Origin of the sequence: Bacillus sp. 005/A4HT-01/001, from assembly GCF_004634445.1 — a bacterium.
GTDB lineage: Bacteria > Bacillota > Bacilli > Bacillales > Bacillaceae > Bacillus > Bacillus altitudinis.
On sequence record NZ_SEIZ01000002.1, the window covers coordinates 572,851 to 630,521 of the forward strand.

At 41.8% G+C, this 57,671-nt stretch carries 58 protein-coding genes and 1 other annotated feature (1 of these 59 running past the window's edge); of the genes, 49 read left to right on the forward strand and 9 right to left on the reverse strand.

Translation table 11 applies throughout. From position 1 onward, the window contains the following. Positions 1-87 precede the first annotated feature (87 nt). The 16 genes from accB (at position 88) to ES896_RS08695 (ending at position 16,744) form a co-directional block, all read left to right on the forward strand. Positions 88-570, forward strand: coding sequence for an acetyl-CoA carboxylase biotin carboxyl carrier protein (gene accB, locus ES896_RS08620; protein WP_019743732.1), 483 nt, complete (start codon positions 88-90; stop codon positions 568-570). Positions 571-581: 11 nt separating this feature from the next. Continuing rightward, a complete protein-coding gene (gene accC, locus ES896_RS08625) occupies positions 582-1,931 on the forward strand; it encodes an acetyl-CoA carboxylase biotin carboxylase subunit (protein WP_007501177.1) in 1,350 nt (449 codons plus the stop codon). 25 nt (positions 1,932-1,956) lie between these two features. After that, positions 1,957-2,364 carry an Asp23/Gls24 family envelope stress response protein gene (locus tag ES896_RS08630; RefSeq protein ID WP_017357965.1) on the forward strand — a complete coding sequence of 136 codons (408 nt, stop codon included), beginning with the start codon at positions 1,957-1,959 and terminating at the stop codon, positions 2,362-2,364. Positions 2,365-2,573: 209 nt separating this feature from the next. Next, positions 2,574-2,966, forward strand: coding sequence for a transcription antitermination factor NusB (gene nusB / locus ES896_RS08635; protein ID WP_008342218.1), 393 nt, complete (start codon positions 2,574-2,576; stop codon positions 2,964-2,966). A gap of 14 nt (positions 2,967-2,980) precedes the next feature. Next, positions 2,981-3,832, forward strand: a complete 852-nt coding sequence (gene folD / locus ES896_RS08640; protein WP_007501171.1) for a bifunctional methylenetetrahydrofolate dehydrogenase/methenyltetrahydrofolate cyclohydrolase FolD — start codon at positions 2,981-2,983, stop codon at positions 3,830-3,832. Positions 3,833-3,902: 70 nt separating this feature from the next. Then, on the forward strand, positions 3,903-5,261 hold the full coding sequence (gene xseA / locus ES896_RS08645; RefSeq protein ID WP_135226710.1) for an exodeoxyribonuclease VII large subunit: 1,359 nt from the start codon (positions 3,903-3,905) through the stop codon (positions 5,259-5,261). Beyond that, positions 5,245-5,505 carry an exodeoxyribonuclease VII small subunit gene (locus tag ES896_RS08650; RefSeq protein WP_003215880.1) on the forward strand — a complete coding sequence of 87 codons (261 nt, stop codon included), beginning with the start codon at positions 5,245-5,247 and terminating at the stop codon, positions 5,503-5,505. The genes xseA and ES896_RS08650 overlap by 17 nt, the downstream gene beginning before the upstream one ends. Next, positions 5,489-6,385, forward strand: coding sequence for a polyprenyl synthetase family protein (locus ES896_RS08655; protein WP_481747309.1), 897 nt, complete (start codon positions 5,489-5,491; stop codon positions 6,383-6,385). Before ES896_RS08650 ends, ES896_RS08655 begins: the two co-directional genes overlap by 17 nt. Before the next feature lie 151 nt (positions 6,386-6,536). After that, positions 6,537-8,438 carry a 1-deoxy-D-xylulose-5-phosphate synthase gene (gene dxs, locus ES896_RS08660; RefSeq protein ID WP_135226712.1) on the forward strand — a complete coding sequence of 634 codons (1,902 nt, stop codon included), beginning with the start codon at positions 6,537-6,539 and terminating at the stop codon, positions 8,436-8,438. Further along, entirely contained in the window at positions 8,435-9,289 is an 855-nt protein-coding gene (locus ES896_RS08665) for a TlyA family RNA methyltransferase (RefSeq protein WP_007501164.1), read from the forward strand. Before dxs ends, ES896_RS08665 begins: the two co-directional genes overlap by 4 nt. Positions 9,290-9,450: 161 nt before the next feature. Then, a complete protein-coding gene (gene ahrC / locus ES896_RS08670) occupies positions 9,451-9,900 on the forward strand; it encodes a transcriptional regulator AhrC/ArgR (RefSeq protein WP_007501163.1) in 450 nt (149 codons plus the stop codon). Positions 9,901-9,934: 34 nt separating this feature from the next. After that, positions 9,935-11,668, forward strand: coding sequence for a DNA repair protein RecN (gene recN / locus ES896_RS08675; protein WP_135226713.1), 1,734 nt, complete (start codon positions 9,935-9,937; stop codon positions 11,666-11,668). A gap of 198 nt (positions 11,669-11,866) precedes the next feature. Continuing rightward, on the forward strand, positions 11,867-13,144 hold the full coding sequence (spoIVB, locus tag ES896_RS08680; RefSeq protein ID WP_007501161.1) for a SpoIVB peptidase: 1,278 nt from the start codon (positions 11,867-11,869) through the stop codon (positions 13,142-13,144). Positions 13,145-13,427: 283 nt separating this feature from the next. Next, positions 13,428-14,231, forward strand: a complete 804-nt coding sequence (gene spo0A / locus ES896_RS08685; protein ID WP_008342226.1) for a sporulation transcription factor Spo0A — start codon at positions 13,428-13,430, stop codon at positions 14,229-14,231. 448 nt (positions 14,232-14,679) lie between these two features. Further along, positions 14,680-15,780, forward strand: a complete 1,101-nt coding sequence (locus ES896_RS08690; protein ID WP_019743381.1) for a Rap family tetratricopeptide repeat protein — start codon at positions 14,680-14,682, stop codon at positions 15,778-15,780. A 226-nt stretch (positions 15,781-16,006) separates the two neighbouring features. Next, positions 16,007-16,744 (forward strand): glycerophosphodiester phosphodiesterase, encoded by a 738-nt coding sequence (locus ES896_RS08695; RefSeq protein WP_017357961.1) that lies wholly within the window; start codon positions 16,007-16,009, stop codon positions 16,742-16,744. A gap of 33 nt (positions 16,745-16,777) precedes the next feature. On the opposite strand, the gene ES896_RS08700 is transcribed toward ES896_RS08695, so the two are convergent. Next, the gene (locus ES896_RS08700; protein WP_017357960.1) at positions 16,778-17,014 is read right to left on the reverse strand and encodes a DUF2627 domain-containing protein; all 237 of its coding nucleotides are present in this window, start codon (positions 17,012-17,014) and stop codon (positions 16,778-16,780) included. A gap of 149 nt (positions 17,015-17,163) precedes the next feature. Here ES896_RS08700 and ES896_RS08705 point away from each other — a divergent pair, with 149 nt between their 5' ends. From ES896_RS08705 to ES896_RS08745, 9 genes are all read left to right on the forward strand, one after another. After that, positions 17,164-19,236 carry a sigma-54 interaction domain-containing protein gene (locus ES896_RS08705; RefSeq protein ID WP_135226714.1) on the forward strand — a complete coding sequence of 691 codons (2,073 nt, stop codon included), beginning with the start codon at positions 17,164-17,166 and terminating at the stop codon, positions 19,234-19,236. 125 nt (positions 19,237-19,361) lie between these two features. Next, the gene (gene yqiS, locus ES896_RS08710) at positions 19,362-20,255 is read left to right on the forward strand and encodes a phosphate butyryltransferase (RefSeq protein WP_008342231.1); all 894 of its coding nucleotides are present in this window, start codon (positions 19,362-19,364) and stop codon (positions 20,253-20,255) included. 25 nt (positions 20,256-20,280) lie between these two features. Next, positions 20,281-21,375, forward strand: coding sequence for a branched-chain amino acid dehydrogenase (bcd, locus tag ES896_RS08715; RefSeq protein WP_135226715.1), 1,095 nt, complete (start codon positions 20,281-20,283; stop codon positions 21,373-21,375). A 33-nt stretch (positions 21,376-21,408) separates the two neighbouring features. Next, on the forward strand, positions 21,409-22,530 hold the full coding sequence (gene buk, locus ES896_RS08720; RefSeq protein ID WP_017357958.1) for a butyrate kinase: 1,122 nt from the start codon (positions 21,409-21,411) through the stop codon (positions 22,528-22,530). Next, a complete protein-coding gene (gene lpdA, locus ES896_RS08725) occupies positions 22,520-23,944 on the forward strand; it encodes a dihydrolipoyl dehydrogenase (protein WP_135226716.1) in 1,425 nt (474 codons plus the stop codon). Before buk ends, lpdA begins: the two co-directional genes overlap by 11 nt. A 17-nt stretch (positions 23,945-23,961) precedes the next feature. Next, positions 23,962-24,954, forward strand: coding sequence for a thiamine pyrophosphate-dependent dehydrogenase E1 component subunit alpha (locus tag ES896_RS08730; RefSeq protein WP_017367570.1), 993 nt, complete (start codon positions 23,962-23,964; stop codon positions 24,952-24,954). Positions 24,955-24,966: 12 nt separating this feature from the next. Continuing rightward, the gene (locus ES896_RS08735; protein ID WP_007501148.1) at positions 24,967-25,950 is read left to right on the forward strand and encodes an alpha-ketoacid dehydrogenase subunit beta; all 984 of its coding nucleotides are present in this window, start codon (positions 24,967-24,969) and stop codon (positions 25,948-25,950) included. A gap of 19 nt (positions 25,951-25,969) precedes the next feature. Next, complete coding sequence (locus tag ES896_RS08740; RefSeq protein ID WP_135226717.1) at positions 25,970-27,226, forward strand: dihydrolipoamide acetyltransferase family protein; 1,257 nt, start codon at positions 25,970-25,972, stop codon at positions 27,224-27,226. Positions 27,227-27,294: 68 nt separating this feature from the next. Next, positions 27,295-27,588 (forward strand): YesK family protein, encoded by a 294-nt coding sequence (locus ES896_RS08745; RefSeq protein WP_008342236.1) that lies wholly within the window; start codon positions 27,295-27,297, stop codon positions 27,586-27,588. Between the two features lie 14 nt (positions 27,589-27,602). Here ES896_RS08745 and ES896_RS08750 read toward each other — a convergent pair whose 3' ends face one another. Continuing rightward, a complete protein-coding gene (locus ES896_RS08750; protein WP_008342237.1) occupies positions 27,603-28,496 on the reverse strand; it encodes a YegS/Rv2252/BmrU family lipid kinase in 894 nt (297 codons plus the stop codon). 167 nt (positions 28,497-28,663) lie between these two features. Between ES896_RS08750 and ES896_RS08755 the strand changes: the two genes are divergently transcribed. From ES896_RS08755 to ES896_RS08780, 6 genes are all read left to right on the forward strand, one after another. Beyond that, positions 28,664-29,101, forward strand: coding sequence for a BrxA/BrxB family bacilliredoxin (locus ES896_RS08755; protein ID WP_007501138.1), 438 nt, complete (start codon positions 28,664-28,666; stop codon positions 29,099-29,101). 196 nt (positions 29,102-29,297) lie between these two features. Beyond that, positions 29,298-30,062: a transporter substrate-binding domain-containing protein gene (locus ES896_RS08760; RefSeq protein ID WP_008342238.1), complete on the forward strand. Its 765-nt coding sequence runs from the start codon at positions 29,298-29,300 to the stop codon at positions 30,060-30,062. A gap of 127 nt (positions 30,063-30,189) precedes the next feature. Further along, positions 30,190-30,843 carry an arginine ABC transporter permease ArtQ gene (gene artQ, locus ES896_RS08765; protein WP_008342239.1) on the forward strand — a complete coding sequence of 218 codons (654 nt, stop codon included), beginning with the start codon at positions 30,190-30,192 and terminating at the stop codon, positions 30,841-30,843. Then, entirely contained in the window at positions 30,836-31,558 is a 723-nt protein-coding gene (gene artM, locus ES896_RS08770; protein WP_017357952.1) for an arginine ABC transporter ATP-binding protein ArtM, read from the forward strand. Before artQ ends, artM begins: the two co-directional genes overlap by 8 nt. 111 nt (positions 31,559-31,669) lie before the next feature. Next, entirely contained in the window at positions 31,670-32,623 is a 954-nt protein-coding gene (locus ES896_RS08775; protein ID WP_007501130.1) for an aromatic acid exporter family protein, read from the forward strand. 52 nt (positions 32,624-32,675) lie between these two features. After that, entirely contained in the window at positions 32,676-33,185 is a 510-nt protein-coding gene (locus ES896_RS08780; RefSeq protein ID WP_008342241.1) for a L,D-transpeptidase, read from the forward strand. Positions 33,186-33,224: 39 nt separating this feature from the next. Here ES896_RS08780 and prli42 read toward each other — a convergent pair whose 3' ends face one another. Continuing rightward, the gene (prli42, locus tag ES896_RS20110) at positions 33,225-33,317 is read right to left on the reverse strand and encodes a stressosome-associated protein Prli42 (RefSeq protein WP_017357951.1); all 93 of its coding nucleotides are present in this window, start codon (positions 33,315-33,317) and stop codon (positions 33,225-33,227) included. A 101-nt stretch (positions 33,318-33,418) separates the two neighbouring features. Between prli42 and mce the strand changes: the two genes are divergently transcribed. The 4 genes from mce to ES896_RS08800 are packed head-to-tail and all read left to right on the forward strand — an operon-like array spanning position 33,419 to position 36,914. Further along, positions 33,419-33,841: a methylmalonyl-CoA epimerase gene (gene mce, locus ES896_RS08785; protein WP_017367566.1), complete on the forward strand. Its 423-nt coding sequence runs from the start codon at positions 33,419-33,421 to the stop codon at positions 33,839-33,841. Then, entirely contained in the window at positions 33,834-35,297 is a 1,464-nt protein-coding gene (locus ES896_RS08790; RefSeq protein WP_017357949.1) for an acyl-CoA carboxylase subunit beta, read from the forward strand. Before mce ends, ES896_RS08790 begins: the two co-directional genes overlap by 8 nt. A 16-nt stretch (positions 35,298-35,313) precedes the next feature. Further along, positions 35,314-36,435, forward strand: coding sequence for a tripeptidase T (locus ES896_RS08795; protein ID WP_035390776.1), 1,122 nt, complete (start codon positions 35,314-35,316; stop codon positions 36,433-36,435). Positions 36,436-36,449: 14 nt separating this feature from the next. Then, complete coding sequence (locus tag ES896_RS08800; RefSeq protein ID WP_008342245.1) at positions 36,450-36,914, forward strand: chemotaxis protein CheW; 465 nt, start codon at positions 36,450-36,452, stop codon at positions 36,912-36,914. 126 nt (positions 36,915-37,040) lie between these two features. Here the strand turns inward: ES896_RS08800 and ES896_RS08805 are convergent, their stop codons facing one another. Continuing rightward, on the reverse strand, positions 37,041-37,859 hold the full coding sequence (locus tag ES896_RS08805; protein ID WP_007501121.1) for a membrane protein insertase YidC: 819 nt from the start codon (positions 37,857-37,859) through the stop codon (positions 37,041-37,043). Positions 37,860-37,884: 25 nt separating this feature from the next. Continuing rightward, entirely contained in the window at positions 37,885-38,166 is a 282-nt protein-coding gene (locus ES896_RS08810) for a hypothetical protein (protein ID WP_008342247.1), read from the reverse strand. Positions 38,167-38,286: 120 nt separating this feature from the next. On the opposite strand from ES896_RS08810, the gene ES896_RS08815 reads away from it, so the two are divergent. The 9 genes from ES896_RS08815 to ES896_RS08855 all read left to right on the forward strand — a co-directional run bounded on the left by ES896_RS08815 (position 38,287) and on the right by ES896_RS08855 (position 47,832). Then, entirely contained in the window at positions 38,287-39,543 is a 1,257-nt protein-coding gene (locus ES896_RS08815; protein WP_135226718.1) for a DNA polymerase IV, read from the forward strand. Between the two features lie 98 nt (positions 39,544-39,641). Continuing rightward, positions 39,642-41,051, forward strand: a complete 1,410-nt coding sequence (gndA, locus tag ES896_RS08820) for an NADP-dependent phosphogluconate dehydrogenase (RefSeq protein ID WP_025207592.1) — start codon at positions 39,642-39,644, stop codon at positions 41,049-41,051. Positions 41,052-41,306: 255 nt separating this feature from the next. Then, positions 41,307-42,152: a GRP family sugar transporter gene (locus ES896_RS08825; RefSeq protein WP_186366168.1), complete on the forward strand. Its 846-nt coding sequence runs from the start codon at positions 41,307-41,309 to the stop codon at positions 42,150-42,152. A 13-nt stretch (positions 42,153-42,165) separates the two neighbouring features. Continuing rightward, complete coding sequence (locus ES896_RS08830; RefSeq protein ID WP_041091776.1) at positions 42,166-42,951, forward strand: glucose 1-dehydrogenase; 786 nt, start codon at positions 42,166-42,168, stop codon at positions 42,949-42,951. 573 nt (positions 42,952-43,524) lie between these two features. Beyond that, complete coding sequence (locus tag ES896_RS08835; protein ID WP_017367558.1) at positions 43,525-43,836, forward strand: PTS sugar transporter subunit IIB; 312 nt, start codon at positions 43,525-43,527, stop codon at positions 43,834-43,836. A 3-nt stretch (positions 43,837-43,839) separates the two neighbouring features. Further along, entirely contained in the window at positions 43,840-44,172 is a 333-nt protein-coding gene (locus ES896_RS08840) for a PTS sugar transporter subunit IIA (protein WP_017357943.1), read from the forward strand. A gap of 25 nt (positions 44,173-44,197) precedes the next feature. After that, positions 44,198-45,544, forward strand: coding sequence for a PTS cellobiose transporter subunit IIC (celB, locus tag ES896_RS08845; RefSeq protein ID WP_007501108.1), 1,347 nt, complete (start codon positions 44,198-44,200; stop codon positions 45,542-45,544). Continuing rightward, positions 45,528-46,934: a glycoside hydrolase family 1 protein gene (locus tag ES896_RS08850; protein ID WP_017367557.1), complete on the forward strand. Its 1,407-nt coding sequence runs from the start codon at positions 45,528-45,530 to the stop codon at positions 46,932-46,934. Before celB ends, ES896_RS08850 begins: the two co-directional genes overlap by 17 nt. Before the next feature lie 175 nt (positions 46,935-47,109). Beyond that, the gene (locus ES896_RS08855; RefSeq protein WP_017357941.1) at positions 47,110-47,832 is read left to right on the forward strand and encodes a GntR family transcriptional regulator; all 723 of its coding nucleotides are present in this window, start codon (positions 47,110-47,112) and stop codon (positions 47,830-47,832) included. Positions 47,833-47,882: 50 nt separating this feature from the next. Here the strand turns inward: ES896_RS08855 and zwf are convergent, their stop codons facing one another. Further along, a complete protein-coding gene (zwf, locus tag ES896_RS08860; protein ID WP_135226719.1) occupies positions 47,883-49,358 on the reverse strand; it encodes a glucose-6-phosphate dehydrogenase in 1,476 nt (491 codons plus the stop codon). Positions 49,359-49,580: 222 nt separating this feature from the next. Between zwf and rnz the strand changes: the two genes are divergently transcribed. Together rnz and ES896_RS08870 are read left to right on the forward strand one after the other, a co-directional pair. Beyond that, on the forward strand, positions 49,581-50,510 hold the full coding sequence (gene rnz / locus ES896_RS08865) for a ribonuclease Z (protein ID WP_039165882.1): 930 nt from the start codon (positions 49,581-49,583) through the stop codon (positions 50,508-50,510). 139 nt (positions 50,511-50,649) lie between these two features. After that, positions 50,650-51,957: an aspartate aminotransferase type Ic gene (locus tag ES896_RS08870; protein ID WP_017357939.1), complete on the forward strand. Its 1,308-nt coding sequence runs from the start codon at positions 50,650-50,652 to the stop codon at positions 51,955-51,957. Between the two features lie 44 nt (positions 51,958-52,001). Here the strand turns inward: ES896_RS08870 and ES896_RS08875 are convergent, their stop codons facing one another. Next, the gene (locus tag ES896_RS08875; protein WP_135226720.1) at positions 52,002-52,766 is read right to left on the reverse strand and encodes an alpha/beta fold hydrolase; all 765 of its coding nucleotides are present in this window, start codon (positions 52,764-52,766) and stop codon (positions 52,002-52,004) included. 119 nt (positions 52,767-52,885) lie between these two features. After that, positions 52,886-53,902 (reverse strand): NADPH dehydrogenase NamA, encoded by a 1,017-nt coding sequence (namA, locus tag ES896_RS08880; RefSeq protein ID WP_017367553.1) that lies wholly within the window; start codon positions 53,900-53,902, stop codon positions 52,886-52,888. Between the two features lie 140 nt (positions 53,903-54,042). Here namA and ES896_RS08885 point away from each other — a divergent pair, with 140 nt between their 5' ends. Beyond that, positions 54,043-55,656 (forward strand): M20/M25/M40 family metallo-hydrolase, encoded by a 1,614-nt coding sequence (locus ES896_RS08885; RefSeq protein ID WP_050827380.1) that lies wholly within the window; start codon positions 54,043-54,045, stop codon positions 55,654-55,656. 114 nt (positions 55,657-55,770) lie between these two features. Beyond that, on the forward strand, positions 55,771-56,262 hold the full coding sequence (locus tag ES896_RS08890) for a DinB family protein (protein WP_050827378.1): 492 nt from the start codon (positions 55,771-55,773) through the stop codon (positions 56,260-56,262). A gap of 39 nt (positions 56,263-56,301) precedes the next feature. Here the strand turns inward: ES896_RS08890 and proC are convergent, their stop codons facing one another. After that, positions 56,302-57,129 carry a pyrroline-5-carboxylate reductase gene (gene proC / locus ES896_RS08895; RefSeq protein WP_008342285.1) on the reverse strand — a complete coding sequence of 276 codons (828 nt, stop codon included), beginning with the start codon at positions 57,127-57,129 and terminating at the stop codon, positions 56,302-56,304. Positions 57,130-57,170: 41 nt separating this feature from the next. Beyond that, positions 57,171-57,382 (reverse strand) — a binding site (T-box leader). Between the two features lie 168 nt (positions 57,383-57,550). Between proC and ES896_RS08900 the strand changes: the two genes are divergently transcribed. After that, positions 57,551-57,671 carry the start of an MBL fold metallo-hydrolase gene (locus ES896_RS08900; protein ID WP_079919578.1) on the forward strand. The gene runs 842 nt beyond the window's last position, so 121 of the gene's 963 nt are visible here — the first part of the coding sequence; the start codon lies at positions 57,551-57,553; the stop codon falls past the right edge of the window.

Here is a 57,671-nt window from a genome sequence, read left to right on the forward strand (position 1 = left end):
CGAAATCCTCCTGTAAGATGGTTATAGTATGTACTTTTAGTACTAGCCTATAAAAAAAGATAAATCCATACATAGGGGTGCAAATCCATGTTAAAAATTGAAGAGATTCATGAACTAATTAAATTAATTGACGAATCAACAATTGATGAATTTACGTACGAAAATGAAGGTGCAAAAATCAAGTTAAAGAAAAATAAAGAAGTCGTTCAGCAAGTTGCGGCACAAGCACCAGTGGCTCCTGTCCAAGCAGCTCCAGCTCAACAAGCTCCTAAAGCACAAGCTCCAGCTCAGACCGAAGCCCCTGCACAAGAGGCAACTGCGTCTGAAAACCTGCATAAAATCACATCCCCAATGGTTGGCACATTTTACGCTTCTTCTTCACCAGAAGCAGATCCATATGTGACAACAGGTTCTAAAGTGAAGGAAAACTCAGTTGTATGTATCGTTGAAGCGATGAAACTGTTTAATGAAATCGAAGCAGAAGTAAAAGGCGAAATCGTCGAAGTATTAGCTGAAAACGGTCAGCTTGTAGAATTCGGACAACCCCTCTTTCTAGTGAAAGCAGAGTAAGGAGTACGATCATGATTAAAAAGCTATTAATTGCAAACAGAGGAGAAATCGCAGTTAGAATCATCCGTGCTTGTAAAGAGCTTGGAATTGAAACAGTTGCGGTATTTTCTGAAGCGGATCGTGATGCGCTGCATGTTCAAATGGCTGATGAAGCATATTGCATCGGACCGACTGCTTCAAAAGATAGTTATTTAAATGTGACAAATATTGTCAGCGTGGCAAAACTAACAGGTACAGATGCCATCCATCCAGGATATGGTTTCCTTGCTGAAAATGCAGACTTTGCAGAGCTTTGCGAGGAATGTAATGTCATCTTTGTTGGACCAACTGCGTCAGCAATTTCCAAAATGGGAACGAAAGATGTGGCAAGAGAAACAATGAAGCAAGCTGGTGTTCCAATTGTCCCTGGTTCTCAAGGAATTGTAAAAGATCTTGATGATGCTGTTTCAACAGCAGCTGGTATTGGGTATCCTGTCATTATTAAAGCAACTGCAGGCGGCGGTGGTAAAGGTATCCGTGTGGCTCGCACAGAAGAAGAGCTTATTAACGGTGTCACCATCACGCAGCAGGAAGCAGCACAAAACTTCGGGAACCCAGGTGTCTATTTGGAGAAATTCATTGAAGACTTTAGACACGTTGAAATTCAAGTCCTTGCTGATCAGCATGGGAATACCATTCACTTAGGTGAACGTGATTGTTCTATCCAAAGAAGAATGCAAAAGCTTCTGGAAGAAACGCCATCACCTGCACTAAATGCAGATATTCGTGAGCAAATGGGTGAAGCAGCCGTAAAAGCAGCCGAAGCTGTTGAATACACAGGTGCCGGAACGGTTGAATTCATTTACGATTATAATGAAGAGAAGTTTTACTTCATGGAAATGAATACACGTATCCAAGTAGAGCATCCTGTAACGGAAATGGTCACTGGTGTTGATTTGATCAAAGAACAGATCAAAGTAGCTTCAGGTGAAAAGCTTTCCCTTACGCAAGAGGATGTCGTATACGAAGGCTGGGCGATTGAATGTCGTATTAATGCAGAGAACCCTGAGAAAAATTTCATGCCTTCTGCTGGTGAAATTAAAATGTACCTTCCGCCAGGCGGTTTAGGAGTACGTGTTGATTCTGCCGCTTATCCTGGTTATGTGATTCCGCCATATTACGATAGTATGATTGCGAAAGTGATCACATATGGTAAAACGAGAGAAGAAGCAATTGCAAGAATGAAACGTGCGCTGCAAGAATTCGTCATTGAAGGAGTCTACACAACGATTCCATTCCACCTCAGATTACTAGAGCACGAAACATTTGTGAGCGGTAATTTTAATACGAAGTTTTTAGAAACGTATCAAATTATGAAATAATAACAGCTTTCGGAGGTGAATGATCGTGTCAGAAAACAATTTGCTTGAAATGAACCTTGATGAAGATCAATTGGGAAAAGTGCAAATTGCGCCAGAAGTGATTGAAGTCATTGCTGGGATCGCTGCATCAGAGGTCGAAGGAATTGCGGAAATGCGCGGCAACTTCGCTGCTGATGTGGCAGAACGCTTTGGGAAGAAAAATCACCGTAAAGGTGTGAAAGTAGATGTCTCTGATGAAGGCATCACAATTGATGTGTATTGTGTGGTTGAATTTGGCCTATCCATTCCAAAGGTATCCACTGCTGTTCAAGAAAATATCCGTCAAACCCTTTTAAACATGACGGCTTTAACGATTAATGAAATCAACATTCATGTCGTCGGTATTCAATTTGATACAAAAACAGCTGAAGCTGAAGTTGATCAAGAAATGTAAAAAGGGTTGAAGTGAAACCAAGGAGGCATTGCCTCTTTGGTTTTTTAAAGCCCATTTTTGGGAAAATTCCGCATGATGATTACGTCACGCATGGAGTGATTCGTTTTTCGTCACAGCTCGCATGGATCTTGGTGCGACTGCGGTCAAAATATGTTATGATCTCTGTATGGCTTAACGACAAGCGGATAAAGTGGTTAAAGGAGTAAATAATGAAAAGAAGAACTGCAAGAGAAAAGGCGCTACAAACATTATTTCAAATTGATGTCAGCAATATTGATCCGAAAGAGGCCATTACACATGCGCTGGATGAACAAGAATCAGATCCTTTTTTCGAGGAACTGGTTTTCGGTGTGCTCGAACAAAAGGACAAGCTCGATGACATGATTTCACAGCATCTTGTGAATTGGAAACTTGATCGTATTGCGAACGTAGACAGAGCCATTTTAAGGCTGTCTGTGTACGAAATGGTATATCAAGAAGATATCCCGGTGAGTGTTTCAATGAATGAAGCCATTGAACTTGCTAAATTGTTCGGTGACGATAAGGCGCCGAAATTTGTAAATGGTGTACTTTCAAACATTAAAAACGACCTAAAGCAGTAATAGGAGGATTCGACATGACAGCAACAATCATCGATGGGAAAGAAACAGCAAAAGAAAAGCGTGAACAATTAGCAAAAGAAGTAGAAGAGCTAAAACAAAAAGGAGTCACACCTGGTCTTGCCGTTATTCTAATCGGTGATGATCCGGCTTCACTTTCTTACGTACGCGGGAAGAAAAAAGCAGCCGAAGCCATGGGCATGCATTTCCAGCTTGATCATTTAGATGCTTCTTTAACAGAAGAGGAATTGCTAAAGATGATTGATCAGTACAATGCAAATGATCAATTCCACGGAATTCTTGTTCAGCTTCCACTGCCAAAACATATTTCTGAAAAAGCCGTCATTGAACGAATTTCACCAGAGAAAGACGTAGATGGTTTTCATCCGCTAAATATCGGGAAAATGCTACTTGGGGAAGACACATTCCTCCCTTGCACACCAGCAGGTATTGTTGAATTATTGAACAAAACAGGTGTGGATCTCTCTGGCAAAGAAGTGGTCGTTGTAGGACGAAGCAATATCGTCGGCAAACCAGTTGGACAATTGCTACTAAACGAAAATGCAACCGTCACCTACTGTCATTCAAGAACGGCGAACATTTCAGAACATACGTTAAAAGCGGACATTTTAGTTGTTGCCGTCGGTCGAGCAAACTTTATTAAAGCTGACCAAATTAAAGAAGGCGCTATTGTCATTGATGTAGGAGTCAATCGTCTAGAAACAGGGAAACTTGTAGGGGACGTTGACTTTGAAGCAGCAAAAGAAAAAGCTTCATACATCACACCAGTCCCTGGCGGAGTGGGTCCAATGACAATTACGATGCTTGCACACAATACGGTTAAATCAGCAAAACGTACATTATCATAAGCTTGATCCATTCATCCACCTGCGTGCTGCCGGTGGATGAATGTGCGTTTTTGAAGAGGAGGAATACGTCATGAGTGAAAAAGCCTTTGTGACGGTCACAGCCCTTACAAAATACATAAAAAGAAAATTTGATGTTGACCCTCATTTAGAAGATATTTGGATCAAAGGTGAGTTATCAAATGTGAAGATTCATTCAAGAGGGCATGTTTATTTCACCTTAAAGGACGAAAATGCACGTATGCAAGCCGTCATGTTCCAGCGCTCCGCGTCCAGGCTGCCTTTTTCACCAAAGAGCGGGCTGAAAGTGTTCGTACGAGGCGGAATTCAAGTCTACGAACCGAGCGGAAGCTATCAATTATATGCAAAAGAAATGCAGCCTGATGGTGTTGGTGCTCTTCATCTTGCCTATGAAGAGCTGAAGAAGAAACTAGCAAGTGAAGGCTTATTTGATGAGCGCTATAAAAAAACAATTCCTGAATTTCCAGAGGTTGTTGGTGTTATTACATCCCCAACAGGAGCAGCTGTTCGAGATGTCATTACCACGATCAATCGGCGCTATCAGCAGGCCAAGATCATTGTGCTTCCGGCATTAGTCCAAGGAGAAAATGCTCCGCGTTCGATTGTGGAACGGATTAAAGAAGCCAATGAAAAACAGCTTTGTGATGTCTTGATTGTCGGGAGAGGCGGAGGATCGATTGAAGAACTTTGGGCCTTTAATGAAGAAGCAGTCGCAAGAGCGATCTTCGCATCAGACATTCCAATCATTTCTGCGGTTGGGCACGAAACAGACTTTACCATTAGTGATTTCACTGCAGACATGAGAGCACCCACACCAACAGGAGCAGCAGAACTAGCTGTTCCAAGCACTGCCGACTTAATCGAACGAATCAAATCAATCGACATTCGGTTAACAAGAGCGGTAAAAAATCGAACGTCACAAGCAAAAGACCGTCTTGTGGCACTTCAATCCTCCTATGCTTTCCGTTTTCCAAAACGATTACAAGAGCAAAAAGAGCAGCAATTCGATATGGTATTTGATCGTTTTCAAAAACAGCTGACAAGACAAATGGAACAAAAACGCAGTCAACTTGACCGCCAAACATATAGACTGAAGCCGCTTCATCCAAAAGAGCAGCTGCTTCAGGCGAAAAAACGTCACGCCAATGAAACAGAACAGCTCGTTCGGAGCATGAATGTGCAAATGAAAACAATTCATTCGCAGTTCCAATCGGTTCTTGGTAAACTAAATGCATTAAATCCGCTTCAAGTCATGGAAAGAGGCTATAGTTTAGCCTATAAAGAAGATGAGCTCATTAAAAGTGTGAATCAAGTAGAAACGAAGGATCAACTGACGATTACAATGAAGGATGGACGTCTGATTTGTGAGGTTATTGAGAAGGAGGGCAATCATCATGACAGAATCAAATAAACAAAAAGAAGAACAAATGACATTTGAAGAGGCCATGAAAGGACTTGAAGAGATTGTGGGAAAGCTCGAAGAAGGCGATGTACCGCTTGAACAAGCCATCCACTATTTCCAAGAGGGTATGACACTCTCAAAACTTTGCCATGAAAAATTACAGCATGTTGAAAAGCAAATGGATTTCATTTTAAAAGAGGACGGTGAACTGGCTCCTTTTTCAGTGAAGGAGGCAGATGCTGGTGACAAGTAACTTAAACGAATTTTTAACAACACGAAAACAAGCAATTGAAGATTATTTATTTACATATGTGCAGGAATTGTCTATTCCAGAAGAGCTGAAATCTTCTATGCTTTATTCTCTGAAAGCTGGCGGAAAAAGACTGCGTCCTGTGCTTGTTCTTGCTCTTTTAAATGCGTATGGGAAAAAGGAAGAAGACGGTATACCAGTAGGCTGTGCAGTGGAAATGATTCATACGTATTCGTTGATACATGATGATCTTCCTTGTATGGACGATGATGATCTGCGCAGAGGAAAGCCGACCAACCATAAAGTATACGGCGAGGCAACAGCCGTTCTTGCAGGTGATGCGCTGCTCACTGAAAGCTTCCGTCTGATCACATCGCAATTATCTGAAGATGTACCTGCTGATCAAAAGCTTCGAATCATCGATGAACTTGTTACATCAGCAGGTGCACTCGGAATGGTTGGCGGGCAATTTGATGATATGGAAGCAGAACAGAAACAAATTCCTCTTTCTGAACTAGAATCGATTCATGCGCGCAAAACAGGAAAGCTACTCACCTTTAGTGTGGTTGCTGGTGCGATACTGGCAGGTGCACCTGATGATGAGATCGAAAAGCTGAGAGAATTCAGCTATCATATTGGTATTGCTTTTCAAATCCGTGATGATATTTTAGATCTTGAAGGCAGCGAAGAGAAAATAGGAAAGCGGATCGGCTCCGATACAGCAAATGAAAAGTCGACATATCCTTCTTTATTAACGCTTTCAGGAGCAAAAGAAAAGCTGGATGAACATATCACTCGTGCGAAAGAAATTGTCTCAAATCTTGAGTTAGAGCAAAACTTGCTGCATGATTTATGCGATCTGATTGCCTCACGAGATCACTAAAAACAGCCTAGATTTGAGGGTCCTCGAGCAATTGTGGTAAACTGTAAACAGTTTATCATGATGAGACAACTCTTATTCCTGAATTGGTTTTCATAGGAATAAGGCATTATATATGTAGATAGAAATTTTGTTGAAAGCGAGTTGATCCTGATTGGATCTTTTATCAATAAAAAATCCAACGTTTCTAAAAGGAATGTCAAATGCAGAATTAGAGGAGCTGAGTGCGGACATTCGCACGTTTTTAATTGAGTCGTTAGCGAACTCTGGTGGGCACATTGGTCCAAACCTTGGTGTCGTTGAACTTACTGTTGCACTTCACAAAGTATTTGACAGCCCGAAAGACAAATTTCTTTGGGATGTTGGACATCAGTCTTACGTTCACAAGCTGTTAACTGGAAGAGGCGCCGAGTTTGATACACTTCGTCAGTATAAAGGGCTCTGCGGGTTCCCTAAACGAAATGAAAGTGAACATGATGTTTGGGAGACTGGACACAGTTCAACCTCATTATCTGGTGCAATGGGAATGGCCGCAGCGCGTGACATTAAAGGAACAGATGAATACATTCTCCCGATTATCGGCGATGGTGCACTAACCGGCGGTATGGCGTTAGAAGCACTGAACCATATCGGGGATGAAAAAAAAGACATGATTGTGATCTTAAACGACAATGAAATGAGTATTGCGCCAAACGTTGGTGCGATCCATACAATGCTTGGCAGACTACGTACAGCTGGTAAATACCAATGGGTAAAGGACGAGCTTGAATACTTATTCAAGCGTATCCCAGCAGTAGGCGGGAAGCTTGCTGCAACAGCAGAACGTATCAAGGACAGTCTGAAATATTTGCTTGTCTCTGGTATGTTCTTTGAGGAAATGGGCTTCACTTACTTAGGACCAGTAGATGGACATTCCTATGAAGATTTGTTTGAGAATCTTGAGTACGCAAAGAAAACAAAAGGCCCGGTTCTCCTTCATGTCATCACGAAAAAAGGAAAAGGCTATAAGCCGGCCGAATCTGATAAGATCGGCACATGGCACGGAACAGGCCCATACAAAATCGACACAGGTGACTTTGTAAAACCGACAGCAGCTGCACCGTCATGGAGTGGTCTCGTCAGTGAAACCGTCAGAAAGCTGGCACGGGAAGATGAGCGGATTGTCGCAATTACACCTGCAATGCCCGTTGGCTCAAAGCTTGAAGGATTTGCAAAAGAATTCCCTGAGCGAATGTTTGATGTTGGAATTGCAGAGCAGCATGCTGCAACAATGGCAGCCGGACTTGCTACACAGGACATGAAGCCATTTTTAGCGATTTATTCAACGTTCCTTCAAAGAGCCTATGACCAAGTGTTGCATGATATTTGCCGTCAAAATCTCAATGTGTTCATTGGAATTGACCGTGCAGGTCTTGTCGGTGCAGATGGAGAAACACATCAAGGTGTGTTTGACATTGCTTTCATGCGTCATATGCCGAATATGGTTCTCATGATGCCAAAGGATGAAAATGAAGGACAGCATATGGTCAACACAGCCATTCAATATGATGATGGTCCAATTGCCATGCGCTTCCCGCGTGGAAATGGACTAGGCGTCAAAATGGATGAACAGCTGAAAACCATCCCAATTGGTTCTTGGGAAGTTCTTCGTCCCGGGAAAGATGCTGTCATTTTAACATTCGGTACAACCATTAAAATGGCGCTGCAGGCAGCAGAAGAACTGCAAAAAGAAGGTAAATCAATCCGTGTTGTCAATGCACGTTTCATTAAGCCTCTTGATGAAGGCATGTTAAATGAGATACTGTCTGAAGGTTTGCCAATTTTAACAATAGAAGAAGCGGTGCTTCAAGGTGGATTTGGCAGCAGCGTATTAGAATATATTCACGACAAAAAAGCGTCTCATATAAAAGTAGAACGTATGGGCATTCCAGATGAATTTATTGAGCATGGAAGTGTCGATGCGCTACTTGAGGAAATTGGACTGACGAAAACACAGGCTGCTGAAACGTTACGTGACCTGCTTCCCGCAGCACCAAGAAAAGGAATTGGATCATGACATCAAAGAAAGAACGACTTGACGTTTTATTAGTCGAACAAGGACTAATGGAAACGAGAGAGAAAGCAAAACGCGCCATTATGGCAGGGATCGTTTATTCAAATGAAAACCGTTTGGATAAGCCAGGAGAAAAAATCGCTCGTGATACCCCGTTGACTGTGAAGGGGAATCCGCTGAAATATGTCAGCCGAGGTGGGCTAAAGCTCGAAAAGGCACTTCAAGAATTTGATTTAACCGTTGAAGGAAAGCTTTTAATTGATATCGGCTCATCAACAGGGGGATTTACAGATTGCGCACTCCAAAATGGAGCAGTCAAATCCTATGCTGTGGATGTTGGCTACAATCAGCTTGCGTGGAAATTACGACAGGATGATCGGGTGATCGTCATGGAACGCACCAACTTCCGCCATTCTGTTCCGGCAGATTTCACCGAAGGATTACCAGAGGTTGCATCTATTGATGTATCATTTATCTCGCTCAAACTCATTCTTCCCGCATTAAAGCATATTCTTATCCCAGGCGGCGACTGTATTGCGCTAGTGAAGCCGCAGTTTGAAGCGGGCAGAGAGCTTGTTGGAAAAAAAGGCATTGTGCGAGAACCTTCTGTACACCTTGGTGTGCTAGAAGAAATGAATCAATTTGCTGCAAAAGAAGGCTATGATGTAAAGGATGTTTCGTTTTCACCCATTACAGGCGGAGATGGAAATATCGAATTTCTCCTCCACTTGGTCCTGCATCCCGATCAAGAAGAGAATACGGCACTTCCAGTATCTGAACTTGAAAAAGTCGTCAAAGAAGCCCATGCCGTATTGAAAGAAAAGAAAAACAGTCCTGAGCCGGCTGACACATGAATTATTGAAACAAAAGGAATAATAGCTCGCTATTATTCCTTTTTACATGGTCAAAAGATCAGAATTGACCGTTTCTCACGTAATGCTTGTTTTTTGAAGTGTGCATCATATAACATAGAACGTAAAGACAAACTGAGATTCTAACGCCTAGGGGGGTCAAAATGAACAAAGGTCAAAGACATATTAAGATTAGAGAAATTATCGCAAGCCAAGAAATCGAAACACAAGACGAATTAGTCGATATTTTGAAAGCGGATGGATATAACATCACACAGGCGACCGTATCAAGAGATATCAAAGAACTGCATTTAGTCAAAGTGCCAACAAATAATGGAACATATAAATACAGCCTTCCTGCAGATCAGCGGTTTAACCCGCTATCAAAATTAAAGCGTTCCTTAATGGACGCATTTATTAAAATGGATGCTGCCAGTCATTTAATCGTTCTAAAAACAATGCCTGGGAACGCTCAAGCCATCGGTGCTTTAATGGATAATTTAGATTGGGAAGAAATTATGGGAACCATTTGTGGGGATGATACCATCTTAATCATTTGCCGCACGCCAGACGATACGGATACCGTTTCGTCTAAAATTTTAGAACTTCTATAAAGAGATCAGGTTTACAAAAAGAGGTGTCAAATGAGTGTTAGCAGAACTAACCATTAAAAACTTTGCAATCATTGAGGAGTTAACGGTTTCGTTTGAAAAAGGACTCACAGTTCTAACAGGGGAAACAGGTGCCGGAAAATCAATCATGATTGACGCTGTCTCACTTCTTGTAGGGGGAAGAGGATCATCCGAATTTGTCCGTTATGGCGAAAAAAAAGCAGAGCTGGAAGGTCTTTTTCTTGTACCAGCAGATCATCCTGTATTTGCCCTTTGCGAGGAGCAAGGAATTGATGCATCTGATGAAATGATGATTCTTCGCCGTGATATCAATCAAAGCGGGAAAAGCATTTGCCGCATTAATGGGAAGCTTGTCACCATCTCGCTTTTAAGAGAAGTTGGCCGTCTTTTGCTTGATATACATGGACAGCACGATAATCAGCTGTTAATGGAAGATGAAAATCATTTACATTTGCTTGATCAATTTGGAGCAGAAGAAATTGCACCTGCTCTCTCACAGTATCAAGAAGCGTATGATCAATATATGAAGACGGCGCAAAAACTCAAACAGCTGTCTGAAAATGAACAGGAAATGGTTCACCGGTTAGACTTATTGCAATTTCAGCTGGAAGAGATTGAAGCGGCACAATTAGAGCCTGGGGAAGATGAGAAGCTTCAAGAGGAACGTCATCAAATCAGCAATTTTGAAAAAATCTTTTCCTCACTTCAAAACGCATATAATGCTCTGCGTAATGAGCAGGGAGGACTTGATTGGGTTGGGATGGCTTCAAGCGAGCTTGAGCAAGTTTCTGAGATCAACGACGATCTGAAAAAGCTCTCTGAGCAAGTGTCAAACTCCTATTATTTATTAGAAGATTCTACTTTTCAAATGCGCAGCATGCTTGATCAATTAGAATTTGACCCAGCCCGTCTTGATTTTATTGAGTCTAGACTAAATGAGATGAAGCAGCTGAAGCGAAAATACGGCACAACCGTTGAGGAAATTTTAGAATATGCGGCTAAGATTGAAGAGGAGATAGACCAAATCCAAAATCGAGACAGCCATTTGCAGACACTTAAAAACAAACTTGATGCGATAAGCCGGGATGCATTGCTTGAAGCGCTTAACGTGTCAGAGCTCCGTAAAAAATGGGCGAAAAAACTGGCGAAGCACATTCAAGCTGAATTGAAGGATTTATATATGGAGAAGTCTTCTTTTGATACCGCTTTTACGATTCGATATGCACCTTTTGGCAGTACGGACTGCCCGCTTTTAGATGGAAAACCCGTACAGCTCGGGAGAAATGGCATAGATCAAGCGCAATTTGTCATTTCTACAAATCCGGGTGAACCAATGAAATCTTTGTCAAAAGTAGCATCTGGAGGAGAAATTTCACGTGTCATGCTGGCAGTGAAAAGTATTTTCTCAGCGAAACAAGAAGTGACGTCCATTATATTTGATGAAGTGGATACGGGCGTTAGCGGCAGAGTCGCACAAGCCATTGCTGAAAAAATTTATAAAGTAGCAGCAGGTTCACAAGTACTCTGTATTACCCATCTGCCGCAAGTAGCAGCAATGGCTGATACACATCTTTTTATTTCTAAACGCGCTAAAGCTGGTAGAACAATGACGAACGTCAAACCACTAAGTGATGATGAAAAAGTGAGTGAAATTGGCCGAATGATTGCTGGTGTAGAAGTCACTGAGCTCACAAAACAGCATGCAAAAGAATTACTGCACCAAGCAAATGATGTCAAAACGACAGGGTAGCTGAAACAACAGCTGCCTTTTTTATATTGTCTCATATTCGCCGTATATACGCATGAAATCGTCTTTTTCTTTTATCAATTTATCCAATCATTTTCTAAAGGTGTCGGTTATAAATCCTCGCTAAGAAGGCAAAAGTAAAGATGTAGCCAAAACATTAATGTTCTGGTGTGGGTAAGGAGCGAGGAGAGTGAAAAATGAATGCCCGAAAAGATGAGAAAAGCCATTGGTGTGATTCTCCTTGTTTCTTTAATAAGTACAGGGTTTATGAGCATAGTGAAGGAATATATCAGCATTCCAACAACTGTCGCAGTATTTGAACACGAGAAGCATTCGATTGATACATCCATTGAAGCGTCAGCCAATGCTTCTTCGCCAGCCTTTAGTCTTTCAGAGAAAAAGAATCAACTTGAAGTAACGGGACAAAAGGCGGGAAAAGCCGAAATTGTTTATGATTTTAAAGGATTTCCTATTAAGAAAACAAAAGTCGATGTTCTTCCCGAATTAAAAGTCATTCCTGGAGGACAATCCATTGGCGTCAAACTCCATTCTGTCGGAGTTCTCGTTGTCGGTTTTCATCAAATCACAACAGCAGACGGCAAAAAATCACCAGGTGAAGCTGCAGGCATTCAATCAGGGGATATGATCATTGAGATCAATGGTCAGAAAATGGAGAAGATGAATGACCTCACCCCATTTATTCAGAAAGCCGGAAAAACGGGGGAAACCCTTCATTTACTCATAAAAAGAGACCATAAAACCTTTCAAACGACACTAACACCCGCGAAAGATGCAAGTGAAGGTACTTATCGAATTGGTCTTTATATTCGTGACTCCGCAGCAGGAATCGGGACGATGACCTTCTTTGAACCATCTTCTAAAAAATATGGCGCCCTTGGGCATGTGATTTCTGACATGGATACAAAAAAACCAATCGTGGTCGACAATGGTGAAATTGTCAGATCAACTGTCACATCCATTGAAAAAGGGACAGGAGGCAACCCTGGAGAAAAATTGGCCAGGTTTTCTTCCGAAAGAAAAACGATAGGTGATATTTCACGTAACAGTCCATTCGGTATATTTGGTACGTTAACCGAAAAACTTGAAAATCATGTAGCAGACAAACCACTTCCAGTCGCATTATCAAATGAAGTAAAAGAAGGTCCAGCCGAAATATTAACGGTCGTGGACCATGATAAAGTAGAGAAATTTGATATTAAAATCGTCAGCACAACACCACAAAAATTCCCGGCAACAAAAGGAATGGTGCTTAAAGTAACAGATGAACGCTTATTAAGCAAAACGGGCGGGATCGTTCAAGGAATGAGCGGTAGTCCGATCATCCAAAATGGCAAAGTCATTGGAGCGGTCACTCACGTGTTCGTCAATGACCCGACAAGCGGATACGGCGTACACATTGAATGGATGCTGTCAGAAGCAGGAATTGACCTTTATCAAAAAAACAAAAAAGCAAGCTGATGAAAAACTGCCGCGAATCTTCCGGCAGTTTTTTTCTACCCTTTCTTTCTCTTCCATCATGTTATAAAATAAGGAAAAAGAGATTTTTCGACAAAATGGAAAACAGTGTGTTGTCAAATTGCAATAATCGTCGATTCATTAAGAAAAACGTAGAAAAAGCTAGATAATGCTCTATTATTCGGAAAATTAAACTTTTTTAAAGGGGATAGCATGGTTTTGTCGAATTGAACACTCAGAAGAGAAATGCAAAAGACTAAGGAATCGACATTGGGGAGGAAAGAACGTGGAGAAAATTAAAGTGTGTGTAGCTGATGACAATCGAGAACTTGTTGGCCTTTTGACAGAGTATATTGAGGGACAGGAAGATATGGAAGTACTTGGCGTGGCGTATAATGGTCAGGAATGTCTGACATTATTTAAAGATAAAGAGCCCGACGTTCTCCTCTTAGATATTATCATGCCTCATTTAGACGGTCTTGCTGTACTGGAACGCCTCCGTGAAAACAATGAAATGACCAAACAGCCAAGTGTCATTATGCTGACGGCTTTCGGACAAGAAGACGTAACGAAAAAAGCAGTCGATTTGGGCGCATCCTATTTCATTTTGAAACCATTCGATATGGAAAACCTCGTAGGTCATATTCGTCAAGTCAGTGGAAACGGCACACAAGTCAGCCATCGATCTTCATCTATCCAAAACAGTGTCCTTCGCAGCAAACCTGAACCGAAACGTAAGAACTTAGATGCGAGCATTACGACGATTATTCATGAGATTGGCGTGCCAGCTCATATTAAAGGTTATTTATACTTAAGAGAAGCCATTTCGATGGTGTACAATGATATTGAACTACTCGGCAGTATTACAAAAGTATTGTACCCAGACATTGCAAAGAAATTTAACACGACAGCCAGCAGGGTAGAACGAGCGATTCGTCATGCCATTGAAGTGGCTTGGAGCAGAGGGAATATTGACTCCATTTCGTCACTCTTTGGCTACACAGTCAGCATGTCAAAAGCCAAACCGACCAATTCCGAATTTATTGCCATGGTGGCTGATCGACTGCGTTTAGAGCATAGAGCAAGCTAAGTCACCTTCCATAAAAAACGTTTCTTCAATGAGGCGTTTTTTTATTTTCGTAAAATATTGCTAAAAAATGGTTATGTTGATAAAATCATCTTTAATGTTTAAATTGGACAAACGGGCTGCTTTATTTTCAGAATAAAATGAAAAATAAAGCATGAAAGAAATGAATAGGACATAAAATAGTGGTAATCAGCTACGCTAATCAATTGGCTTATAGAAGAAGAAAACGCTCATTCGTAAGAAAAAGGATGAGAGGAAAAGGTCTTATGTAATTAGTAAATAAAGTAAATGAGATCGAAAGTTCTATTTCTATTGACCCGATTGGTTGGCGTTTTAAAGTCACTGGCTTCTTAGAGATTGTGCCATTTGAACTGAATATTCCCATTGTCGAATTTAATAATTTTCACATTCTTTTACTATGCTATAATAATGAAAAGAAGAGGGTGAGGTTATGGGAAAGCTGAAAATCCACTCTGCTGAGGTTGCGAACGAAATTAGCAAGTGGACGAGGGTCATTTCTCAGAATGACCTAGAAAAATCTGCTGTCTATAAAGAGAAAATTCAGAATTTGCTAAAAAATACAGATGAGGATCGAGAAGTTCTTCTTTATTATCAGCTAGTCGACGGCAGACATGAAATGTTACTTGGAAATATTGAAAAAGCCAATCAGATTATGAAAAGTGTCGGAACGCTGGATGAAAAAGCAGATGACATTATTAATTTTTATTTTTACTTTTATAAAGGCCAATATGCTGCCTATGTCAAAAAATATGATGAGGCGATTAGTTTTTATAAGATTGCTGAGCAGCGGCTAAAACGTGTGAATGAAGATCTTGAAGTAGGAACTTTTCATCATAAAGTCGCTTCCATTTATTACGAACTGAAGCAAAATTTCATTTCCATTAATCATATTAAAAAAGCCATTGATACGTTTAAAGCGCATGAAGAATATACCGCACAGGCGATTGACAGCTTAATTTTACATGCAAGCAACTGTATTGATTTACTACAGTTTGATGAAGCTGAGGAAAAGTACCAAGAGGCACTTGAGAAAAGTAAGCGCATTAACAATGAAGTGCTGATTGGGAAGTGCTATCACAATTTAGCGGTTCTTTATTACGCAAAACCTGATTATGAAAAAAGTGCGCAATACGCCAAAAAAGGGATGAGCATTCAAATTCATCGCGACAATAGCCATTATTTCATCCAATCTTTATATGTTCTCGCAAATGCCTTAGTTCATTTAGGAGATCATGAGGCGAAAGAATATATTAAAGAGGGGATTCAATATAGCTGTGATATCCAAAATAATGAATATATAGTAAAATTTGAAATTTTGGATTTGATGTGCGAAAATAGTGGAGCAGCAGACGTATTCTCTGAAAAATTAGACTACATAGAAAAAAATAGATTATATGTGGAGCTTGAGGATTTGTCTGAACAAATATCGAAATACTTCAAGGAACGAAATGATTATCAAAATGCCATTCGTTTTCTTGAAAAGAAATTCGATGCACAAATACTTCAAAAGAAAGTGGAGGTTATCTTATGAAAAAGTTGTTGTTAGGTGTAACAATCGTTACAGCAGTCGCAGTTGTTTCTTCCCTTTTTGCTCTTGACGCAGAGACGACAGAGCAAGCCATCAGAGCGATTACGTGATCGAATTTACCTGTCAACCTCTTCTCTCTTATTAGAAGAGGTTTTTTTATGTGCTCAAACTGGCAAAACGAAAAAAGACACGTCATAATATAGGTAATCATCATATTTAGAGGTGGCATATGACGAAAATTTTTGCACATAGAGGCTTTAAAGGAAACTATCCAGAGAACACCATGATTGCCTTTGAGCACGCACTCCATTCTGGAGCGGATGGAATTGAGCTTGATGTTCAGCTCACCAAAGACGGCAGACTGGCTGTCATTCACGATGAAAAGCTGAACCGAACGACCAATATGAAAGGGTTAGTGAAAGACTATACATATGAAGAGTTAAAAAGAGGAGATGCGAGTCATTCTTTCTATGAAGAAACGGGTGCGGTCTCCATTCCTCTATTAGAAGAAGTATTAGAGCTAGTGACGCAGAGATCATCCTTTATGATCAACATTGAATTAAAAAACTCTATTTATCGATATCCAGGGATTGAAGAGAAAGTAAAAAAGCAAATTGAGCACTTTCAAATAGAGGATCGAGTGCTTGTCTCATCATTTCATCACGGCAGCTTAGCTCTTTTTCACAAGCTAATGCCGCACATTGAACTGGCGGTCCTCACAATGGATGTGATTCATCAGCCGGACATGTATTTAAAAACAATCCCGGCAAAGGGCTACCATCCGAATATAAAGGGCGCTGGGGTGACAAAAGAAGTAGTAGCCGCTCTCCATGCGGACCAACAAGTGATTAGACCGTTTACTGTAAACAGTGAGAAGCAAATAAAAAATATGTTGACCTTGGGTGTTGATGGAATCTTTACTGATTTTCCTGATCGAGCCGTCAAAATAAGAGAAGAAATGAAATAAAGACCTGCTATCAACAGCGGGTCTTTTTCATGATTACCTTTGCTTAAAACGAGTTGTTACTTTATTTCGTTTACGGTCCCTATATAAAATAAATCCTGCAACAACATAAAGACCTCCCCCTAAAAATAACAACCCTGCAATTCCTTGCAGCCATAAATATGGAAATGGTGCAATGATGATGCCGAAAACAGTGTCCCGCAGCAGCTTAATGCCAAGTGCTGCAAAGGCTCCAGGTATTAAAATAATCACTAATGCCAGTATTCTCCCCATCAAATGTCCCCTTAAACGTCATTTACTTCCATTGTCTAATTCAAAAAATATTTTGTCAAGAAAGGAAAACGTGGTAATATAGGTGTTGTGCAATTTTTTGCAACGGAAAAATATGGTGTGCAAAATTTTTCATATAAAGGGGTAACGGGATGCAGAGAGTCTTGATTGTCGGTGCAGGACAAGGTGGATCAGCACTGCTTGAAACATTGCTGAAAACAAATACGGTTCAAATCATTGCGATCGCCGACCTTGATCTCGAGGCACCGGGGATGGATGAAGCGAAAAAGAATGGAATTGAGACGACGACGGATTGGAAAGAATACATAAAAGATGACATTGATATCATCATTGAAACTACAGGCAGTTCTGCTGTACTGAAAGAATTAATTGAACAAAAACCAGAGCATGCTGTGATTGTGCCAAGCTCGATGGCATACGTCATTTCAGAATTAATGGCAGAGAAACAACAGCTTATTCAAATATTGAAGGAACAAACCTATAAACATGACCGCATTTTTAATGCAACGAATGATGGCATGATTTTTATTAATATGGATGAAGAAGTGGTCCTGTTTAATCGATCGGCTGCCAAAATGGTGGGGTGTTCGCAAAAGGATGCGATTGGCCGTCACATTCGAGAAGTGATTCCGAACACGAAACTTCCCGATATATTAAGGTCAAGGGAGCCGGAATTTAACCAAAAGCAATTTTTGAATCAGCAAATTCAAATTGTGACCACCCGTCTGCCGATTATTGATGACGCGGGGAGAATGTTAGGTGCTTTATCGATCTTTAAAGACATAACAGATGCGGTGGAGCTTGCGGAAGAAGTGACAAACCTCAAAGAAGTAAGAACGATGCTTGAGGCGATTATTCAATCATCAGATGAAGCCATATCGGTTGTCGATGAGCAGGGGAAAGGTATTTTGATCAACCGTGCTTATACGAAAATGACCGGTTTAACGGATAAAGAGGTCGTAGGTAAACCAGCTGGTGCTGATATTTCCGAAGGGGAAAGCATGCACTTAAAGGTGCTTGAAACAAGAAGACCTGTTCGTGGCGTCAGAATGAAGGTTGGTCCAAATAAAAAAGATGTCATCGTCAATGTAGCACCTGTTATTGTGGACGGCATTCTAAAAGGCAGTGTCGGCGTCATTCACGATGTATCCGAAATTCAATCATTGACGAATGAATTAAATAAAGCAAGACAGCTCATCCGAACACTTGAAGCAAAGTACACATTTGAAGACATTATTGGAGAAAGTGAACAAATGCTTGTCGCACTTGAGCAGGCAAAGCTGGGTGCAAAAACGCCGGCAACCATTTTACTCCGCGGAGAATCAGGTACTGGGAAAGAGCTGTTTGCACATGCCATTCACAATGAAAGTGATCGCAAGTACAACCGCTTTGTCCGTGTCAACTGTGCTGCCTTATCAGAAACTCTTTTAGAGTCAGAACTGTTTGGCTACGAGGAAGGAGCGTTTTCTGGTGCAAGGCGTGGCGGGAAAAAAGGGCTGTTTGAAGAAGCCAATCACGGCAGTATCTTTTTAGATGAAATCGGTGAAATGACGCCAAGTACACAAGCGAAATTGCTGCGTGTCATGCAGGAAAAAGAAATTGTACGGGTAGGCGGAACGAAAGCGATACCGGTCGATGTGCGTGTGATCACAGCGACAAATGTCAATATTGAAAAGGCGATGGCAGAAGGGAAGTTCAGAGAGGATTTATATTATCGAATGAACAGATACCCGATATCGATTCCACCACTCAGACAGCGTCTCGAAGATATTGAATCATTAAGTAAACGCCTCATCCAAAAGATCAATTTAGACTATGGGCGAAACGTCAGCGGCTTAACAGATCGTGCGCTTCATAGACTTCGATCATATAGCTGGCCAGGCAACGTGAGAGAGCTTGAAAATGTGCTTGGACGAGCGATGATCTTTTTGAATCCGCAAGAAGAATGGATCGATGAAGCGCATATCGCCTTCATGGAGTCAGACGAGCATGAGGAAAAAGAGCAGCAGGAACTGGCTGTTAGTCAATTTGAGGGGGAGACGCTCTCAGATGCTGTAGAAGCATTTGAAGCGCAGCTGATCAAACAAACCCTTGAAAAACATCAATTCAATCGCACAAAAACAGCGAAAACGTTAGGGATCAGCATTCGAAATCTTTACTATAAAATGGATAAGTATCAGCTTGCAAAAGATAGCATGCAGTAACATGCACGTAACCTGCAAGAAATTGCATGATTTCTTTGCAAAAAGGCTTATTTTTCACACATTTCAAGCTGGCACGGAACTTGCATATAAAAAGAGGAACCGAGCACAAGGAAAGGTGGGCAAGTATGAAGCTTGACGATCTGATTATTAAAGCCTCGCAGTTGCAGAATAAAACAGCGGCTGTGGCTCATGCAGAAGACGAAGAAGTGCTTCATGCCATCAAAATGGCAATCGAACGAAAAGTCGCTCGCTTCCTGCTGGTTGGAAACAAACGCAACCTAAAGGAGCTAGTCAAACAGCATGAGATCAATGAAGACTGGATAGATATTATTCATTCAGATTCACCCGAAGAATCTGCCAAAATTGCCGTTCAGGCAGTAAGTGAAAATCATGCAGATATTCTCATGAAGGGTCATGTCCCGACAGCCGTATTGTTAAAAGCTGTCCTAAATAAAGAGTATGGGCTTCGGACAGCGAGTGTCCTTTCACATGTTGCTGCCTTCGAAGTACCGGGCTTTGACCGTTTTATCTATGTGACGGACTCTGCGATGAACATTGCGCCTGATTTAAATATGCTGAAAGAAATTACGGTGAATTCCGTTCAAGTCGCACAAGCTGTCGGAAATGATATGCCCAAAGTGGCCGTATTATCAGCGGTAGAAGTCGTAAACCCAGCGATGGATTCGACACTCACAGCTGCAAGTCTTGCGCAAATGAATCGAAGAGGTCAAATTTCTGGCTGCCTGATTGATGGGCCGCTGGCTTTAGATAATGCCATTTCTCAAACGGCAGCTTCTCATAAAAATATTACGAGTGATGTGGCTGGTCATGCAGATATTTTGCTTGTGCCAACCATTGAAGCAGGTAACATTCTTTATAAATCTCTCATCTACTTTGCTCATGCAAAAGTGGGAGCTGTGGTGGCAGGAGCGAAAGCACCGATTGCTTTAACAAGCCGGTCTGATTCAGCTGAAAGCAAGCTCTATTCAATTGCACTTGCCATCTGTACATCTAATTAAGCGAAAGTATTAGGAGGAATAGAAAATGGAACTTTTTAAATATATGGAACGATACGATTATGAACAGCTTGTATTTTGTCAGGATGAACAGTCTGGTTTAAAAGCCATCATTGCCATTCATGATACAACACTTGGGCCAGCACTCGGCGGAACAAGAATGTGGACATATGAAAATGAAGAAGCAGCGATCGAAGATGCCTTGCGTCTTGCAAGAGGTATGACTTATAAAAATGCGGCGGCAGGGCTTAACCTTGGCGGCGGTAAAACGGTCATCATTGGTGATCCGAGAAAAGACAAGAATGAAGAAATGTTCCGTGCTTTTGGCCGTTACATTCAAGGATTAAATGGCCGTTATATCACTGCTGAAGATGTCGGTACAACGGTAGAAGATATGGATCTTATCCATGAAGAAACAGACTTTGTCACAGGCATCTCTCCTGCATTTGGTTCTTCAGGAAACCCATCTCCAGTGACTGCTTACGGTGTATATAAAGGCATGAAAGCAGCTGCAAAAGCAGCATTCGGTACAGATTCATTAGAAGGAAAAATAATTGCCGTTCAAGGTGTTGGAAACGTGGCTTACAACCTATGTAAACACCTGCATGAAGAAGGCGCACAGCTTATCGTTACTGATATCAACAAAGACTCAGTTCAGCGAGCTGTAGAAGACTTCGGTGCAAAAGCGGTAGACCCTGATGATATTTATGATCAAGAATGTGATATTTACGCACCATGTGCACTCGGTGCAACCATTAACGATGTGACGATTCCTAAATTAAAGGCAAAAGTCATTGCAGGTGCAGCGAATAACCAGCTGAGAGAAACACATCATGGAGATCTTATTCATGAAATGGGCATTGTGTACGCACCGGATTATGTGATCAATGCAGGCGGTGTGATTAACGTTGCAGATGAGCTTTATGGCTATAATGCCGATCGTGCAATGAAAAAAGTAGAAGGCATTTACCAAAACATTGAGCGAGTGATTGAAATCTCTAACCGTGATGCCATTCCAACTTATAAAGCGGCAGACCGATTGGCTGAAGAGCGAATTGAAAGAATGCGCAAATCAAGAAGCCAATTCCTGCAAAATGGTCAACATATTTTAAGTCGTCGCTAAATGGATGAATGAGTTGAAACGGAGGTTTTGTTTTTGCTGACAAAAGAATGGCGTATTCTCACGATTAATCCTGGCTCTACCTCAACAAAAATCGGTGTGTTTCATAATGAACGATCTATTTTTGAAACGACATTAAGACATACAGATGAGGAAATCAAGCAGTTTCCTCATATCATTGATCAATTTTCATTCCGTAAAGAAACCATTTTAAAAACACTGCATGAACAGGGGATGAACATCTCAAAGTTTGATGCAGTTTGCGCACGCGGTGGTCTTCTTCGCCCGATTGAAGGTGGCACATATGAAGTAAATGAGCAAATGGTTGAAGATCTAAAAGAAGGGTATGCTGGCCAGCACGCCTCTAATCTAGGCGGAATCATTGCCCGAGAAATTGCACTTGGTCTTAACATCCCAGCTTTTATTGTTGATCCCGTAGTCGTAGATGAACTACAGCCAATTGCTCGTATTTCAGGACTGCCAACAATTGAGCGGAAAAGCATTTTTCATGCGTTAAATCAAAAAGCAGTCGCAAGAAAAACGGCTGCTTCGTTTGGAAAGCGTTATGAAGATTTGAACATGATCATTACCCATATGGGCGGCGGAATTACGATTGGTGTACATCAAAAAGGAAAAGTCATTGATGTGAATAACGGTCTTCATGGTGAGGGTCCTTTCAGCCCAGAGCGGGCAGGTACTCTCCCAACAGGTGACCTTGTCAATTTATGCTTTTCTGGTGAATATTCGCAAGAGGAAATGCTCAAACGCATTATTGGCGAAGGCGGTCTTGCGGGCTATCTTGGCACGACAGATGCAGTAAAAGTAGAGCGAATGATTGAAGCAGGCGATGAGCGTGCGGCGCTTATTTATGAAGCGATGTGCTATCAAATTGCCAAAGAAATTGGTGCGGCTAGTGCGGTCTTAAAAGGAGCTGTAGACGTCATTGTGTTAACAGGCGGCCTTGCCTACAGCAAACAAATTACGTCAAGCATTAGAGGATACATTGACTGGATTTCAGATGTTGTTGTGTACCCAGGTGAAAATGAATTGCAATCCTTAGCAGAAGGGGCGCTTCGCATTTTAAAAGAAGAAGAATCACCAAAAGAATACCCAAATGATCAAAAGGCGGAGAAAGGAGTGACAAGTCATGGCAACTGAATATGACCTCGTCATTCTTGGTGGAGGCACAGGCGGCTATGTAGCGGCCATTCGTGCCTCTCAACTTGGATTGAAAACAGCAGTCGTAGAAAAATCAAAGCTCGGTGGAACATGTCTTCATAAAGGCTGTATCCCATCTAAAGCGCTGCTTAGAAGTGCAGAAGTCTATCAAACGGTCAAACGTGCCGCTGATTTTGGCGTTGAAGCAAGCGGAATTGCCTTACAATTTGCAAGCGTACAAAAAAGAAAAACAGAGATTGTCGACAAATTAGCAGGCGGCGTCAAACATTTAATGAAACAAGGGAAAATTGATGTATACGAAGGAATAGGCCGTATCCTAGGCCCTTCGATTTTTTCGCCAATGCCAGGCACCATCTCGGTAGAAATGGCGAATGGCGATGAAAATGAAATGCTGATTCCTAAGCAGGTCATCATTGCGACTGGATCAAGACCGCGCGTCCTGCCCGGACTTGAAGCGGATGGAACACACATCCTTACATCAGACGAAGTACTTGAACTGCAAGAACTCCCTCAGTCCATGCTGATTGTCGGCGGAGGCGTGATTGGGATCGAATGGGCTTCCATGCTTAACGATTTTGGCGTAAAAGTCACAGTGATCGAATTTGCAGATCGCGTTTTGCCAACAGAGGATCAAGATATTTCTAAAGAAATGGAAAAGCTTTTAACGAAAAAGGGCATCACCTTAGTGACAAATGCGAAGGTTCTGCCAGATACTGCCGAAAAGCATGAGAATCTGGTCAAGATCCAAGTGGAACAAGGTGGAGACACTCAGTCGTTTGAAGCAGAGAAACTGCTTCTTTCAGTTGGCCGAGTGCCAAACGTGGAAGGCATAGGTCTTGAAAACACGGACATCCAGACAGAAAATCATGGCATTGTCGTGAATGAGCATTACCAAACGAAAGAGTCGCATATTTACGCAATAGGTGATGTCATTGGCGGTCTTCAGCTGGCGCATGTCGCATCACATGAAGGCATGATTGCAGTAGAACATATGGCTGGTCAAGATCCAAAGCCGCTTGATGAAACGCTCGTGTCTAAATGTGTGTACTCTCACCCAGAAACCGCTAGTGTTGGACTGACTGAACAGGCGGCAAAAGAGCAAGGCTACGAAGTCAAGATTGGGAAGTTTCCCTTTATGGCCATCGGAAAAGCGCTTGTATTTGGAGAGTCTGATGGATTTGTCAAAATCATTGCTGACCAAAAGACAGATGATATCTTAGGGATTCATATGATTGGTCCTCATGTAACAGATATGATATCTGAAGCTGGATTAGCCAAAGTATTAGATGCAACTCCGTGGGAAGTGGGGCAGACGATCCACCCGCACCCAACCTTGTCAGAAGCAATTGGCGAGGCAGCACTGGCTGTTGACGGAAAGGCGATCCATTTTTAATCAAGGAGGGAAACATGATGAGTAACATGCGTCATCAGGAATTAGGATTATCAGATGAACAAGCGATTGACATATATAGAACCATGCTTTTAGCAAGAAAAATTGATGAACGGATGTGGCTGTTAAACCGTTCTGGAAAAATTCCATTCGTCATCTCTTGTCAAGGACAGGAAGCGCAGCAAGTCGGTGCCGCTTTTGCCCTCAATAGGGAAGAGGATTACGTTTTACCTTATTACCGTGATATGGGGGTTGTCCTTGCATTCGGGATGACGGCGAAAGATTTAATGATGTCTGGTTTTGCGAAAAAAGACGATCCAAATTCAGGCGGGAGACAGATGCCAGGTCATTTTGGGCAAAGATCAAACCGAATTGTGACTGGATCATCGCCTGTGACAACACAGGTTCCTCATGCGGTTGGCATCGCACTTGCCGGGCGTCTAGAGCAAAAGAATTTTGTTAGCTTTGTCACGTTCGGTGAAGGCTCTTCAAACCAAGGAGACTTTCACGAAGGCGCCAACTTTGCTGCGGTGCATAAGCTGCCTGTTATTTTCATGTGTGAAAACAATAAGTATGCGATTTCTGTCCCGTATGACAAACAAGTGGCATGTGAGCGTATTTCAGATCGTGCAATAGGGTACGGAATGCCTGGTGTGACGGTTGATGGAAATGATCCGCTTGAAGTGTATGCAGCGGTCAAAGAAGCGAGAGACCGTGCGGCAAGAGGCGAAGGCCCAACATTGATCGAAACCATTTCTTACCGGTTAACTGCGCATTCAAGTGATGACGATGATTCTAGCTATCGAGAAAAAGAAGAAGTGCTCGAAGCAAGAAAGAAAGATCCGCTCATTCAATATGAAACGTACTTAATCGAAGGAAATGTCATGACTTCTGAAATGAAAGAAGAGATGACAAAAGAAATCATGCAAATCGTAAACGAAGCCACTGATGAAGCGGAAAACGCAGCTTATGCCGATGCAGAAAGCGCACTTCGTTACGTGTATGCGGAGTAAGGGGGAAGAAAAATGCCTGTTATGTCATATATAGACGCTATTACACTAGCGATGAAAGAAGAAATGGAGCGAGATCCGAAAGTGTTTGTGCTCGGAGAGGATGTCGGGAAAAAAGGCGGCGTATTTAAAGCAACAGCGGGTCTTTACGAGCAATTTGGAGAAGCGCGCGTCATGGATACACCTCTTGCCGAATCAGCGATTGCAGGTGTAGGTATTGGGGCTGCTATGTATGGAATGCGTCCGATCGCGGAGATGCAATTTGCGGATTTTATTATGCCAGCCATCAACCAAATCATTTCAGAGGCTGCAAAAATTAGATATCGTTCCAATAATGATTGGAGCTGCCCAATGGTCATTCGTGCTCCTTACGGGGGCGGCGTACACGGGGCGCTTTATCATTCACAATCGGTCGAAGCCATTTTTGCCAATCAGCCAGGCTTAAAGATTGTGATGCCTTCTACACCTTATGATGTCAAAGGGTTGTTAAAAGCCGCAGTGCGTGATCCAGATCCTGTATTGTTCTTTGAACACAAACGTGCATACCGTCTCATTAAAGGAGAAGTGCCTGAAGAAGATTATACGCTCCCTATTGGAAAAGCGGATGTGAAACGAGAAGGCGATGACATTACGGTCATTACATATGGCCTTTGTGTTCATTTTGCCCTCCAAGCAGCAGAGCGCCTTGCGAAGGACGGAATTTCTGCTCATATTCTCGATTTACGTACAGTGTACCCGCTTGATCAAGAAGCGATTATTGAAGCGGCATCAAAAACAGGGAAAGTACTCTTGTTAACGGAAGATACAAAAGAAGGAAGCATCATGAGTGAAGTGGCGGCCATCATTTCAGAGCACTGCTTGTTTGATTTAGATGCGCCAATTAAACGTCTAGCAGGACCTGATATCCCTGCAATGCCTTATGCACCGACAATGGAGAAATTCTTCATGGTTAATCCGGATAAGGTAGAAGCTGAAATGAGAGAACTAGCGGCGTTTTAAGAAAGAGGAGGGTTTCAAAGTGGCAACTGAACAAATGAAAATGCCTCAGCTTGGTGAAAGTGTAACAGAAGGAACCATTAGCAAATGGCTCGTTTCACCTGGCGATCATGTGAATAAATACGATCCGATTGCGGAAGTCATGACAGATAAAGTAAATGCAGAGGTTCCGTCATCCTTTACAGGAACAATCACTAAACTAGCGGCTGCAGAGGGTGATACACTTCAAGTAGGAGAAGTGTTTTGTGAAATTGAAGTAGAAGGCAGTGCGCAGCAGAGTGCGAAAATAGAAGAGGCGCCTGCGCAAGATGAAGCACCAGAGCCTGACCAAACAAATGTGGATCAGAGTCAAAAGAAACGATACTCTCCGGCAGTCCTGCGTTTAGCAGATGAGCACGGAATTGATTTAGCGACTGTTCAAGGAACGGGAGCTGGCGGCAGAATCACAAGAAAAGATTTGCTGAAGCTTATCGAAAGTGGAGGCGCACAAGAAACGGCAGCACCTGCTAGTGAAAGAACAAGTCAAAAAGAGCCTGCTCAGTCGACACAAGGAAAAGCAGCTCCTTCCATCCCTTCAATGCCTGGAGATGTTGAACTGCCGGTCACTCCGATTAGACAGGCGATTGCCGCAAACATGCTAAGAAGCAAGCATGAAATTCCACATGCCTGGACGATGATGGAAGTGGATGTGACAAACCTTGTGACAAGAAGAAATCAGCTAAAAGATCAATTCAAAGCAAAAGAAGGCTTTAATTTGACGTTCTTTGCGTTCTTTGTCAAAGCAGTGGCTCAGGCCTTAAAGGAATTCCCTGAAATGAACAGCATGTGGGCTGGTGATAAAATTGTTCAAAAGAAAGCGATCAATGTCTCCATTGCTGTTGCGACAGATGACGCTCTTTTTGTCCCAGTGATTAAAGATGCGGATGAGAAAACGATTAAGGGAATCGCCAAAGAAATTCATGAACTTGCTTTCAAGGTCAGACAAGGCAAACTGAAGCAAAGTGACATGGAAGGCGGCACTTTCACAGTGAACAACACAGGATCATTTGGTTCGGTTCAATCAATGGGGATTATTAACTATCCGCAAGCAGCCATTTTACAAGTAGAATCTATTGTAAAGCGCCCGATGATTGTAAATGGTATGATTGCCGCGAGAGATATGGTGAATCTTTGTCTTTCATTAGATCATAGAGTACTCGATGGTCTTGTATGCGGTAGATTCCTGCAAAGAATTAAACAAATTCTTGAAGGCATTGACGAGCAGACGTCCGTCTATTAAGCTCATTTATATGTCCCCTTCTCACAATGAGAGGGGGATTTCCATATCAATCAGAAAGGAGCGATGAGATGTCTGGATTAGATTTCTTTGCTTTTCTTACGATTGGTCTGATGTTTATCACAGCCATTGCGTTCGCTTTTCTTCGGTATATTTCCAAATCACGCAATCATCCTGAACGCTTACTGCTCATCATATCGATCGTTTCAATCATTCAAATCGCCTATTGCTTGTTGATGATAGGTGGATTTAAAGGAGTCGCCAATAGTTTATTAGGCATTTCCCTTCTGATAGGTACACTGCTAGGGTATGCACTTGAATATTTATACAGACGTTATATCAAAAAAACGCCCGCATCGAAATGATGCAGGCGTTTTCTTTATTCTGCTGGAACGATAAAGGTCAAATGCTGTTTTAATACTTCAAGGGAAGAAGGAGCGGTCATGTATACTTCTCCATCTGTATCTGCATCCATTTCCTCTTTAGTATGAATATGAATGCGGGATGCTTGTATAAGAGACAGGTCACCTTTAAAATCTTCTAGCTCTTCGCGGTTCATTGAAAAAATCTCTTTTAAAGCAGAGAAACTCGTATTTCTGCAAATTAAAATTTCGGCTTTTCCATCATCAATTGAAGCATTTGGCAGATCTATTTTATTTGTACCGATAAAGTGCCCATTCATGACAAGGACAATCACAGCTTCTTCTTCCCAGTTTTCCTCTTCCGTTTCAATGCGTACGTAGAAAGGTTCTGTCTGCTGAAGGGTTCGAAGAGCGCTCGTGAAGTAACTGATTTTTCCGAGGACAGCTTTTTCTTTATCATTAATATTGTTTGAGGTATCTGCGATGAGACCAATCCCCCAAAAATTTAAAAGGTATCGATCATCTGCTTTGATTAAATCGACCTTTTTTTCAGTGCCATCTATCACCATTTGAGCGGCCTTTGGCATCTGCTGCGGGATGCCTAGCGTTCTAGAAAAGTCATTGCACGTCCCGCCAGGTAAAATCGCTACAGCTGGCCTTTTTTCTAAACCGCCAATTCCATTCATACATTCATGGACGGTTCCGTCTCCGCCTAGTATAATCAACAATTCAATCGACTCATCCATCTCGCGGCAGAAATGATAGGCATCATTCGGCTGTTTTGTAGGCTTAAGGATGAGTTCATCAATATGTAAAGAAAGAAGAGGCACTGTTTGACCTAGTGTTTTTTCCATGTTTTTTTGTCCAGCATTTCCGTTATAAATGAGTATCGCTTTTTTGAATTGTGCCATCACGCAGTTCTCCCTTTCATCACTTTATTATCACTTTTCCCCAATTCCACAGGTCATAAACGACGTTTGAAAAAAGTGAAGGGGACGAAACAAGACATTTGCCCGCCGGCGTTTTCCTTGATATGATGTAGTTAAAATGGTTTGGTACGTAGAAGGAGTGGACGGTTATGAATATTGATTTTAATTTATTTATGAATGATATCGTGAAACAAGCACGAGAAGAAATTAAACAGGCAGGCTATACGGAGCTGACAACAGCTGAAGAAGTTGATGAAGCGCTAACGAAAAAAGGAACGACACTTGTTATGGTGAATTCAGTGTGCGGCTGTGCAGGCGGTATTGCAAGACCAGCGGCTGGTTATTCTGTTCATTACGATAAGCGTCCAGATCAATTGCTCACAGTGTTTGCTGGACAGGACAAAGAAGCAACCGCAAGAGCACGTGAATACTTTGAAGGCTTCCCGCCATCTTCACCATCATTTGCTCTATTAAAAGACGGGAAGATCATTAAAATGGTCGAACGTCACGAAATCGAAGGACATGAACCGATGGAAGTGGTGTCAAAACTTCAAGCCGCTTTCGATGAGTATTGCGAAGAAGTGTAACATGTTACTTTTGAATGAATCATTTAGAGGCAGTCCGGTCTTTTGATCGGTCTGTTTTTTTGTTTTACATGACATACGAATCAAAATAATTTTAGCAAAATACTATTGCATATCAAAAAGAAAGTGTTTAAAATACATTATAGTGAATAAATATTCAAATCTACTCATGATTTTAAATACTAGGAGGCATTATCATATGAAAAAGTGGTTATTATTACTTATGACAGCTGGTCTTGCAGCTGCATTAGCAGCATGCGGAACTTCTTCTAATAATTCAAACGCATCAGGAGACGACAAAACACTCATTATGGCGACTTCAGCAGATTATCCGCCATTTGAATCAAAAGACGGTGATAAAATTATCGGTTTTGATGTCGACCTTGCTACAGCTCTAGCGAAAAAGAACGGCTACAAGCTAGAAATTCAAGATATGGACTTTGCAAGCCTCGTGTCAGCTCTTAAAACAAATAAAGCTGATATTGTGCTTGCAGGCATGACACCTACTGAAAAGCGTAAAAAACAAGTTGATTTCTCAGATGTTTACTACAACGCTGAAAACTTGGTTGTATCTAAAAAATCTAGCGGTATAAAAACAGAGAAAGATTTAAAAGACAAAACGGTTGGCGTTCAATTAGGTTCTATCCAGCAAGATGAAGCAAATGGATTGCAAAAGAAATATAACTTAACGGTCGAAGATCGTAATAAAATCTCTGATATCATTCAAGAAATTAAGGCAGGCCGTTTTGATGCAGCCATTATTGAAGATAAAGTAGCGGCTGGCTACTTGAAAAAGGAAAAAGATTTCCAAGCGTTTGGATTGAATAGCTCAAACGAAGGTTCAGCCATTGCATTCAAAAAAAATAGCGACTTAACAGCGAAATTCAATAAATCATTAAAAGAAATGAAGGATAATGGCGAACTTGATAAACTCATTAAAAAATGGTTTGCTGATGAAAAGTAAGTCAGGAAAAGGATCAGCGTCATTCATGAAAATCAAGTAGAAAGCGCTGAAAAGTTCAACATGTGTTGAACTTTTTTCCTGTTTTATTCTTTGATTTTATCTGAAGGAAAAAAAGGAGAATATCATGATGGATTTTAAAGATGTCATACCTCAGATGCCCTTTATTTTAGAAGGTCTTAAAGTAACGCTTTCTATTGTTGTGGTATCACTGTTCCTTGGTTTTATTTTAGGAATCTTATTAACGCTCTGTAAAATTAGTGTATTTAAGCCGCTTATCTGGCTAGCAGATTTTTATACGTCAATCTTCCGAGGCACACCGCTTGTGCTTCAGCTTTTGATTATTTATTTTGGTCTTCCCCAGCTGCTCGGCTTTCAAATTGATCAATACTGGGCAGCTGTAGCAGCATTTTCACTAAACTCGGCGGCGTACGTTTCTGAGATCATTCGTGCAGGAATCAATGCCATTGATAAAGGGCAAAAAGAAGCGGCCGTTGCTTTAGGTATCCCGTATGCTAAAATGATGAAGGACTTATTGCTTCCGCAAGCATTCAAAAATATTTCACCAGCACTTGTGAACGAAACGATTACACTGACAAAAGAATCAGCGATTGTCACAGTCATTGGACTGGGCGATGTCATGAGACGAGCTTATCAAGCAGGTGCCGTCACCTATAACTATCTTGAACCGCTTATTTTTGCGGGTCTCATCTATTATGTCATCGTGCTTATTCTTACCTTCGTCGGCAAATCGGTGGAAAGGAAGTTAAAATCAAATGATTAAAATAGAGAAACTCACAAAATCTTTCGGTAAAAATGAAGTGTTGAAAGGGATTGATACCACGATTAAAGAAGGCGAAGTGGTAGCTGTCATCGGGCCTTCTGGTTCAGGAAAATCAACATTTCTTCGCTGTATTAACTTACTTGAAAAACCGACTTCTGGAGTGATTACGATTCAGGGGACGGAAATTACCAATCCAAAAACAAATGCATTAAAAGTGCGCGAGAATATTGGTATGGTATTTCAGCATTTTCACTTATTCCCGCACAAAACAGTGCTAGAAAATATTACGTATGCGCCAATGAATGTAAAGAACCAATCGAAGGAAGACAGCATCAAGCAGGCAGAGGAGCTTTTAAAAAAGGTTGGACTTTTAGAGAAAAAAGATGATTATCCGAACCGGCTGTCAGGTGGTCAAAAGCAGCGTGTCGCCATTGCACGTGCCCTTGCGATGACACCAGACATCATGCTTTTTGACGAGCCGACGTCTGCTCTTGATCCAGAAATGGTAAAGGAAGTATTAGAGGTCATGAAAGAGCTCGCTCAATCTGGGATGACGCTGATGATCGTCACACATGAAATGGGCTTTGCAAAAGAAGTGGCAGACCGTGTGATCTTTATGGATGATGGGAAAATTGTAGAGGATGCCAATCCTGTAGAATTCTTTGAATCTCCGTCTTCACAGCGTGCTCAAGATTTCTTACAAAAAATATTATAATGAAAAAAACGAGGAGGAGACTTAACATCTCCTTCTTTTTTTGATTATAATGGGGAAAGTAAAAAAAGTTCATCATTTCACAAAAGTAGACAGAAAAGAGTGAATCACATCATGTTTAAAATCGGCTACCGAACGCTGAAAACAGCATTAGGAACAGCTCTAGCCATTTACATTGCACAAATGCTCGGTCTGCAAAACTATTCAGCTGCCGGCATTATTACGATTCTTTGTATTCAGGTGACGAAAAAAAGGTCACTCCTCGCATCTGGGGCCCGCTTTGCCGCATGCAGTCTTGCCATCTTATTTTCTTATTTATTTTTTGATCTGATTGGGTATCATCCTTTTGTCATTGGACTGATGCTGCTCGTCTTTATTCCAACAACGGTCTTGCTTCGGATTAAAGAAGGGATTGTCACAAGTTCAGTGATTATCCTTCATTTGTATATGTCTGGAGGCATTACGCTTCATCTCATCTGGAATGAGCTTTTACTCATCACCATTGGTGTAGGGGTCGCACTCATTATGAACCTGTATATGCCTAGCGTTGATAAAAAGCTGAAACAATACAGTGAACAAATTGAAGCGAATTTTGCGAAAATCTTTGAAGAAATCGAGCAATATTTAATGACCGGAAAACAAGACTGGACAGGAAAAGAAATTCCAGAGACGCATCAATTGATTAAAGAAGCGAAAGCTCTTGCATACCGTGATGTTGAAAATCATGTCTTAAGACATGAAAATCTGTATTATCATTATTTCAACATGAGACAAAAGCAATTTGAAATCATTGAGCGGGTGCTTCCGAAAATTACGTCCATTTCTGTTACAACGGAGCATGGGCAAATCATTGCAGAATATATTAGAGATTTACGAGAACATATTCACCCAGGGAACACGGCGCATAAGTTCTTAAGACGCCTGATTGATATGAAAGAAGAGTTTGATGCACTGCCGCTTCCGCAAACACGTGAAGAATTTGAAGCTAGAGCCGCACTCTTTCATTTTCTCGGAGAAATGGAACAATATTTGGTGCTGAAAAGTTATTTTAAAGGGATGAAAGAATAAAGACGCATGAGTTCCTCCTTCATTGGTCAATCTAATAAAAAAGGAGGAGCCTATGCGTCTTTTATTTTATACTGTGCTGACCATGTCCCTTTCACCCATCTGGCCGCTCGGGCAAAACCCGCTTCCAGGAGACCCGTATGTCATTATTAATAAACAAACGAACGAGCTTGCGTATATTGATCATGGGAAAATTCAAAAAGTCTACCCGGCTTCTACTGGCAAAACAGCTGATTTAACGCCAGAAGGTGAATTTACGATTATGATCAAAGCGAAAGATCCTTATTACAGAAGAAAAAATATTGAAGGCGGCGCAAAGAATAACCCACTCGGCCGAAGGTGGATTGGATTTGATGCGCGAGGAACCGACGGGAGAACCTATGGCATTCATGGAACAAGTGATGAGACATCGATAGGGAAATTTATTACGGCGGGCTGTGTACGTCTTCATAATCAAGATGTAGAACGGCTATTTGATCAGCTTCCAGTTGGTACAAAGGTATGGATCACGACATCAAGCGATGCATTTGAAAAACTGGCCAAAGACAAACAGGCCATTCGTTAAAAAACGAATCACCTGCTTGTCTGCTTTTTTATCAACACTTTATAAAAAGGCTGCCGCTCCTGCTAAAAGTGAAGAAATTAACAGTAAGCTAATCATGAGCAATACCATAAATTTCATGAATTTCTGAGACATATCGCACCCCTATAATCAAATGTTTTTGCGACGAGCGCACCTTTCTTTATTCTAGCTCGTTTTTACGCAGGCGACAAGTGATGTACAAAGGAAGTGAACGGATGAATCAAATCGATCATATAGCCATTGCCGTTTTTTCAATTCAAAAAACAGCACGTACGTTCTCCAGGCTGTTTAACTGGGAATTTTCAGACATAGAAGTACTTCCAAATCAAGGGGTCAAAGTATCTTTTGCTTCCCTAGGTGATCTGCACATTGAGTTGATTGAACCGATATCAAATCACAGCACATTACATACCTTCTTAACAAAAAGAGGAGAGGGGCTTCATCATATTGCATTAAAGTCAGGTGACATTCAGGCTGATCTCAGTCAACTTGACGAGCTCGGCATGCAGCTCATTCAAAAGGACGCACAAAATGGTGCGAACGGAAAGCGCATCGCGTTTATTTCACCAAAAGAAACGTCAGGTGTGCTATTTGAATTGTGTGCGCCATTGAAAGGAGAGAAACAGGAAGATGCATGAATCGTTCAATGACTTGTCTGAATGGCGCGAGAAAGCTTTAAGGGGTGGCGGTGAAAAACGAGCAGCGGCTCACCGAAACAAAGGAAAGCTGACTGTTCGTCAGCGGCTTCATGAACTTCTTGATGAAGGCAGCTTTATGGAAATCCAGTCATTTGCTAAAGGCTCCCGCTCAGAGCATTTAGGGGATGGCGTTGTCACTGGGACGGGACTGATTCATGGGAAACAAGTAGGCGTTTATGCACAAGATGCGACCGTGTACGGGGGTTCACTAGGGGACATGCATGCGAAAAAAATAGCGGCTTTAATGGATTTGGCGGCTAAAAATCAAATGCCTGTTATCGGTCTAAAAGACTCAGGTGGTGCGAGAATTCAAGAGGGTGTGGTATCATTAGAGGGATATGGTCAGATTTTTAAACGGAATGTGCTGTACTCTGGTCAAATTCCGCAAATATCCGTTATTTTAGGCTCCTGTGCGGGAGGTGCAGTTTATTCACCTGCATTGACGGATTTTGTATTCATGACGGAGCAAACAGCTCATATGTTTTTAACTGGTCCGAAAGTGATAGAAAAAGCAACAGGAGAGACGGTCTGTCCTGACCGGCTTGGAGGTGCAGCAGTTCAGCATCAAACAAGCGGGAATGTGCACTATACAGGGAAAGATGAGAGAGACGTGTTAAAAGCAGTTCGAACGCTTTTAACGTACATACCAACGAAACGACGGCCTGTCATTCATCGTAAGGTGCAAAAGCATGATGCGAGCGATCTTGGGAACATCTTGCCAAAGGAGCCATCACGCACTTATGATGTCAAACAAGTGGTGACAGCGATCACCGACCACGGCTCATTTTTTGAAACGCAGCGTTGTTTCTCCAAAAATATCGTCACAGGTTTTGCCAGATTACAAGGGTCTTCCATTGGTCTTGTAGCCAATCAGCCTAAGGTGCTGGCAGGAAGCCTTGACCTCGATGCTGCTGATAAAGCGGCTCGGTTTATTCGATTTTGCGATGCATTTCACATTCCCATTTTAACCCTTGTGGACGTTCCTGGTTTTTTGCCAGGTGAGAAAGCTGAGCATGCAGGCATTATCCGCCACGGCGCAAAGCTTCTGTATGCGTATGCTGAGGCGACTGTTCCAAAAATCACTGTGATTTTGAGAAAGGCGTTTGGCGGCGCATACGTTGCGATGAATAGTAAGGGATTAGGTGCTGACTTTGTATATGCATGGCCAGAGGCAGAAATTGATGTCATGGGAAAATCGTTTGCAGACGAAATTGTTCATCCTGCTTTGCGTGAGGTGGACAATGAACCTAGTGTCATCAAGGCAGCACAATTAGGATTAATCGACGATATTTTAATGCCAGATGAAACGAGAGAGCGGCTCATTCGCTCATTTGACCTGCTTCGCAGTAAGGAAGAAGATAGACCGTTAAAAAAGCATGGAAACATGCCGCTATAAGAGGAGGAACATCATCATGATCAATGAGAAACGCTTATTAGACGAATTTTTAGAACTTGTTCAAATCGATTCAGAAACGAAACATGAAGAAAAAATTGTTGAAGTCCTAAAAGAGAAATTTACTGGTTTAGGGCTTAATGTAGTTGAAGATGATTCAAAAGAGACAACCGGCCACGGAGCAGGCAACCTTATTTGCACACTTGAAGGGAATCAAGAGGCAGATACGATTTATTTTACTTCTCATATGGATACAGTTGTACCAGGTAATGGTGTTAAGCCAGTCATTGAAGACGGCTATGTCAAGACAGATGGCACAACCATTCTTGGTGCTGACGATAAAACAGGGCTTGCTGCAATGTTTGAAGCGATCCGTGTCCTAAAAGAGAAAAATGTACCGCATGGCAAGATTGAATTTGTCATTACAGCTGGTGAAGAATCAGGACTTGTAGGAGCAAAAGCGTTAGATCCGAAACTGATGACAGCAAAATATGGTTATGCGCTTGATTCAGATGGCAAGGTCGGTACCATCATCGTGGCTGCGCCAACACAGGCGAAAGTACGTGCAACCATTTACGGAAAAACAGCTCACGCAGGTGTGGCACCAGAAAAAGGCGTTTCTGCGATTACGATTGCATCAAAAGCGATCGCCAGCATGCCGCTTGGCCGTATTGATGAAGAAACAACGGCGAATATCGGCCGTTTTGAAGGTGGAACACAAACGAATATTGTCTGTGATCAAGTGGATATTCTGGCAGAGGCGCGTTCTTTAGAACCGGCAAAAATGGAAGCACAAGTAGCAAAAATGAAAGAAGCCTTTGAAAAAACCGCTAAAGAAATGGGCGGAAGTGCCGATGTACAAATTGACATCATGTATCCAGGCTTTAAATTCTCACACGGCGATCAAGTCGTTGAAGTGGCGAAAAAAGCGGCTGCGAAAATTGGCCGCCCTTCAGAACTACAGACAAGCGGGGGAGGCAGTGATGCAAACGTCATTGCTGGAAATGGCATCCCAACTGTCAACCTAGCTGTTGGATATGAAGATATTCATACGAAAAATGAGAAAATGCCGATTGAAGAATTAGTCAAGACAGCTGAAATGGTTCTCGCCATTATCGAAGAAACGACAAATCCATCGTAAAGGCAGGAGACTCTGTGAGCACGCAAAAGATCATTATTTTCCAAGTGGGACAAGAGGATTTTGGTATCAGCGTAGAGCATATACGCTCGATTGAGAAGGTCCCTTATTTACAAGAAGTATCGAACCTTCCAAAAGAGATTAAAGGACTCATGTCGTTAAGAGGAGAGGTCATTCCAGTCAGTGACACAGGTGTCATGCTGCACGGAAAACCTCTGGATGTAACCGAACAGTCTAAGGTTCTACTATTTGAATTAAACGATCAAATGATTGGCTGCCTTGTTTCTGATGCAAAAGATATCATTGATATCGAGCTAAGTGAGATCAAGCCATTTCATATGAACACAAAAGCATCTGAATATTTCTTCGGCGTCGTTGAGAGAGAGAACAAGATGATTTTACAAGTGGACCCTAATAAGTTTCTAGGGAAAATTGAGGATCTTGATCAATTGCCTGAGCGATTGAAAGAGGAATTGGCATAAACAAAGGCCCCTTATCCATGGATAAGGGGTCATTTTGCGTGCCGGAGCTCACGAATCTTTTATTTGTTGCGCTCTACAGAAGACAAATATAGCCCCCTTATCATGTTTAGGTAAGGGGGCTATAATTTATTCAGCTGCTGGGTTAATTGAATCGTTTGCCGCAGCTTTTGTTTTTGATTTTTGGTACATCACATTTAAAATAATCGTTTGAATGGTGAGTAAAAGTCCACTTGTCATCCAATATAAAGGAAGAGCAGCGGGAGCATTAATTGATAGAAACAGCATCATGACTGGGAAAATCATGCCCATGATTTTTGCTTGTTTCAGTGCAGCTTCTGTTTGGGTGCCTGATTGCTTTGCGAATTTTTGTGTGACATAAAATTGCAAGAAATACATGGCCCCTGCAAAGATTGCCACCAAAAGATCAGTTTGTCCTAAGTTAAACCATAAGAACGAATGCGTTGCGATCTCAGGTGTTGAGCGAATTGCCGAGTAAAAGCCAAGAACAATTGGGATTTGAATCAGCATCGGCAGACAGCCCATTGCCAGCGGGTTCACATTGTTGTCTTTATATACTTTCATCATTTCCATTTGCAGTTCTTTTTGTTTTTCAGGTTCTTTCGTTTTTTTCAATTTGCTTTGTATTTGGTCAATCTGAGGTTTAACGAGTGCCATTTTCTCTTGCATCACTCTCTGCTTTTTAAATTGGTTTGCAAAAAGCGGGAAAATAAGCAGCCGGACAATCAATGTCACGAACATAATGGATAAACCGTAGTCATCATGGAAAAAGTTCGCAAGCCAGATAATCAACTCAGAAAAAGGCTGAACAAAATAATGATGGAAAAACCCATCAGAGCTTGTATTTGTTTGCGCACTCGCAGCAAATGCCGGTGACGCTACCATCATCAAAAATAAAGTCGTACAAATAGTCAATAAACGTTTCAATTCGTTTCCTCCTCAATAATAAAATCTAATAAGAGAGAGGAAGCGAATGGTCTTCATCATCATTTGATGATCTTTTCATTCGAATGACTTTACTAATCCAAGTTGTAATGCGATCATATATGATAAACAGAAAGTCTGTTCGATTCAAACAAGATGCGTCCAACTCTTCTAAACGATGTCCTCCGAGGTGCTCGTTCATTCGGCAGTCTTTTAATAAGAAAGCAATACCGATGGCGGTCAGCGCTGGAAGAATAATCGTAAAGAATTCAACAAGGAAAAAGACTTCATTGAATGTATCAATAATCATGATTATCACATCCATTTCATTACTCACAGTGTACTATACACCATATGAAATGTCTAATGGAACAAACAGGTGAAATCACGGTGAAGTGAAGGAAAGTAGATCACCTAAGGAGGCAAGCAAATGGCTGATTCTCAAAAGAAGGGGCGAATCATTTTTCATATTGATATGAATAGTTTTTATGCATCGGTAGAAATGGCGTATGATCCTTCTTTGAGAGGGAAACCTTTAGCCATTAGCGGAAATGCAAAAGAGCGCAAAGGCATAGTTGTAACCTGCAGCTACGAGGCAAGAGCACTCGGGGTGAAGCCGCCGATGCCACTTTGGGAAGCGAAGCGGCTATGTCCGGGACTGATTGTGCGTACACCCAACTTCGACCGGTACCGCAGCTCCTCACAAGAAATGTTTACCATACTAAGAGAATATAGTGACTTAGTTGAACCCGTTTCAATTGATGAAGGCTATATTGATTTAACCGATACACCTTATGCTGAGCATGCCGTGAAAACCGCTTATGATATTCAAACGAGGCTCGTAGAAGAGCTCATGCTTCCATCGAGTATTGGCATTGCACCGAATAAATTTCTAGCGAAGATGGCGTCTAATTGGAAAAAGCCAATGGGCATTACCATTTTGCGTAAACGAGATGTCCCGACAATGCTCTGGCCGCTCCCTGCAGGTGACATGCATGGGGTTGGACAGAAAACGGCAGATAAGCTGAAAACCATCGGAATTCATACAATTGAAGATTTAGCAAAAGCGAATGAATATGCGCTGAAAGAGTTATTAGGCATCAATGGACCGAGGTTAAAGCAAAAGGCAAACGGAGAGCATGACGGCATTGTCGATCCAGAAAGAATATACGAATTTAAATCTGTCGGCAATTCTTCCACTCTTCCTCACGATTCTGATGATACAGATGAACTCGTCTCATTAATAGAGAAACTGTCGCAATCGGTGAGTGCCAGATTACGAAGAAAAGAAGTGATGGCGAACCGGCTGCTCATTATGATTCGGTATGCAAGCTGGAAAAATATCACACGGAGCGTCACACTCACGAATCCAACTGATCGAAAGGAAGATCTATTTGAGGCGGCAAAGCAGCTATTCCTAAAGCATTGGAATGACCAGCCAGTAAGACTTTTAGGTGTGACGGGGACCGATCTTGTGGAACGAAAATCAGCCGTCAAGCAGCTTGATTTATTCTCTTATACAGAAGATGCAAAAGACGAACCGCTCCAATCTCTTTTAGACGGACTGAAAGAAAAATACGGTAAACCACTCATCCAAAGAGGAGTAACCATTAAGGAAAAAGAGAGCAAAACAAGTGGTACAAGTTTTAATAAAGACTTTTTTCAGGACGAAAGAGGAAATGACTAGCCTGAAAACTTGATAAAAGAGGTGATGTTGTGGTAATTTCAAAGGGTACATCATTTCAGCAGTAATCAATATAGTGTGTTAGAAGGGACGTCAGAATTATGTCAAAACAACAAATCGGTGTCGTTGGACTAGCCGTTATGGGGAAAAACCTTGCCCTAAATATTGAAAGCCGCGGTTTCTCCGTGTCCGTTTATAACAGATCTAGCAGCAAAACAGAAGAGTTTCTTCAAGAATCACAAGGGAAAAACGTTGTAGGCACATACAGCATTGAAGAATTTGTTCAATCGCTTGAAACGCCGCGTAAAATTCTTTTAATGGTAAAAGCGGGTGCAGCAACAGATGCAACCATTCAATCATTATTGCCTCACCTAGAGAAAGGTGACATTTTAATTGATGGTGGAAATACATATTACAAGGATACACAAAGACGTAACCAAGAGCTTGCGGAAAGTGGTATTCACTTCATTGGTACAGGTGTTTCTGGCGGTGAAGAAGGCGCACTTAAAGGTCCTTCTATCATGCCTGGCGGTCAAAAAGAAGCGCACGAGCTAGTGAAACCAATTTTAGAAGCCATCTCTGCGAAAGTAGATGGTGAGCCTTGTACAACGTATATCGGTCCAGATGGAGCAGGACATTATGTCAAAATGGTTCATAACGGTATCGAGTACGGAGACATGCAATTGATCTCTGAATCATACTTTATCTTGAAGCATGTCGCTGGTTTATCAGCAGGGGAGCTTCATGAAGTATTCTCAGAGTGGAATAAAGGAGAACTTGACAGCTACTTAATCGAAATCACAGCTGACATTTTCACAAAAGTGGACGAAGAAACGAACCAGCCGCTAGTAGATGTCATCTTAGATAAAGCTGGCCAAAAAGGAACTGGAAAATGGACAAGCCAAAGCTCACTTGATTTAGGTGTCCCGCTTCCAATCATTACGGAGTCTGTTTTCGCTCGTTTTATTTCTGCGATGAAAGATGAGCGTGTGGAAGCAAGTCAATTAATTCAAGGGCCTGAGCCAACTCAATCAGCTGAAGATAAACAAGCATTAATCGAAGCTGTTAGAAAAGCTCTCTTCATGAGTAAAATCTGCTCATATGCACAAGGTTTTGCGCAAATGAAAGCAGCGTCTGATGAGTATAACTGGGATTTGAAATACGGTGAAATTGCGATGATCTTCCGTGGTGGATGTATCATTCGTGCAGCCTTCCTGCAGCAAATCAAAGAAGCATATGACCGTAACCCTGAATTGAAAAACCTATTACTTGATCCTTACTTCAAGGATATCGTAGAAAGCTATCAATCATCACTTCGTAAAGTGATTTCACTTGCAGTAGAACAAGGTGTTCCTGTTCCTTCATTCTCAAGTGCACTTGCTTACTTTGATAGCTATCGTACAGCTGTCCTTCCAGCTAACTTAATTCAAGCACAGCGTGACTACTTCGGCGCACATACGTATGAGCGTACAGATAAAGAAGGCGTCTTCCATACTGAATGGATGAAATAAGTATAAAACCTCAAAAGACCTTACCTTGGTAAGGTCTTAGATTGTTGACAAAGGGCTAAAATGAACTTGATTTTAGCCCTTTGTCTTCTTTTTAGCGTGATAGAAAACCTTTGCAGGACTGACACCGAATGCGAGGGTTTGTCTACACGCTGTGACCTTACCTTTGGTAAGGTCTTTTTTGTGTTTACATCTATTCGGCTAAAAATCCGAAAAAGAGGGATGCTAAGTAAAAAAGTACAGAAAGTAGGGATAGAAGTGGGCATTTTATATGCACTTCTCCCAGCGATATTTTGGGGAAGTATTGTTCTCATCAGTGTCAAACTTGGCGGGAATGCCTATCAGCAAACACTCGGCATTACCCTCGGCGCTTTTTTGTTTTCAATCGGCGCTTATTTGATCAAAATGCCGGAACTGACACCGCTTATTTTTGCGGTTTCCGTTATCTCTGGGATCTTTTGGAGTATTGGGCAAATGAATCAGCTTTCAAGTGTCGCCTTTCTAGGGGTGTCAAAGGCTGTTCCTTTATCAACGGGTATGCAGCTTGTGAGCACGACATTATTTGGTGTCATTGTCTTCAAAGAATGGCAAACCATGACGGTCATACTTATTGGTTCTTGTGCCATTTTATTTATTATTGCTGGCGTTGTCATGACATCCCTCGGTCAAAAAAAGAGTGGCGGAAACGAAGGCGGCAATTTTAAAAAGGGAATCATCATTTTGCTCATCTCAACCGTAGGCTACGTCGGATATGTCGTCATTTTAAGATGGTTTCATATAGATGGCTGGTCTGCGCTCGTTCCGCAATCTGTCGGCATGCTGATTTCATCGTTAGCGATTAGTCTAAAGCAAGACCCGTTTAGCAAATATACGTTCAGAAATATCATTGCTGGTCTTGTGTGGTCGACAGGAAATCTAGGGCTTCTTTTGGCGATTCCACTCATTGGCGTAGCAGTAAGTTTTTCCATGTCTCAAACAGGAATTGTCATCTCGACTTTAGGCGGTATTTATTTATTAAAAGAGAAAGCATCTAAAACAAGCTTTGTCATTGCAGGCTGCTTGATGATTATCGCAGGCGGTGTGCTACTAGGTTTTACAAAATAGGAGGTTTAAGCGAATGTATCCAGATTTGGAAGGAAAAACAGTTCTCATCACAGGAGCAGGTACAGGGATAGGTCAGGCGATGGCGCGCCGGTTTGGACAAGAAAAAGCCAATGTAGTGATCAATTATTTCTCAGATAAAGAAAACCCGGACGACACGATTGCTGAGATTCAAAAAAGTGGCGGACAGGCTGTCAAAATTCAAGGGGATGTATCAAAAGAAGAGGATATGAAGGCGATGATTGATCAAGCTGTCAATACATATGGCAGTCTTGATGTCATGATCAATAATGCAGGAATTGAAAATGAAGTTCCTTCAACTGAAATGACGCTAGATAACTGGAACAAAGTGATGTCCACCAATTTAACAGGAATGTTTTTAGGGTGCCGTGATGCATTAAAGTATATGACAGAACACGGGATCGAGGGGTCGATTATTAATATGTCGTCGGTCCATCAGCAAATTCCGTGGCCTCATTTTGTCCATTATGCAGCAAGTAAAGGAGGCGCCAAGCTTTTGACGGAAACGCTGGCACTAGAATATGCCCCTAAAAAAATTCGTGTAAACAGCATTGCACCAGGCGCAATTGATACCCCGATCAATGCCGAAAAATTTGATGATCCAGCATTGAAAAAGGGCGTCATTGAGCTGATACCGATTGGTTATATCGGAAAACCGGAAGAAGTGGCAGCATGTGCTGTCTGGCTTGCATCAAAAGAGGCGAGCTATGTGACAGGGTTGACGTTATATGTAGACGGCGGTATGACCAAGTACCCTGGATTCCAAGCAGGAAAAGGATAATCGTGATGATCACGGGCTGGGCCCAGAGGACAATACAACATCAAATTATGATCTAGTATGTGCATGTGAAGACTAGTGAAAAGCGTGTGTATAAACATTCACACGCTTTTATCCGTTTATACGCCCTATTCAAATATGCTCGTTTCTTTTACAGTCTTTACCCAAATTTTGATTGCAAAGATATGAATAGATTCGAAAAGTAGCAGCAAAAGACGTTTACCTATCCATCAAATTGAGTGGGAATAGCATCTGTTTCCATCTCGGGGCAGTTACTTCTCATGATTTATGGGTTTTTGAATGAGCTAAGTCATTAGCACTTATTTTAACAAAGTTCTCAAATCTTCTGAAGAAAAAGCTACTTTATGGTTCATTCGGAGAGTATTTTTTAAAAGAAAAGGGCTCTCGTTCATATCTGGATGAGATCTTTTTTGTTCTGAAAGCTTGTTGTGAGTATTGATACGGTCATTTTTAAAATAAAATACAGACATATATAATTAAATGTCTAGACATTTAAAAATAAAAATATATAATATTAACTGGAAGCGCTTTTATTACAACAATGGGGTGAGAGAAATGAAACGTATTTTATTAGCATGCAGTTCTGGTATGTCTACGAGTTTACTAGTCACAAAGATGAAGGCACATGCTGAGTCTATAGGGGAAGAAGCAGAGATTTGGGCAGTCGGACAAGACCAAGCGAAAAAAGAAATGGCACATGCCGATGTTGTATTAATTGGACCGCAAATGAGCTTTTTAAAAGGGGATCTTCAAAAAGAAGCTCAAAAATATGGGATTGAAGTAGAGGTCATCGATATGCAGGCGTATGGGCTAGCAGATGGACAAAAAGCGTATGAACAAGCGGTTTCATTGATGGGGGAATCTTAAAGGATGGAAAAGAAAACGCTCGAAGGACTCACGGAAGAACAAATCAGTTTTCAATTGATCTTACACAGCGGAAATGCACGAAGCAAATTGCTTCAATCTCTTAAACAATTCAGAGAAGGTCATGAAACAGTAGCATCTGACCTTCTCAAAGAAGCGGAAGATGACTTGCGGAATGCACATGATATTCATTTTCAAATGGTACAGCAAGAGGCAAGCGGAGAAACGATTTCATTCTCCTTGCTGCTCATGCATGCCGAAGATCATTTCATGTCAACGATGACAATAAAAGAGCTTGTGGGAGAGCTCTTACCGATATTGCAATCACTGAAACAATAAAGGGTGTAAACAAGGGGGGAAACCAATGTTTGATAAAATAAGTGCGATTTTGGTTCCGATTGCTGGGAGATTGAACAACAATCGCTATCTAGGGGTATTAAGGGATGCCTTTATGCTTGCGTTCCCATTAACGATTTTTGGTTCCATCATGGTCGTATTAATGAATCTGCCATTTTTAGATAAGATCATGAGTCAAACAGCACTGGAAGGTGTTCAGTCTGCACTGAATATTGCACCTAGTGCGACCATCAGCATTATGAGTGTGTTTGTTGTATTTGGGATTGGCTACTATTTATCGAAAAGCTATGATGTGGAAGCTGTCTTTGGCGGTGTGATCGCTTTAGCCTCTTTTCTGCTCCTTACGCCATTTTTACTAGAACAAGAGGGCGGTGCATCCATTGCAGGCGTCATCCCAGTCGATCGTTTGGGCGCAAAGGGAATGTTCCTTGGAATGATCACAGGCTTTTTGTCTGCTGAAATTTATCGCTATTTTGTCCAAAAGAAATTTGTCATCAATATGCCGCAAGGGGTTCCGCCAGCTGTTTCTAAGTCTTTTGCTGCACTCATCCCGGCTACTTTGACACTCACAACCTTTTTACTGATCAATATCATCATTACACAAGGGTTCAAAACCAACATGCATGACTTGATTTACAATGCGATTCAGGCGCCGCTTGTCGGACTTGGAAGCGGTATCATTCCGACCTTGATCGCTATTTTCTTTATACAAATTCTTTGGTTCTTTGGGCTCCACGGCCAAATTATTATCAACTCTGTCATGGACCCGATTTGGAATACATTGTCCATTCAAAATCTAGAAAGCTACACAAAAACAGGTGAGGTTCCGAACATCATCAGCAAGCAGTTTATCGAAATCTATACAGTGGGTATGGGTGGAACCGGTATGACGCTAGCTGTTGTGTTTACGATTTTAATTTTTCTTAAAAGTAAGCAATTGAAACAAGTAGCAAAGCTCGGCTTAGGACCAGGTTTATTTAACGTCAATGAACCCATTATCTTCGGTTTACCGATTGTGATGAACCCGCTTATTCTCATTCCATGGATTTTGGCACCAATGGTGATTACTTGTATTTCTTATTTTGCGATGGCCGCAGGTATTGTGCCGCCTCCGACAGGCGTGAATATTCCATGGACAGTACCGATCTTTATTAGCGGAGTCATGGCAACAAATTCATTAGCGGGCGGTCTGCTTCAGCTGTTTAATTTAATGATTGTGTTTGTCATTTGGTTCCCGTTCCTAAAATTTATTGATCGTATGAATGTGAAAAATGAAAAAATAGTCACGACAGAAAAAACGAAACAAACAAACATCAAAGGTGAAGGAGACTCAATACATGTCGATGGAAACTAACAGTCAATCATATACATTTCCAGAAGGTTTCTGGTGGGGATCTTCTGCCTCTGCTACGCAAACAGAAGGCAGTTATCCAGGAGATGGAAAGGGACCGAACATTTGGGATCACTGGTTTGAAAAAGAGCCGAATCGTTTTTTTCAGGGCGTCGGTCCAGGTGTGACCTCGCAATTTTATCGTAAATACAAAGAGGATATCCGACTCATGAAGGAGATTGGGCACAACTCGTTTCGTCTATCTATTTCATGGTCACGCCTTTTACCTGAGGGAAAAGGGGCTGTTAATGAAGACGCTGTGGCTTTTTACAATGATGTGATCAATGAACTGATAGCGAGTGACATTGAACCGTTTGTGAACTTGTATCATTTTGATATGCCAATGGCGCTTCAGGAGACGGGAGGATGGGTAAACAGGCAGGTCGTAGACGATTATGTCAGCTATGCGACATTGTGTTTTCAGCTTTTTGGCGACCGGGTGAAAAAATGGTTTACCCATAACGAGCCGATTGTTCCTGTAGAGGGTGGATATATGTATAGCTTCCATTATCCAAACGAAGTTGATTTCCAAAAGGCAGTGCAAGTTGGATTTCATGAGATTTTATCAAATGCTAAGGCCATTGCGGCTTATAAAGAGATGAAGCAGGATGGGAAAATAGGCATTATCCTCAACCTTACTCCTTCGTATCCGCGAAGCCAGAATCCGCGGGATGTCGAAGCAGCTGAGATGGCTGACGCCTTCTTTAACCGGTCCTTCCTAGATCCAGCTGTGAAAGGACATTTCCCTGAAAAGCTAGTGGACGTGTTAAAGAAAGAAGGATTGATGCCGGCTATGGAGGAAGGAGACCTTGAACTCATTCAAGAGAACACGATCGACCTTCTCGGCATCAACTATTATCAGCCAAGAAGAGTGAAAGCAAAGGAACATATGCCTCACCCTGATGCACCATTTATGCCAGACCATTATTTCGATTCTTTTGAAATGCCGGGCAGAAAAATGAATGTGTACCGCGGCTGGGAAATCTATGAAAAGGGTATTTACGATATATTGAAAAAAGTCCAGACAGACTATGGGAATATTGAATGCTTTATTTCTGAAAATGGAATGGGTGTCGAAGGAGAAGAGCGGTTTCAGGATGAAGAAGGAATGATTCACGACGATTATCGCATTGATTTTATTTCTGAGCATCTTAAATGGGTGCATCAAGCCATTCAAGAAGGAAGTAATGTAAAAGGCTATCACCTGTGGACGTTTATGGATAATTGGTCATGGTCGAATGCCTATAAAAATCGCTATGGATTTGTCTCAGTGGACCTTGAGAAAGACGGGAAACGTACCATCAAAAAAAGTGGCTACTGGTTTCAATCGGTTTCAGAGAATAATGGTTTCTAATCAAGATACTTGCTCTTTCCTTGAAAAGGGCAAGTATTTTTCTTATGTAAAGATGAAAGGGTTGAAATGAAAGTGGCTCGAACCTTTTAAGCGCACTAGGCTTAGTGTAGAATGAGAGGAAGGCTAGAAAGCGCTATAATAGGATATGAAAAAACAAGTCAGTTGGTGGTGTGAGATGACAAAGTACGAACTCATTTCAGAAGAAATTAGAAAAAGAATAGGAACAGCATATTATCCAGAAGATCAACCCATTCCAGATGAAAACTCGCTTGCCGCTGAATTTAAATGCAGCAGAATGACGATGAAGCGTGCGCTCGATCTTTTAGTGGCGGAAGGTCTGCTCTTTAGAAAAAGAGGTCATGGCACATTTATTGTGAAGGCAGCGCTAAATCAAGGTGCGATCAACGTATCAGGTCATGAAAATAAAGGGTTCACGAAAGTGATGGCAGATAAAAACGTGACGAGCCAAATCATTCGCTTTGATGTGCATTTTCCAAGTGAAGAGGTGGCAGCTCATTTATCCATTGACTCAAGCACACCCGTCTATGACATTATTCGGCTCCGTTTGGTGGAAGAAGAGCCATATGTATTAGAAAAAACCTTTATGCCTGTCAATGTCATTAAGGGAATAGATGAAGAGGTTTTATTGGGGTCTATCTATAGCTACATTACAAACACACTTCATTTAAAAGTGGCAGGAGCGCACAAAAAAATTAGAGCGGCTAAATCAGATCAGCTTGATCAGCAATATTTAGGCTGTGACCCTACGGATCCAGTGCTAGAAGTGGAGCAGGTGGCTTATTTAAACACAGGTCGGCCGTTTGAATATTCCTTTAGCCATCATCGCTATGATAAATTTGATTTTTCAACGGTTGAAATTACGAAAACACGACTTTAAAAAAAGAGCAGAACCCCCTCAATCGGGAGACTGCTCTTTTTTCGTTGATTTTATATATTCCACCAGTGATATCCATCTTTTTCAAGAAGCTGATCTGCTTCTTTTGGTCCCATAGAACCAGCAGGGTAATTTGGTTTTAACGTTTTGGTTTCAGCCCATTTTTCTGAAATTGGATCAACAAAGTTCCAAGACAGTGCCACTTCATCCCAGTGGGCAAAGTTTGTTGCGTCACCTAGCAAACAGTCATGAATCAGCTTTTCATACGCTTCTGGTGTATTCATGATGTCGTTGTAATTTGTTTGATAGTCAAGCTTAATTGGTTTAGCATACGTTCCGCCATCAAGCTTGCGAGCATTCAGGTGAAGGGTGATGCCTTCGTCTGGCTGAATGTGAATCACAAGTAAGTTTGGATGCATGGCATTCCCGTTTCCATAGTACAGGTTCATCGGAATGTCTTTAAATTGCACCACGATTTGAGTGGATTTCTTTTCTAGACGTTTTCCTGTACGAATGTAAAATGGTACCCCGGCCCATCTAAAGTTATCGATGAGAAGTTTCCCTGCAACGAATGTTTCTGTGTTGGAGTTTGGGTCCACATTTTGCTCTTCAAGATAGGAAGGAACCATATTGCCATCAATCGTTCCTGCATCATACTGTCCGCGGACAAAGAATTGATCCACTTCATCTTTCGAGAAAGGACGAAGCGCACGCAATGCTTTCCGTTTTTCGCTACGGATTTCCTCTGTATTGAGCTTAATCGGCGGCTCCATGGCTAGTAGTGCAACCATTTGAAGCATATGGTTTTGTACCATATCTCTCAGTGCACCAGAACTCTCGTAATATCTCGCACGATCTTCGACGCCTAATGATTCACTCGATGTGATTTGAATGTTTGAAATATAGCGGTTTGTCCAAAGCGGTTCAAAGATCGCATTCGCAAAACGAATCACCTCAATGTTTTGCACCATCTGTTTACCGAGGTAGTGGTCAATACGATAAATTTGATCCTCTGTAAATGCATCTCGGATCTCTTCATTTAATGTTTTGGCACTAGGGAGGTCATGACCAAACGGTTTTTCAATGACAAGTCGAGACCATCCAGTCGTTTCTGATACGCCTTCACTTTTTAAAAACTTCGCAATGGTTCCGAAGAATTCCGGTGCCATCGCTAAATAGAACATCCGGTTATTTGGGATACTGTATGTATCTTCAAGACCAGAAAGAAGTGTGTTCAGTGCTTGATAGGAAGCAGGGCTTGAGACATCAAAGTCATGGTAATAGAAATGAGAAATAAATTCCTCTGCTTTTGCTTCTGCATCATCAGAAGAGACCGATTCTTTTACCACAGCTCTTAGGTCTTCATGAGACCAAGGACGACGTCCAACACCTACAACAGCGAATTGATCTCCAAGCTTTCCGCTATGATAAAGTCTATGTATAGAAGGGTAGAGCTTGCGTTTTGCAAGGTCTCCTGTTGCGCCAAAGATGACAATGACTGCTTTTGGATAGTTAGTTTCTGTATTCACGAAAAGTACCTCACTTTATTCGTAGCATTGTTGTAAAAACCGAGAATGTATGTACATTTTCTTTATTTTAAAGGTTCATTGTTCGTAAAGCAAACATTTGATTCGACTTTTTCTGCCCAAGTTTGACTTTTTTCAAAAATTCCGCTGAATTCACATTTATCCTGTCTTCATGTATTCTATATGAATGAAGAGATTGTATACCGGCTGTAGGAGGAAATCGTAATGGAACTGCTCTTTTTAGGAACAGGTGCAGGCATTCCTGCAAAAACAAGAAACGTCACTTGCACTGCGCTGAAGCTTTTAGAAGAGAGAAAAGCCGTGTGGCTTTTTGATTGCGGAGAAGCGACGCAGCATCAAATATTACATACAACGATTAAACCAAGAAAAATTGAGAAGATCTTTATCACGCATATGCACGGTGATCATGTATATGGTCTCCCGGGTCTGCTTGGCAGCAGGTCCTTTCAAGGGGGAGAGGATGAATTGACGATATATGGTCCAAGCGGCATTAAAGCTTTTGTAAACGCGGCACTTTCAGCGACACAAACGCATTTGACTTATCCGCTGCATATCATAGAAATAGAGGAAGGGATCGTTTTTGAAGATGAGACCTTTCAAGTAGAAGCAAGACGAGTGTCTCATGGGATCCCAGCTTACGGCTATCGGGTCGTGGAAAAAGATGTACCCGGCGCACTAAAAGCCGAAGACCTAAAAAAAATCGGTGTAAAACCTGGACCTTTGTATCAGAAGTTGAAAAATGGGGAAACCGTTACACTCGAAGATGGAAGAATGATTGATGGAACCGATTATTTGGAACCCCCTAAAAAAGGGAGAATCGTTGCATTTTCAGGAGATACCCGTTTGTGCGAGAATATAACAAGGCTTGCCAAGAATGCGGATGTGTTAGTCCATGAAGCAACATTTGGGAAAGAAGATGCAGAACTAGCCTATAATTATTATCACAGTACGACAGAACAGGCAGCAAAAACAGCGCAGGAAGCAGGCGCAAAAAGACTGATTTTGACCCATATTAGTGCACGGTACCAAGGGGAAGAGTCACTGAAACAATTACTCAAAGAAGCCCGCGATATATTCCCGCTGACTGAAGCTGCACATGATTTCTTTTCTTTTCCTATTGACCGTACCCTGTAAAAATTGGATGAATCGTCAAAAAAAGTTGTGTGATTTTTTTGATATTTATGATGACGCTCTTTTTCAGGTAGTGGTAAAATGGTGAAGAAAAAACAAATGACGAATTACACTATGAAGAATACGGGAGGCACAATCAAAGATGAGCGGTTTTACAGCGTTAAGTGAAGCAGAATTAAATGACCTATATGCAGCACGACAAAAAGAATTTGAAACGTACAAAAGTAAAAACTTACACTTAGACATGTCAAGAGGGAAACCTTCACCAAAACAGCTCGATTTATCTATGGGCATGCTCGATGTCGTGACATCAAAGGATGCAATGACAGCTGAGGATGGTACAGATGTGCGAAACTATGGCGGCTTGACAGGCCTTCCTGAAACAAAGAAATTTTTTGCAAGTGTGCTCAATCTGAAGCCAGAACAAATCATCATTGGCGGTAATTCTAGTCTGAATATGATGCATGACACAATTGCACGTGCTATGACTCACGGCGTATATGGCAGCAAAACACCTTGGGGAGAGCTTCCAAAGGTAAAATTCCTTGCACCAAGCCCAGGATATGATCGTCATTTTGCCATTTGTGAGCATTTTAACATAGAGATGATTACGGTAGATATGAAGTCGGATGGACCTGACATGGATCAGGTGGAAAAATTGGTTGCAGAAGATGAAGCCATCAAAGGGATTTGGTGTGTACCGAAATATAGTAACCCTGACGGCATTACGTATTCAGATGAGGTTGTTGACCGTCTTGCTTCTATGCAGACAAAAGCAGACGACTTCCGTATTTTTTGGGATGATGCCTATGCAGTCCACCATCTAACAGATACGCCTGATACGTTAAAAGATATTTTTCAAGCAGTAGACAAAGCAGGACATGCAAACCGTGTGTTTATGTTCGCCTCTACTTCTAAAATTACGTTCCCAGGCTCGGGTGTTGCACTGATGGCATCTAGTCAGGACAACGTCAGCTTTATTCAAAAACAGCTATCAGTTCAAACCATTGGGCCAGATAAAATCAATCAATTAAGACACCTTCGTTTCTTCAAGAATCCAGAAGGATTGAAGGAACATATGAAAAAGCATGCAGCGATTATTAAGCCGAAATTTGACCTCGTTCTTTCGATCCTTGATGAAAAGCTTGGTGGAACAGGCATCGCTGAGTGGCACAAACCAAATGGCGGATATTTTATCAGCTTAAATACACTCGATCATTGTGCAAAAGCTGTTGTGCAAAAAGCGAAAGAAGCCGGTGTGACACTAACAGGTGCAGGGGCGACATATCCTTATGGAAACGATCCGCTTGATCGTAACATCCGTATTGCGCCAACGTTCCCAACACTTGAAGAACTAGAGCAGGCGATTGACATCTTTACGTTATGCGTTCAGCTTGTCAGCATTGAAAAGTTGCTGTCTGAGAAAAGTCAATCAGCACCAACGGTATAATGAAAAAACTCCTTGACTGATGTCCGGTCAAGGAGTTTTTGTTTTTAGTTAGCTGTTTGATAATAAGTGGCAGGCTGTTTTGCTGCACACCATACATCATAAATCGCAAGCTGCACAATATGTGGTTCATCGTGATGAATATAGTGCGAGCTGTTCTGCGCCTGAATCCATCCGCTTTGGGATGACAATGTGAGCATTCGTTTATGGAGCCTGAGCCAAGCTTCATGTGCTGGATGAAACAAGCGGCTTTTGCCTGATGAAATGACAAGAAGGGGCATCATCCCATAATGCGTTTGCTCCTCTTTGATCGTACGCAGCATTTGCTCAAAGTCCTCATGTGTACATTCTGCTGTGAACTGCGTCATATATGAAGTGCGTTCTTCCTTTGATAAGAGCGGCAGAATGACCTGCTCTTGCTCCTCACTTGCTGGGTCTAGAAGGACCATACCGATAACATCTTCTTTTCTGCGGCTTGCCCATAAGCGGCTGACAAGAGAGCCAAATGAGTGCGCCACAATGAGAAATGGCGGCTGAATATTGGCTTGATGTAAGAGTGTATCTAAATCATCTGCAAGATCATGCAAAGTTCTTCCTTCTTTGCTTTCGCTGCTTTTTCCATTGCCTAAACGGTCATATAAGAAAACACCAAGCTCTGGGTCAATATCACGAGCGATATTCGCCCACGTATCGCCTGAAATTCCATATCCTGCTTCAAAAATAATGGTGGCTTCCTTTTTCCCTTGACGATGCCTTGTATAAAAGTGATGTCCATCTATATGATACGTTCTTTCAATCAATGCCGAGTTCATTCTTCCATCTCCTCTAAGTGGTTCTTTAGCTAAAAGACGGCACAAAAGGCAAAGATGTTTCTCTTAAAAACAAAAAAGATGCCTATTTCAAAAAATAGACACCTTTTTGCTTAGAGATGTTACCAAGCACGATCGTATTGGCGCGGGCTTTCGATGGATGTACGAAGCTCTTTAGCGGCTGTTTTTGGGAAATACGGATCCCGTAAAAATTCTCTGCCGATAAAGATCAAGTCAGCACGCTGATTTTGTAAAATTTCTTCGGCCTGTATACCAGATGTGATCATACCGACAGCGGCTGTTTGGATGCCGGCACCTTCTCTTATTTTCTCAGCAAAGGTGACTTGGTAGCCGGGGAATGTGTTAATACTGGCTTGCACCACAGCACCTGAGCTCACATCAATTAGATCGACTCCTTGCTCTTTCAGCCATGCGGCAATGCCAATATAATCTGCAATATCTAGTCCTTTTGTTGTGTAATCAGAAGCGGATACACGGACAAATAATGGTCCATCCCACACTTCATTGACTGCATCAACCACTTCTCTCAAGAAGCGATAACGATTTTCTGGTGAACCGCCATATTCATCTGTCCGGTGATTGGCAAGCGGTGAGAGAAATTCGTTAATCAAATAGCCATGCGCACCATGAATCTCAATGATGTCAAATCCAGCTTTCTTGGCGCGGACAGCGGCATCTTGAAACGCCTGAACTGTGTCTTTTATTTGATCGATAGACATCTCAAGAGGTGTTTTAGATTGCTCGTCAAATGGAATGCTGGATGGAGCAAGAATGTCACCATCTAGCTCAGCCTTGCGTCCTGCATGGGCTAGCTGGATGGCCGTTTTTGTTCCGTACGCTTTGATTTGTTCGTTTAATGAGGCAAACCCTTCAATGTGCTCATCACTCCAAATTCCGAGGTCCTGATCACTAATTCTTCCCTCAGGTGAAACAGCACTTGCCTCGACCATAATTAATCCGGCCTGACCTTGCGCACGGGAAATATAATGTGCAAAGTGGAAAGGCTGTAATTTTCCATCACGGTCATAGGATGAATACATACACATCGGGGACATGACGATGCGGTTTTTGAGTGTGACACCTTTTAATGTCCAAGGTGAAAAAAGCTTTGTTTCCAATTACCTTCGCCTCCTCATAGAATGGTATAGCCGATTATAACAGCCATTCAAACATTCGTCATAAAAGGTGCTCAAACCATATAGCTTTTGAACATGATTTTGTATAATGAAAGATATGGACATCAAAGGGGGATAAACGGATGAAATGGCAAACGGAAAGTGAACTAAAGGAGCTACTCACAGCTCTTATGCAGTATGAAAGCATATCTGGTACAACGGGAGAAGTCGCATTAGCGGAATATTTATATTACTTGCTGAGGGAGCGTCCATATTTTGAGCAGCATCCTGATCACTTGGCTTTGCATCCAATGAAAGATGGCCGGTATTTTTTAACGGCACTTGTCAAACGAAGTACGCTGCCACGTACTGTTTTACTCCTCAGTCATTTTGATGTCGTCGATACAGAGGATTACGGAGAATTTCAAAATATGGCGTGTAAGCCCGAAGAGTTAATGGCGTCCTTTTCTCAAAAAAGTGCACTTCTTCCAAAAAGGGCAAGAGAGGATTTAGCTTCAGGTGACTGGCTGTTTGGACGAGGGTCCATGGATATGAAAGCAGGCCTGACTGTCCAGCTTTCCATGCTAGAAAGAGCGATGGCGGGGAGGTTTGAAGGAAATATTCTGCTCGTCACAGTGCCAGATGAAGAAGTGAATTCACAGGGAATGCTGGAGGCTGTTCCGAAACTAAAGGAGCTCAAGCAGAAGTATGACCTTGAGTATACCGCGTGTTTAAACAGTGAGCCGATGTTTGAAAAGTATCCCGGGGATGCGCACCAATACATCTATACAGGTAGTATAGGGAAGGTACTTGCGGGATTTTTCTGCAAAGGAATTGAAACACATGTAGGTGAGCCCTTCTCAGGATTAAATGCAAATTTTATGGTATCTGAATTAAACAGGCTGTTAGAACTGAATAGTGATTATTGTGAGGAAGTAGATGGTGAAGTGACACCGCCTCCGACCAATTTGATGCAAAAGGATTTGAAAGAAGCTTACTCTGTTCAAACGCCTCACACGGCTGTTTCTTTATTTAATGTGCTGATGATGAACCGCTCTAGTGAAGAGCTTCACGGGCTCCTCTATGAAACTGCGAAACAAGCAGCAGCCCAAATCGAAGCCAATCTCAAACAGAAAACCGCTGCATTTCAACGCTTTAAACATTTTACACCCATCGATACAAACATCACGGTGTTAACGTATCATGAGCTGTACGAAAAAGCTGCTGAACGATCCGGCAAGCAGGAGGTCGAGCGAATTGTCAACTACGCCTTTGCCAACCGGGGTGAGCTAGGGGATCGTGATTTTTCAACCAAAATTGTATCAGAACTGACGACCCTTTGTAAGGAAGATGGAGCACTGATTGTGTTGTTTTATAGTCCGCCATTTTACCCATCTGTTTCTTCAACAAACGATCTGCATATTCAAAAGACCTTAAAGAAGATTCAAAGAGAAGCAAAAGAGATCTATGGAATCGAAGTAGAAGAAGTCAAATATTTTCCTGGTTTATCTGATTTAAGCTACTTACAGCTTGAAAATCAAGATATAGACGATTATACAGCCAACATGCCGCTATACCAAAAAGGCTACTCGTTACCACAAGGAGAAAAAGAAGCTCTTAACGTTCCTGTCATCAACGTTGGTCCATTAGGAAAGGATGCGCACAAATGGACAGAACGGCTGCATGTCCCATTCTCTTTTGGCGTTTTGCCGTCGCTCTTACAATCAACAATTCATGCTTTATTAGAAAAGAATTAAGTGAAAGCTCTATCGTCATGATAGGGCTTTTCTTGATATCAATCACCTTCTGTCTAAAGAAATAGAGTATGATATAGAATAATACTTACATATATTTGAAGGGGGATTGTGAGAGTGAAAACAGGAGTACTAACAAAAACAGAGATCATGAGATCACTTCATGAGAGTTTGCGTAAGCTTGAGGAGTTAGTATGGACATGTGATGAGGCTACATTAGATGAATCTTTTGGGGAAGGCAAGTGGTCGATTAAACAAATTGTTGGACATTTGTATGATACAGAAGAAGTCTGGTCAGAGCGGATAGAGCAGGCAATATCAAATGAGCACACGCTTTTCGCATCATATGATCCAGAGATATATGTGAAGGGAAGAGCTTATGAAACGTATACCGCACAAGAGGTCAGTGCATTGATCGAGCGCTTAAAAGTGAGCAGAAACAAAACACTACAGCGATTAGAAAAGGATACATGGGATTTTTCAGGTCTCCATCCTGAAGAAGGGATGATGACAGTCCAAATTTTAGCTGAAACCATTGCTTTACATGAAATTCATCACCTCGATCAAATCAAAGCCATCATGTCCATGAGAGCATCGAGTGATAGATGAAAAGCACCTGTCATCAAGGCAGGTGCTTTTCTCACTCACTTACTTATACGTACTCGCTGAAAACATATCGTTTAATTCTGCTGCGCGTTTTGTCGCTGTTTTCACACAATCGACAATCGCTTCTTCAAATTGATAGGAAGCAAGGGTATTAAGTCCTGCTTCTGTCGTTCCACCTTCGCTCGTAATTTCTTTGCGCAATTCAGCAGGTTCCTTACCGCTATCCTGAAGCATATTTGCAGCGCCTGCAATCATTTGACAAATGAGCAATTTCGCTGTTTCTTGGTCCATCCCAAGTTCCGATGCACCTCGCTCCATTCCTTCAATCAAATGATAAATAAAGGCAGGACCGCTGCCTGCAATCGCTGTGACCGCATTCAGTTGTGATTCATCTAAAACCGTCACATGACCGATCGTTTCAAACAGCTGAACTGCTTTTTCCTTTTGCGCCTCTGTGACTTCATCACTGACAGCAATGCCAGTAGCTGATTGTTGTATGGCCGCTGATGTATTTGGCATGGCACGAACCACCGCCGTTTTTGCGCCAGCATAATGCTGAATGGTTTCAATAGAAATGCCCGCTAAAATAGAAATAATCAGCTGTCCATTTAAATGGGGCCTTACTTCAGAAATGCCACTTTCCGCATCTTTTGGTTTTAAAGCAAACACCAGCATATCGGCTTCTTCATAAATAAAGGAACGAGCGAAATCTGTTTTGACTCCATAACGTGCATGTAATTCTTCTAATCGTTTTTCATTTGTTTTATTTGTGACAATGATATCTTCATTTGACATAATGCCGCTCTTTAAAAGACCTTTAATCATAGACTCGGCCATTGAGCCTGCACCAATAAATCCAATTTTACTCATAAGCTGCTCCTCCTTGTAGAAAATAAAAAAACCTCTCGTCTGCAAAGGACGAAAGGTTTTTCGCGGTACCACCCTCAATTAGCATGCAATCATACATACTCAGCTCTAGTCCCTTAACGCGGGAAACGTTTAGGTTTGCCTAACAGCTCAAAGGGCAGGTTCAGCAAATAAGAGGATGGTGAAGTCTTACAGCCGGCGGACCTCACTCTCTTGCATCGTTATTTTGCTTACTAATCCTTGTCATCGCGCATCTTATATTTGTTGTTCATTATGCAACGATGGACAAGTTTGTGTCAATAGGGAAAGATAAAAAAATGACCATCTAAACCGCATGACAGTCTGCCCTTTGCAAGATACAATGAATAAAGAAGAGGAAGTTCAGATGATCTATGAGTCAAAAATCAGGAGATGACGTATAAAAGTGAAAGAAGAAATGATTCAATTATCCATTCCCACACCGTTTGCGGTTGGGGATGTCCATGCATATGTATTAAAAGGCGATGCCGTGACCTTAGTTGATTCCGGACCGATGACACAAGAGG

Coding starts and splice junctions, on each gene's coding strand:
- accB (WP_019743732.1), top strand. CDS start 88: ATGTTAAAAATTGAAGAGATTCATGAACTAATTAAATTAATTGACGAA.
- accC (WP_007501177.1), top strand. CDS start 582: ATGATTAAAAAGCTATTAATTGCAAACAGAGGAGAAATCGCAGTTAGA.
- nusB (WP_008342218.1), top strand. CDS start 2,574: ATGAAAAGAAGAACTGCAAGAGAAAAGGCGCTACAAACATTATTTCAA.
- folD (WP_007501171.1), top strand. CDS start 2,981: ATGACAGCAACAATCATCGATGGGAAAGAAACAGCAAAAGAAAAGCGT.
- xseA (WP_135226710.1), top strand. CDS start 3,903: ATGAGTGAAAAAGCCTTTGTGACGGTCACAGCCCTTACAAAATACATA.
- ES896_RS08650 (WP_003215880.1), top strand. CDS start 5,245: ATGACAGAATCAAATAAACAAAAAGAAGAACAAATGACATTTGAAGAG.
- ES896_RS08655 (WP_481747309.1), top strand. CDS start 5,489: ATGCTGGTGACAAGTAACTTAAACGAATTTTTAACAACACGAAAACAA.
- ES896_RS08665 (WP_007501164.1), top strand. CDS start 8,435: ATGACATCAAAGAAAGAACGACTTGACGTTTTATTAGTCGAACAAGGA.
- ahrC (WP_007501163.1), top strand. CDS start 9,451: ATGAACAAAGGTCAAAGACATATTAAGATTAGAGAAATTATCGCAAGC.
- spoIVB (WP_007501161.1), top strand. CDS start 11,867: ATGCCCGAAAAGATGAGAAAAGCCATTGGTGTGATTCTCCTTGTTTCT.
- ES896_RS08690 (WP_019743381.1), top strand. CDS start 14,680: ATGGGAAAGCTGAAAATCCACTCTGCTGAGGTTGCGAACGAAATTAGC.
- ES896_RS08695 (WP_017357961.1), top strand. CDS start 16,007: ATGACGAAAATTTTTGCACATAGAGGCTTTAAAGGAAACTATCCAGAG.
- ES896_RS08700 (WP_017357960.1), bottom strand. CDS start 17,014: ATGGGGAGAATACTGGCATTAGTGATTATTTTAATACCTGGAGCCTTT.
- ES896_RS08705 (WP_135226714.1), top strand. CDS start 17,164: ATGCAGAGAGTCTTGATTGTCGGTGCAGGACAAGGTGGATCAGCACTG.
- yqiS (WP_008342231.1), top strand. CDS start 19,362: ATGAAGCTTGACGATCTGATTATTAAAGCCTCGCAGTTGCAGAATAAA.
- bcd (WP_135226715.1), top strand. CDS start 20,281: ATGGAACTTTTTAAATATATGGAACGATACGATTATGAACAGCTTGTA.
- lpdA (WP_135226716.1), top strand. CDS start 22,520: ATGGCAACTGAATATGACCTCGTCATTCTTGGTGGAGGCACAGGCGGC.
- ES896_RS08730 (WP_017367570.1), top strand. CDS start 23,962: ATGAGTAACATGCGTCATCAGGAATTAGGATTATCAGATGAACAAGCG.
- ES896_RS08735 (WP_007501148.1), top strand. CDS start 24,967: ATGCCTGTTATGTCATATATAGACGCTATTACACTAGCGATGAAAGAA.
- ES896_RS08745 (WP_008342236.1), top strand. CDS start 27,295: ATGTCTGGATTAGATTTCTTTGCTTTTCTTACGATTGGTCTGATGTTT.
- ES896_RS08750 (WP_008342237.1), bottom strand. CDS start 28,496: ATGGCACAATTCAAAAAAGCGATACTCATTTATAACGGAAATGCTGGA.
- ES896_RS08755 (WP_007501138.1), top strand. CDS start 28,664: ATGAATATTGATTTTAATTTATTTATGAATGATATCGTGAAACAAGCA.
- ES896_RS08760 (WP_008342238.1), top strand. CDS start 29,298: ATGAAAAAGTGGTTATTATTACTTATGACAGCTGGTCTTGCAGCTGCA.
- artQ (WP_008342239.1), top strand. CDS start 30,190: ATGGATTTTAAAGATGTCATACCTCAGATGCCCTTTATTTTAGAAGGT.
- artM (WP_017357952.1), top strand. CDS start 30,836: ATGATTAAAATAGAGAAACTCACAAAATCTTTCGGTAAAAATGAAGTG.
- ES896_RS08775 (WP_007501130.1), top strand. CDS start 31,670: ATGTTTAAAATCGGCTACCGAACGCTGAAAACAGCATTAGGAACAGCT.
- ES896_RS08780 (WP_008342241.1), top strand. CDS start 32,676: ATGCGTCTTTTATTTTATACTGTGCTGACCATGTCCCTTTCACCCATC.
- prli42 (WP_017357951.1), bottom strand. CDS start 33,317: ATGTCTCAGAAATTCATGAAATTTATGGTATTGCTCATGATTAGCTTA.
- mce (WP_017367566.1), top strand. CDS start 33,419: ATGAATCAAATCGATCATATAGCCATTGCCGTTTTTTCAATTCAAAAA.
- ES896_RS08790 (WP_017357949.1), top strand. CDS start 33,834: ATGCATGAATCGTTCAATGACTTGTCTGAATGGCGCGAGAAAGCTTTA.
- ES896_RS08795 (WP_035390776.1), top strand. CDS start 35,314: ATGATCAATGAGAAACGCTTATTAGACGAATTTTTAGAACTTGTTCAA.
- ES896_RS08810 (WP_008342247.1), bottom strand. CDS start 38,166: ATGATTATTGATACATTCAATGAAGTCTTTTTCCTTGTTGAATTCTTT.
- ES896_RS08815 (WP_135226718.1), top strand. CDS start 38,287: ATGGCTGATTCTCAAAAGAAGGGGCGAATCATTTTTCATATTGATATG.
- gndA (WP_025207592.1), top strand. CDS start 39,642: ATGTCAAAACAACAAATCGGTGTCGTTGGACTAGCCGTTATGGGGAAA.
- ES896_RS08830 (WP_041091776.1), top strand. CDS start 42,166: ATGTATCCAGATTTGGAAGGAAAAACAGTTCTCATCACAGGAGCAGGT.
- ES896_RS08835 (WP_017367558.1), top strand. CDS start 43,525: ATGAAACGTATTTTATTAGCATGCAGTTCTGGTATGTCTACGAGTTTA.
- ES896_RS08840 (WP_017357943.1), top strand. CDS start 43,840: ATGGAAAAGAAAACGCTCGAAGGACTCACGGAAGAACAAATCAGTTTT.
- celB (WP_007501108.1), top strand. CDS start 44,198: ATGTTTGATAAAATAAGTGCGATTTTGGTTCCGATTGCTGGGAGATTG.
- ES896_RS08850 (WP_017367557.1), top strand. CDS start 45,528: ATGTCGATGGAAACTAACAGTCAATCATATACATTTCCAGAAGGTTTC.
- ES896_RS08855 (WP_017357941.1), top strand. CDS start 47,110: ATGACAAAGTACGAACTCATTTCAGAAGAAATTAGAAAAAGAATAGGA.
- rnz (WP_039165882.1), top strand. CDS start 49,581: ATGGAACTGCTCTTTTTAGGAACAGGTGCAGGCATTCCTGCAAAAACA.
- ES896_RS08870 (WP_017357939.1), top strand. CDS start 50,650: ATGAGCGGTTTTACAGCGTTAAGTGAAGCAGAATTAAATGACCTATAT.
- ES896_RS08875 (WP_135226720.1), bottom strand. CDS start 52,766: ATGAACTCGGCATTGATTGAAAGAACGTATCATATAGATGGACATCAC.
- ES896_RS08885 (WP_050827380.1), top strand. CDS start 54,043: ATGAAATGGCAAACGGAAAGTGAACTAAAGGAGCTACTCACAGCTCTT.
- proC (WP_008342285.1), bottom strand. CDS start 57,129: ATGAGTAAAATTGGATTTATTGGTGCAGGCTCAATGGCCGAGTCTATG.